Here is a 57,671-nt window from a genome sequence, read left to right as displayed (position 1 = left end):
GGGCGTTTCACACTTTTTAAGGATTTTTATGTTTATCCCAAGTTTCTTTAAACTCCTTGAGTAATTTGCCCCAAAATACTCCAAAAACACTCTACCATTTGGGTTTGGTGTTGCTCGTGATTCTTAGCCTAAGTTTGGGGGTGTATAAAAGTTTAGAAATCTCCGTGGGCTACAAAGAAGCCTCGCTGTATTTTAGCACACCTCATTTTTTCTTAGACAGCATTCTACTGAGAGCGTTGCATTATTTTGTAGAGAACTCTAGCCTACCTAGAGATTTGGCCTTGCGCCTGCCTGGACTGCTCTTGCACGGCTGTAATATTGCATTAGTGTATCTTTTGAGCCTAAAAGTGTGCGTCCAAAAACCCTATGACCCCCTATTGGTAGCACTTACCTTCGCACTTTTGCCGGGCATCCAACTAGGGGCGATCTTGCTAGACAAGGTGAGTTTATTGCTCACACTCTCTTTTTTGTGCTTGTTTTTTTACCGCACATGCTTGATTTATTTCTTGGCTGGCTTGGCGGCATTTTTAGATGCGAGTTGTGCAGTGCTCCTTATTGGACTATTGCTCCACGCCCTAAAATATAAACAATGGGTCTTTGGGTTTTATTTATGTCTAACCCTTGTTGTAAATCTCTACACCTTTGCGCCCATCATTGGTGCTCCGCAAGGCTTTTTCTTAAACACGCTGTTTTTAATGCTGGTCCTCTACTCCCCCTTTTTATGTATCTATTACCCCTACACCTTATACGCCCAAGTGGTGAAAGATCATAAGCAGGAGTGTTTGGTGGGGCTTGTGGGGGCAGTGGGCTTTTGTGCACCCCTGCTGATCTCTTTGCGCCAAGAGCCAAGCCCCGAGTTTTTAAGCTACGGTGCGCTTGGCATGCCTATTTTATTGCAAAGGGCTCTCTCTAGCATCCGTTTGCATTTGCCCGTTTTCCGCAACCACTACCGCATCCGCTATAGTTTGGTTTTTGGTACACTTTTGCTTGAAAGCGTGTTTTTGTGGGGGGGATATAACCAGTTTGTGCGCACCCACTATGTCGCTAAAGAACTAGCCAACGCACTTAAAGAGCGGGGAATAAACACTATCAACACTCTATCACCTAAAATGGCACTTAGACTCAAATTTTATGGCATTAACTTTGGGGGGGATTTGTATTTAATCCGACAAGATAGGCGGGCAGACATAAAAATATACTACCACGACAAAATCGTGGCAAGTTACGCCGTGTTGAAAAAACACCCCTAGGCTTCTATGATTTTAGGCACAATAAAATAGCCATCCTGTGTCTTTGGAGCATATTTTAATAAATCCTTAGGGATTTGAGGGTTATGTATGACTTTATCTTCTCTTAGGGGGGCTTGTTGGTTATTTGTAAATTGCACACCCCCTAAGTCCATTTCGTTTAAGCTATCCACGAAGTCCAACACTTCTTTTAAGTGCCCTCTAAGACTTTCATAGTCACCGGGGGCAATCTCTAGCATAGAAAGCGTAGCGAGCTTTTCTAAAAGTGTGTCGTCAATTTGCATATTCATCCTTTAGTTGTGGTGGTTACAAGCGGCTTTATGGCAAAGCGGGTGGCACTCTTCATCTGAGTTTGCTAAGTTCGCATGTCTGATGTCATCAGCTAACTCTAAGGCGGGGCGGACATCCTCCAATCCTAGTCTATTTCCGCTGATGATTTCTTGGTAACTTTTAATATACAAATTCTCCTTCTCTAACCCATGGCCAAAACTGATCTCTTGCCCCTCTAGCACCAAAGCCCGATAAGAGTTGTCGCGGTGCAAGCCTAATTTTGCCGGATTAATGGAGAGAAACCACGATACATGGGCGTGCTTCAAATTCAAAACCCCACCGATGCAATCGTGTTCGTGCACATGCACCGCAAAATCCACAACCTCCCCAAAAATGTCTAATAAAATGTCTAAGAAATGGATACAAAGGTTTAAAGCCAGCCCACCGCTGCGCTCCTCATCGCCCTTCCATGAGTTAAAATACCATTTGCCCCGCAAGATCAAATAAGTCAAAGAGATGTTATAGATTTTATCCGGATCGTCTACAAGTGTGGCTTGGACACTTTTTTTAAGGTCAATGACATTAGGGTGTAGGCGTAGCTGCATGATGTTGAACACCCGTTTATTGTATTTTGTTTCCAAATTACGGATTTCATCAAGCTCGCTAGGGTCTAGCACTAAAGGCTTTTCACAAATAACATTGATTCCATGGTTTAGGGCAAATTCGATGTGTTCAAAGTGCAAATAATTGGGTGTGCAAATCACCATAAAGTCCAAAAACTTCCCTGCAACTTTGCAGTCCTGTAAGTATTGGTGCAGGTCTTCTAGGCTTGTGAAAAACTCACAGTCTAAGTAGTATCGATCCAAAACCCCTACGCTGTCGTGGACATCCGTGGCGCAATCTAAGATATGCCCGGTTTCATAGATAGCCTTCAGGTGCTTGGGCGCAATGAAACCCCCCACCCCAATGATCCCAAACAGCATGCGCACTCCTTTGGTGACTAAATCCTAACCCTCCATGCTAGCAAAATTCCCTTAGTGTGTTCTTTAATACTGATAGAAAATCTCAAAGTGTGTATTAAACCAAGTTTTAGCATAGCCGGGCTTGTGGACTGGTGTAAGTCCGCAGCTAGGGTAGTAAATCAAGTGTGTCCTAGGTCATGTAAGGCGGTGTGGACTTTCGGTGTTAATGGCCAGATGAAGCATAGGGCAATAAACCATGTTATTGGTGTAACTAGATCATATTGGTCCATATTTAGTTGAATATCTTAGAATGTTTAGCCTGCGCTACTATGGATTTTTGACTATAGACACAGCAATTTTGCTAATACTACAGCGGCTAACCGAGTGTGTTTGACCTTGACAACGATAAAACGATAAAAGTGGACATACTGTCCATGTGGTGGGGATCGATGCGATCTTTAACATCATCTGGGCTGTTTGTAGCGTTCAGTTTCAGGCAATTCAATGTGCCTAGATCCCCGTTGACGATATCAATCCTTGGCGCGCCCCACTAGCCCCCGATGCCCGGCGACAAAAATGCGGCTACTGGGCGTTAACACGTGTAATCCATGGCGTTTGTGGGGAAAAGGGCCGGGCATTCTTTGGGGAAATACTGCAAACACAAATCTAAAAAGACCTTTTGTAAAAACACCTCGCCACATAGATACACTTGGTTACAACTAAACTTGGTGTGCGCATCGTAAATGACATTGCCCAAGAACTCGGCTAGGGAATCTAAAATCCCAAAGCACATGGTGGGTGCGTCTGTGCCCCCTAGCGTGTAGCTCACCGCGCTTTTAAGCGTGGGGGAGGGGTTTAGGCTTAAGGGTTCTTTGGTGAGTTTAAAATCCACCCGTGGGCCCTTGTTGCGTAAAAAGCTTGTGGCTAGCTTAAAAATGGCATGCGTGTTGTGGGTCTGGCTAAAGCCCAAAACCTGCAAGAGCCCGGCCAAAAAGTCTAAAAGATTACTGCTTGGTGGTGTAATGGGGGCTTGCTCTAAGCTTGCGCACAGATTAGGGAAGGCTTGCTTGTAGTTGGCGTAAAGTTTACGCCCCTTGGCATTGCTTTGCAGCTGTGCGAGTAGGGCTTGTGGGTGGGTTTCTTGCTCCACGCTTAAAAGCTGCTTGTAGCCCTCTTGATACACCCAAAAGCAGCTAGGGCGCTCAAAGTTTAAATAAATGAGTAAATGCGGGCTCTTGGGAGCTTCTTGTTGGATAAAGTCTAGGGTGTCCTTGGCGGGGGTGCGCTTGTGAGCGAGCATGAGGCCATTTTGCGCCACGCTGTAGGTCTGCTCTGGCGTGCTTGGAGCTTTACACACATAGGTAAAAGTGGGGATGCTTTGGGGGGCTTTGCTTAAAAAGAGATAGGATAAACCCTTTTCTAGGGCAAAATGCGCTAACAAGGCTAGCCCTAAATCATAGGGCAAGAGGGCATCTATTTCTAAACGCCCAAATTCTTTAACAAAGACCTCTTTAAGCGCAGTGCAGATAGTGGGCTTTTCATAGACACACAGCACCTGCGCGCTCTTAGGCTCTAGCCTTGTTACCGACAACACGCTGGCTAAATCCATGAACAGCACGCTGGAATTATTTTGTGGCTTGGGCGAAAGGGCGATAACCCCCCTAGAAGTTTGCACCACGAGCTCCCCCACTTGCAGGGCCTGCACCGCCTTTTGCATGGCTTCTTGCACCTTTGCGGGGGTTGTCAGCTCTTGGTTATGATAGCTTAGGCTCTTGAAGTGGGCTTTGGGGGCGCAAAAGTCCTTGTGCGTGGGGTCTAAAAAATCCTTAGCATGGCTGATGTCAATGGGCGGGCAGGCAACTTCTTGCTCTTGCCACTTCAAGGCCTCTTTAGCCACTTCTATGCCCGTAAAACTAAAGCTAAAGGCTAGGGGCAGGCGTTGGCTTAGTTCTGTGGCAAAGTTCTCTGCCTTTTTAAGGGGAGCTTTTAGATAAAAGACCTCTTTGCTCGTGGCATAAGGCAGCCCCTGAGCGTGCGCATGGTGCGCCATAAAATCCATGAACAAGGGGGCTAGTTCGGTTGTGCCGGTAGATTTAAATTTAAACGCAAAGGTTGTCATAGAGCGATCCTATAAGAGTTGTTGGCGATTCCTTGTAAATCTAAAGGTGCGGGTTTTGGCGTGGCTGTAACGCCCCACGCTTGCAAAATCTCTAGGGCTTTGGCCTTAGCGGTCTGTGCGCCTTCTAGCATGGCCGGGCTCAAGTTAAAGGTCGTGTTGTCTGGAACAATCTTGGGAATCAGCCCGATGATGGTCGTGGGGGGCAGGTCGCCCATTAAGGCGGTGAGTTTCAAGGTTTGTAGCATTTCTACTTCGTGTGCGCTGCCCGCCCAAGTGATGTTAGAGGGGATATTTTCAAAGTCAAAGCAAAACACCTCGCCCACGCCTGCCCCCGCCACACTCACACAATCTAAGAGCAAAATTTGATCGTATTCCACAATCCAGGGGATCAACGCCTGCGCCATCGTGCCCCCATCCATAAAATCTAGGTCCTGTCCGCTAAAGGTGTAATTGTGTTGCAGTTGGTTACACAAATGCACCCCCACCCCCTCATCGCCAAGGAGAATGTTGCCGATCCCAAGCACCAAGATTTTCAGGCTAATCTTTCACATAGCGGATGCCGCTCACCATCACATCCGCCCCGCCATCGGGGAATTTAATGGAGTGGAAAACAACCATATAAATGTGCACGGGGATGAATAGACAAATGCCCCAAGTGGCCAAGTGGTGCAGGTAGCGCACATTAGACAGCCCCCCGCACAGCACTTCAAACCACTTAAACAAAGACTCCAACACCCCACCTAGCCCCAAGTGGTAAACATTGTAATACAGCACCAAGCCGCTTAAAATCACAAGCACCAGCAAGACGCAAAGGGTGAAGTAGGCCATGAATTGCATGGGGTTGTAAGCCCCTTGCGTGTGTTGGGGCTTGCCTAGCCAAAAATAGACCTTGAGCTGAGAAATCCACGCCCCCACACTGCCGACATTTTTCACCGCCACGCGCTCATCACGGCTTTTACGATCAAAAAAGAACAAATAAAAGCGGAAAAGACAAATAGCGATGAGGATAAAGCCTAGCATGGTGTGGGTGCTTCTAATGTAGGCTTGCAACAAATCCATGTGCTTATACACGCTCGAGTGGGGGGCTAAGAAAGGGTAGGCGATGTAAAAGCCTGTGCCCATTAAGGCAAAAATTGCCAACGCCCGAATCCAGTGGAACAAGCGCACCAGTCCGCTAAACTCTTGTGTTTTGTGGTAACTATCCATGTTGTCCCCCCTTGTCAAAACGGGCAAAGCTAGGATCGACCCTAAACTCCCCAAAATCCTGTCCCTTGCAATCCATCACATGCACCGAGCAGGCGATGCAAGGATCAAATGAGTGGATCGTGCGGATGATTTCTAGTGGCTGGGTTAAATCGGCGAGTTTTGTGCCAATGAGGCTCATTTCATAGGGTCCCTTTTGCCCCTTAGAATCTCTAGCCCCCGCGTTCCAAGTGGAGGGCACCACTGCTTGGTAATTTTCCACCACGCCATTTTTGATCCGCACCCAGTGGCTTAACATCCCCCTTGGCACCTGCCCGATGTAACGCCCTTTGTATTCCTTGTTCTTGTCGATCACATAGGGGGCGCAAGTGCTTTGATCGGATTTGAGATTTTCCACTAGAGAATCCCAAGTTTGCAACCCATTATCCACTAAGATTTTTGCCTCCAAACAGCGCGCCGCCGTGCGCCCCAGCGTGCTAAAGATCGCCTCAATGGGCAGTCCCGTGTCTTTTAAAAATTGGTGCGCCACTTTAGTGGTGTGGGGATTCTTGGCGGCAAGCCCCACGGCTAAGGACGCTAGCGGTCCCACCTCCATAGGCATGCCATCGTAGCGGGGGGATTTGATCCACGAGTATTTATTATGTGGGTCTAGCACCTTGCTTTTTTCCAATTTGCCACTAAGACCCACACTCTCGCCATCTTTAAAGCCCGTGTAGTGCGGGTTGGTCTGCCCATCGTAGGGGTGTAGCTGCACCTCTTTGGTGTCGTGGTATTCATACCAAGAGTGAGTCACCTCTTCTTTGATCAAGTCCTCATTGATGGGATGTAGGGTGTTTAAATCGCCACCCAGCACAATTCCCGAGCTTAGTAGGTGCTTGCCCCGGCTAAGCAAGATCTCTTCATAGGCAATGAAGTTTTTAAGCCCACAACCGTGCAACACGCTGTCCTCTTTGTTAAACTGGCTTGCTGCCATGACAATGTCAGCGTAATAAGCCCGATTGACAAAGTCTCTTACGGTTTCAAATTTGCTTTTCCACTCGGCTAGCCTCGTGGGGTCTAACACATCCATTACAGAAGTGATCCCGCCCACGGTTAAGCTCTGGGGGTGCGGTTGTTTTGCCCCAAAAATGGCGGTCATTTTAGCCGCCTCTCGTTGGATGGCCAGCAATTTTAAATAATGGGAGAGCACGATTAAATTTTGCTCAGAGCTTAAGTGGTAGGTCTTGTGCCCATAGTAGCCATTGTTAAAGGGCCCTAGCGCGCCTTGTTTGGCAAAATCGCCCACACGCTTTTGCACCTCTTTAAGCTCATCTGCCCCTGTGCCTAACGGGTATTCGCTGTAATGAAAGGCGACTTGGCTTGCCTTCTTTGGGTCGGCTTTAAGCGCACTTAGTAGGTCGCACCAATCCAGCCCGTGCAGGGTGTAAAAGTGCACCACATGATCGTGCAACAAGAGCGCGATGTTCATTAAAGAGCGCACGAGTTGGGCATTTAGGGGGGGTGTGATGCCCAAAGCATTTTCTACAGCACTGATGCCCGCCTTGTAGTGTGAATAGGTGCACACCCCGCAAATGCGTTGCGCGATGAAACCCGCATCTCTTGGGTCGCGGTGTTTGATGATGGTTTCAAGCCCCCTAAAGAGTGTGGAGGAGGAAAAAGCGTCCGTGATAACATTGTTGTCATCCACCACCACCTCAATGCGTAAATGCCCCTCAATGCGCGTGATCGGGTCTACAATGATTTTCTTAGCCATTAAGCGTCCTTGTCTTTATTAAGCCCTGAGATCAAAGCGTGCGCAGCAATGCCAATCGCACTTGCGCTAAGCGCCACCACACCCACAGTGTCGGCGACCTTGTCCGCCCCCGCTCCTCCAAAAGCAGTCGTAACGGGCACAATCAAGCGGTTAGAAATGGGTTCTTCAAAGGGGCTCATGGTGTCCCAAAAGTTGGGCTCAGAGCAACCAATGCAGCCATGCCCGGCTTGGATAGGCCAAGAAGTGTGGGAGTTGAAGCGTAGTTTTGAGCAGTTGTTGAAGGTGTAGGGGCCCTTGCAGCCCACTTTATACAGACAAAAACCGTTTTTGGCGTTTTCATCCCCAAAGTGCTGCACGAACTCGCCTGCGTCAAAATGCCCCCGTCTTTCACAAAGGTCGTGCACACGGTGTCCATAGGCCCAAGTGGGGCGGTTGTAAGCGTCTAAGCGTGGGAGCGTGCCAAACATGATGAAGTAAATGATGTTGCCCACGATGTTTTTTTCACTAGGCGGGCAGCCGGGGACATTGACGATGGGCTGAGAAATGATTTTGTCTAAAGACTGCGCATTTGAGGGGTTGGGGTAAGCCGCTTGCACCCCTCCAAAGCTAGAGCATGTTCCAATGGCAAAGATCGCTTTAGCGTGCTTGGCCGCATGGATACACTCCTGGGCCCCCGTGCGTGCCTGTGCACCCATCGTTAAAAAGTATTCTGTGCCCTTAGGAATCCCCCCCTCCACCATCAAAACATAATTGCCCTTATGCTTTTCAATGGCTTGTTCTAGACTCAAATCCGCCTGGTGTCCGCTGGCAACCATGATCGTTTCGTGGTATTCCAAATTGATGTAATCAAAGATCACGCTGTCAATGCTGGGGTCTTCGCTCCTAAGGAGGCTCTCGCTGCAGCCCGTACATTCGGCCATGTGTAGCCAAATTACGGGCAAGCGGTTGGCCACCTCCACGGCTTTAGCCGTTAGGGGCGTGAAGCTGGCAGGCAGGGCGAAAGTGGCGGTCATCGCCCCCGCCCATTTGATGAAGTCGCGCCGCTCAATGCCGTTTTTTTCCATTTCTTCGTGGATGTCTTTATCGGCATTGTGGGCACTCAAGGGCATTAAACTTTCTAAGCGGTTGGATATGTTGTGAAAGAGTGTATCGTGAGACTCTAGCATGAAATCCCCTAATCTTAAGATGAGGGCTTAATGATACAGCAATCCAAATATTAATGGGCTTAAGTTTGCCCCTTAGAATGTAAAATGTGTTCATGTGTAACAGATGTGGTGCTAAGAAACATTTAGCGGTGTTTTTAGTATTTTGCACGAACTTTTTATACTTTAGAAGTGTTGCTAAAATGCACTGCGACAGAACGCTTTTTAAACAAGAAGCCCACTTGTCTTTAGTGGGTGGGTGGTTTACATGCTTAGGCTATGGCCTTTCTTTAGGTTAGGATAGAAGTTACACAAGAAAAATACATCAGTAAACATTACTTAAACAAGGTTTTTAAGAAGTAAAACAGACCCGCAAGCAAGGCGAGCCCAAAAAGAAAGCCTATGGCTTTAGAGAGCGTAATGCTTGCCACCAAAAAGGCAAGCATGGCGCAAAAGGCGGTGAGTGTAGCGTAGGGTAGCTGGGTTAAAAAGTGGCTTTGCACGCTGCAGCCCGCCCCCGTAGCCGATAAAATCGTGGTGTCTGAGATGGGCGAGGCGTGATCGCCATAGACTGCCCCGGATAAGATCGCAGAAAGCACCAAGACAATGTCCCCCCCGACCACGCTCACCATGCCCGCCCCAATGGGCAGCATGATCGCAAACGCCCCCCAACTCGTGCCGGTGGTAAAGGCGATGAAGCCCGAGATCAAAAAGAGCAACAAGGGGATGAGTAAAAACACGCCCTCAAAGTGTTGCAATAAGCTGGCTAAATACACCCCCGTTTGCAAGTCATCTCTAATCATAGGACCGATCGCCCACGCTAAAACCAAGACCCAAATCGCGCCCGCCATGCTGTAAAAACCCTTCTTGCATAACCCTAAGAAAGAGTGTTTAGGCAAGTAGGGGCGGGCTAAAAGCCCACACAACCCTAAAGAAAACAAGCCTCCCACAAAGAGAGAAAATGCGCTGTCGATGTGCTTTAAAATGTCTAAAATCGCCTTGCTTTGGCTGTGGGTGTAGCCCGTGTAAAACATTAAAGCCGTGATGCTGACAATCAAGCTCACAATGCTGGTGATGAGTAAGGATACGGGCGCACTTTGTCCCTCTTTAGCGGGCATTTGCAAGTCCTGCACGCCTACATTTTGGTATTTTTGCATGGCGGGTAAATTGATTTGCCATACAATGGCTAAGAACACCGCAAACAAGGCAAACCACGCGTAATAATTGCTCCCTATGCTGGCTAAGAGTAGGGCAAAGCTATCTTTCAGCAAGGGCGAGCCTTCATTTTGCATGACCCCCACGATATACGCCCCCCAGCTAGAAATGGGCATAAGAAGGCACACGGGCGCAGAGGTGGAGTCGATGATATAGGCTAATCTCTCGCGGCTAGACTTATGCATATCGCTTAAAGAGCGGCTGATTTGCCCCACAATGAGGGCATTAAAGTAATCGTCAATGAAAATCACCAACCCAGCAAAGAGTGCCACGCCCTCAGCCTGCCTAGCACTTTTGACATAGTTTTTCGCCCAATGCACGAAGGAATTGATCGCCCCTGAGCTGGCAATCACTTGGCTTAGCACCCCTAGGGTGATTAAAAAACCAAAGACGCAGAGGCTGCTAAGGTTTGGGCTAAATCCGCTAAGGCTTTGCGTGTAAAAGACAGCACTGATTTTAGAATAAATGTAGGTAACAAGTGAGCCTAAACGCCCATCGGTGATTAAAAGCCCACCTAGAACAATCCCGCTAAAGAGCGAAAGGGCAACGCGCTTGGTGAAAATGACCATAAAAATGACACAAAGGGGGACGGCTAGACTATAAACAGAATGACCCATGAAATCCTATCGGTAAGAGTGGCCGGGAGAGAGGGATTCGAACCCCCGGAGGTTTTACCCTCAACGGTTTTCAAGACCGCCGCTTTCAACCACTCAGCCATCTCCCGTTTGTGTAGAGAAGTTAAGCAAAAACAAGTTTGGAGGCGACGCCCGGATTTGAACCGGGGAATCAAGGTTTTGCAGACCCATGCCTTACCACTTGGCTACGTCGCCGCTGGTGCCCAAAGCCGGACTTGAACCGGCACGGTATTGCTACCGAGGGATTTTAAGTCCCTTGTGTCTACCTATTCCACCACCTGGGCTAAAGCCTAGGCTTAAGAGCCTAGGTTGATTTTGTTAGAGACTAGCCTAGGCTAGCTTAAGATTAGTTTTCTAATCTCCCTGAACGATTGTTGTATATTTACCAAAAAGACCCAAGAAATTAAACGCTTTGCGATCCACCATCTTGATCTTAACGACACCACCATTTCTAGCTGCCCTCCCTACAGAACAATCACCAACGGCAAAAATACTGAGAATACTCACACAGCTAGCATGCCCTTCTTTGGAGTATCGCACATCATTCCCGGAAACTGGAAGCTTTACGCTGGTAACCAAACCTCCCATAGGAAGAGGTGAAGCACAGCCGCTAATTAAAACGCCCACACACACACACTTGAAAGCTTAGCAAAGCGCAACATCAGAGAGTCCCTTTGGTGTTTATTTTAAAATTATGGAGCGGGAAACGGGGATCGAACCCGCGGCCCCGACCTTGGCAAGGTCGTGCTCTACCACTGAGCTATTCCCGCATAAAAGTTGCAATTTTAGCACGAAATTTTTAAGAAGTCAAGCAAGCCGCCCCAAGTGGCTAAAATAGAACTTGCTCTACAACACAAGACATGACGACAGAACCTCAACATAGGGCATAAAAATTTGTGTGAAACCCCCTCCATAAAAAATTAAATGGCTTCTTTGAGTGTGGGGCGCGTCTCGCTAAACACGCCCTCATCCCCTTGACGACCGCAATTAGGGCATCTACCCGTAGCGCGCCAAACATTTTCTTGCACGAACGCGGAAGGCGCACCAAAACGGGCAATGTATTTTTCGCAAGTGGCTTTCCAAGAGTTTTGGAGATTTTGCGCGTCTTGACTGCCACGCATGCCAAAATAAGGGAAGTGGTGCAAAAAGTAGCCAAACACTTCTTGGCAATCTTTGGCATATTTTCTTGTGTCTAGGATATGGTAGTGCCAAAATTCATCGACAGCTTTGGGGGGCACGATGGCCTGATCTTTGTTTTCTAAACAAAGGGTGAGAAAACGCTTATACTCTTCGCCAATCATTTTGGCGTACTCTAAATCCCAGCCCAACCCCTCTTCTTTGTCCATGATTTTGACGACAATGGGTTCTAAATCCAACTCAGAGACCGAAAGATGCATTTTAACTCCTTTGAATTTGAAGTTCCACTATACGAAATTATTTCTTAATTTTATATAAAAAAGCGACTATATTTCGCTGTTTGGATTAAAGTCAATAGTCAATACATTTTCATAAATAATATCATTACGGACGAGTCGTGGCATCTTCTTTTAAATACACACAAAGAGATAAGGCGAGGATTCTTAAAATCACCACACGCACCCTACAGCGTTGGCGTTACACTAAACCGGAGCTTTTTGCCATTATTGAAGCGGGTTTTAAAATGCTAGAAAAAATCCATAGTCAAGAACTTTACAGCCAAGAAGTACAAGATTTATTGCAACAAATAGACTCTCTGCAAAAAACATCAAAATAACCCCCAAGCCCCCCACTTAAGCCCTATAACCTCGTGTCTAAAAGCTCTTTAGTGTAGGGGTGTTTAGGGTTTGTAAAGACCTCAGCTACCGCCCCACTCTCCACCACCGCACCCTTATGCACCACCAGCACCGAGTCGCACATGCACTCAATGACATCTAAATCGTGGCTGATGAAGAGATAGCTTAATTGCAACTTCTCTTGCAACTCCAAAAGCAGAGCCAAGACCACCTTTTGTAGGCTCTTGTCTAACGCCGAAGTGGGCTCGTCCATGATCACCACCTGCGGGCGGGTGAGTATCGCCCTTGCAATCGCCACCCTTTGGCGCTGCCCACCGCTCAGCTCAAAAGGGTAGGCGTTTAAATACTTTGCCTCTAGCCCCACTGCCTCTAAACTTTCTTGTGCTTTCCTTATATCCACCTTAAGCCCTGCCCCCACAAACGCCTCTAATAAAATCTCTTGCACGCTCCAGCGTGGGTTTAAAGACGCATAGGGGTTTTGAAACACCATTTGTAAGGACTTGCGATAAGGTTTAAAGCTTTGGCGTTGTAACCCCCCCACACTCTGCCCCATTAAAACCTGCGCACCCGTGCTTTGGGCAAGTTTCAACAAACCTAGAGCTAAAGAGCTCTTTCCGCTTCCGCTCTGCCCAATGATCCCTAGCGTCTCTTGTTGCCGTAAGTTAAAATTAACCCCCCTAATCGCCTCAAAAATGTCTTTTTTAAAGAATTGGTTTCTCGTGTAAAACACGCCAAAATCTTGCACGCTTAAAGTCGGCTGACCTAGGGCTTTGGTGCGCTTTTTTTCAAGCTTTCTAGCCCCTAAGAGCATTTGCGTGTAGGGGTGCTTGGGGGCGTTAAAAAGCTCTTTGGTGGCGTTGTGCTCGCAAATTTGCCCTTGTTGCAGGACATAGACCGAGTCGGCGAGTAAGCCCACCGCCCCCAAATCGTGGCTGATGAATAAGAGCGCCATTTGCTCTTGCACGCTTAAAGCTTTTAGCAATTCTAAAATCTGCAGTTGCACCTGTGCGTCTAGGGCGGTGGTGGGCTCATCGCAGATTAAAAGTTTGGGGCGGTTGATTAAAGCCATGGCTAGGGCGACCCTTTGGTTTTGCCCACCACTGAGCTCATAGGGGTATCGTTGGCACAAGTCCATAGACAGCCCCACTTGTGCCATGACCGCCTCTAGACGTTCGTGCGCCTCTTGCTTGCTGGGCTTGGCGTGCAGATATAAAGCCTCTAGGATTTGCTTTTGGATTTTATGTAGGGGGTTTAGCGCACTTAGGGGCTCTTGGGCGATGTAGCCGATGTGTTGCCCCCTTAGAGCACGCAGTGCCTTTGGGCTTAAGTGCAATAAATCCTGCCCCTTAAAGACAATGCGCCCGCTAATGGGCTGAATATGTGTGCTTAAGCGTAAAATCAAACTGGCTAATGAGCTTTTACCACTCCCACTCTCGCCCACTAACGCCACCCTTTGCCCCACGCCCACCACCAAATCTAAGTCTTTGAGTAAGAAATTCGCCCCCACACGGGCGTTTAATTTTTCAAGCCGTAGTAGGGGGTTATTTTGCTCCACTGAAGGCATCTCTTACCCCCTCCCCGATAAAGACTAAGATAGAAAGCAGTAAGGCGGTGGCAAAAAAGCCCACTAAGGCTAAATGTGGGGCGTAAAGGTTGTTCTTGCCTTGATTTAAGAGTTCGCCTAGGCTGGCACTGCCAACAGGCATGCCAAAGCCTAGAAAGTCAAGGCTTACCAAAGTGCCGATACTGCCCGCCATGACAAAGGGTAAGTAAGTGATTGTGGCGACTAAAGCGTTAGGCAAAATGTGGTAAAAGATCACCCGCATATCCCCCACCCCCAACGCATAAGAAGCCTTGACATAGTCCATGTTGCGTCCCCTTAAAAACTCTGTCCGCACCACTTGTGCTAGCCCCATCCACGAAAACGCCAACACAAGCCCCAAGAGCCACCAAAAATTCGGGCTAAACATGTTAGAGAGGATGATGAGCAAAAAGAGCATGGGGATCGCACTCCAAATCTCTATGAAGCGTTGCCCTAGTAGGTCTATGAGCCCCCCATAATAGCCCTGAAGTGCCCCAATCGCCACGCCTAGCCCCACACTAAAGACACTTAAAATCAGCCCGAATAAAATCGAAATGCGGTAGCCATAAACAAGGCGAGCCAACACATCGCGGGCTTGGTCGTCTGTGCCTAGTAGGTGCTTTAGGCTTGGCGGGGTGGGGGCGGGCTGTTTTAAGTCCATAATAATGGTGTCGTAAGAGTAGGGGATTAAGGGCCAAAGCACAAAGGCGTTTTTGAGTAGGTGGTTTTTGACATAAGGATCAGTGTAGTCTGCGCTGGTGTAAAAATCCCCCCCAAAGGCGGTTTCGGGGTAGTCTTTGAAAATGGGGTAGTAAGCCTTATGATCCTTATAGATGAAAAGGGGCTTGTCATTCACCCAAAGCTCCGCTCCCAAAGAGAGCACAAACAACACCACAAACACCACCAACGCCCAAAACGCCCGTTTGTTTGCCTTAAACGCTTGCCAACGCCGTGCTTGTAAATCCAAAAGCCATCCTTACACTTGAATGAAGGGGGTATTTTACAGCAAAAAGTGCATAAAGGGCTTAGTTAGCCAAAGACTAGGGGTTTTTGGAATGGCTAGTTCTCTCCCCAATTTATGCAGACCATTTTAGACAAGTGCGCCAAAAATACTTTCTGTGTCCTAGACCCATTTTTGGGTTTAGGCACAGTTTTGTATAAGTGTTTGCGAAAAAATATAAGAGAGCGGCATAGGAAGAGCCTAGGAGTCTAATCGCTGTGGATTTTGCTTGGAGGATGTCCTAAACTCTCCAGCTAGTTTCTTTCAATGCTTGCTCTGTGTGGTGTTAGAAGTCCATAGCGGCTTTTGGCTGTGTAAACTACACATAACACCATGCTTAACAAATAATAATTCATAGCGCAGTTAAAAACTGCACTACACAATGCAGATAATTTTGTTGTATGAAATCTTGCTCGTTTGTTTCACGGATCAATAAACCAATAGCATTTGCAATGAGATGTCATGGACATCTATTGATCGTTTTCTTTAAAGTCACTCACTACACAAAGTCATATGTTTGCAAAAAATTCAAGAGTCTGCAGATCGGTGTCATTAAAGCGATCCACACTTCTTTAATTCAATCATCATTTTACCTTGTTTCTCGTTGTTTAGTATTGTTTCTTAAATTACTTTTAATATCACTTTTCTTTAAGATTTTAAGCCCTTTCAAAACTTCTCAAAAACCCCTATTTCAACTCCAAAAATCCCTCTAATTTTTCTCATCATTGAGAGAAGTTGCAAGTAAGTTATTAAGTAAAATCCTCAAAATGGAGTTTCCTGAGGAAAAATCAGGGGAGACCTACTTAATGATTTGGGGACATCCCTATCTTATGGGGTTCGTGAATGTGTGATACACTTACAAGGCGTGCGTGCATGTGGTTTGGCGGTGCTTCGCACTTACGACAAACGGTTGGCGTGTGGTGGCAAATTTATCGTTTTGGTCGCCCGAACGCCAACGCTGGGCGAAGTCCACCACGAAACGCCACATTTAAACGAAAAATTTCAAATTTTGTCAAAAAATAGATTTTTGAGATAATAAAAAAATTGTGAATAGTGATTTTGAGCGTTTTAAGGGATTGTGCACGAACGTTTTACATGTGTGTAGTGGCGATTCTTTTGTTAAAACATTCATCTACGTAGCCTTAAAAGAGGCGAGAATGAGATTTACAGGTTTTGGAATGGGGTTAAACCCTTGAAAGCCTATTGACATACCCCCATAGCCAAACTAGGGGATTCTGGGATCATCAAGGCTTGCATGTAGGCATGTCTTACAGCCTCTCCTCCAAGAGTGAGCCCGTTCTCTGTGTATATTGATGCTTGTATTTAAATCTCCATCCAAGGAAAGCCCACAAGAGGGGCAATGAAAAACCTTATCTTTTAGGCTTAAATCCTCTTTGAGTGCCCCACAGATAGAGCAGGTCTTAGAGCTAGGAACAAAAGCATCGCTTTTGATGAAACCTATCTTAACCACTTGGGTTTTTCTCTCCAAGATAGCCACAAATTCACCAAAGCCTAAATCATTAATTTTACGCCCCCAAAGTCTAGCCATAGCCTTTATATTCAAGTCTTCAATGAAAATTGTGGCGTATTGTCTAGCAAGACTATTGGCGAGTTTATAGAAAAAATCAGCTTTAAGATTTTTGATTTTTCTGTGTAGCTTGGCTAGCCTAATCTTGGCTTTTAAGCGTCTATGGCTACCCCTTTTCTTTTTAGATAGAGATTTAGAGCAAGATTTTATCGAAGGCAAGACTTTAGAGAAAAATAAAGGCGATGGGATTTGTGTGCCATTAGAGCATGTGAGAAAGGTTTTTGACCCAAAGTCAAGCTCCACACTATTACCGCCTGCGGGCTTGGGAGTATCCGCCACTTCACACACCAAGCACAAGAAATAATCGCCTAGATTATCTCTTTTAACGGTTAAAGTCTTGGGTTTACCTACAAGGTTGTAGGTCTTGACAAACTTAAAAACATAGCCATTAAAAGAAATAATGTTGTCTTGGATCTTATAGCCTGTCTTGCCCTTGAATGTGAAAGATTGATATAGGGTTGTCTTTTTAAATCTAGGTGGTCTGCCCTGTTTTTTAAAAAACTTTTGATAGGCTTTGTCTATCCTTTCTACTAACTCCTGCAAGGTTTGAGAGCCTAGAGTTTTTAAAAAGGCAAAGTGTGTTGTTTTCTTTAGCTTTATGATGTGCTTTTGCAGGGTGTAGAGTTTTAAATACTTTTTAAAAGCCCATAATACCTCTTATGCAAAGCAATGCAATGATTGTAGCAATGCTATAGAGGCGCAGAAGTTTGCCGATGTGCTTATTTTTGCTTGAATTGTAGAGTTTCTGCTTGTAGGCGATTAACATAGTCTTTCCACTTGTTCTTTTGCTTAGGTCTTTCAGAGTTTTGTTGGTTAGCAATGTATTGCTTGATCACTTCCAAAGGCGCACCGCCCACAGAGGAGATAAAATAAGAGTTTGTCCATAGTGTGGGTAGTCTTGTTCTCAAATGGGAAAACTCTTGTCTTAAAAGCCGCCTGCTCCTACCCTTAGCCATCGTATCTGCGGTAAGGAAGTGTTGAGAGTTACGCTTTGGTAGATTGATGCGTGAGACCTGCAGGGAATGCGTCGGAGCTTAAACTCTATAAAATCCCTACTATGAGATGTATAGTAAGAACCAAACTCTCCCTACGGACAATATCAGTCCAGGAAGCCCAAATGTCTTTAGAATTTGGGCACCTCATTGGACTTTATACACTGCTCTTGAGAAAGTTTGATAGAGATAGGGAATCATAGGAGAGAATGATGTCTCTAAAACCGCTCTTACCTAACAAGCAAGAGTTTAAATTTAAGGGACAGATAAAAGGTAGATATTTTTGAGCCTACGCTCTACCAAACCTAAAAACCCTCAAGGTGGACAACGATGTTGTGCAGATCAAAACCCATTACTTAGTTGTAGTGTAGGCGCACCAGGTGAGCGGTTTCTGAACGCTCTGTCTTTAACTCCAACAACCGCACCCACTGCAAGCACAGCACCTATAAAAATAAAATAATAGGATGTATCTGTAATATTGGATATATCCGTTTAAGGGCATTTAGGGCATTTTATCTTGCTAACAACAGCCTAGCTAAAACCTCCCCCCCATTTAAGCACCCCTTAAGCTTCAAAATCCTATAATCGCACTTTGCCAAAGTTTAAAGCGGTTTAAAAATCCAAAGGTTGAAAAGCCCAAGCGGTTTTAAAAAAGCACTTAAACTTAACGCAACGATCTTTGACATTTAAGCAAGAGAGTCTTGAAGCCAAATTTTTGTTTTTAAATTTTGTTTTGGCTTTTAAGAACTCTAGTTATTGACACAACTTAGTCTTAACAGAGTAATCTTTAAGTGCTTATAGAGAAATCTATCAAGCACAGAGCCAGTTTAGGATAAACTTAACTTTATGGAGAGTTTGATCCTGGCTCAGAGTGAACGCTGGCGGCGTGCCTAATACATGCAAGTCGAACGATGAAGCCTAGCTTGCTAGGTGGATTAGTGGCGCACGGGTGAGTAACGCATAGATGACATGCCCTTTAGTTTGGGATAGCCACTAGAAATGGTGATTAATACCAAATATTACCCTACGGGGGAAAGATTTATCGCTAAAGGATTGGTCTATGTCCTATCAGCTTGTTGGTGAGGTAAAGGCTCACCAAGGCAATGACGGGTATCCGGCCTGAGAGGGTGAACGGACACACTGGAACTGAGACACGGTCCAGACTCCTACGGGAGGCAGCAGTAGGGAATATTGCTCAATGGGCGCAAGCCTGAAGCAGCAACGCCGCGTGGAGGATGAAGGTTTTAGGATTGTAAACTCCTTTTGTGAGAGAAGATAATGACGGTATCTCACGAATAAGCACCGGCTAACTCCGTGCCAGCAGCCGCGGTAATACGGAGGGTGCAAGCGTTACTCGGAATCACTGGGCGTAAAGAGTGCGTAGGCGGGGTTGTAAGTCAGGTGTGAAATCCTATGGCTTAACCATAGAACTGCATTTGAAACTACAACCCTAGAGTGTGGGAGAGGTAGGTGGAATTCTTGGTGTAGGGGTAAAATCCGTAGAGATCAAGAGGAATACTCATTGCGAAGGCGACCTGCTGGAACAATACTGACGCTGATTGCACGAAAGCGTGGGGAGCAAACAGGATTAGATACCCTGGTAGTCCACGCCCTAAACGATGGATGCTAGTTGTTGGGGGGCTTTGTCCTCCCAGTAATGCAGCTAACGCCTTAAGCATCCCGCCTGGGGAGTACGGTCGCAAGATTAAAACTCAAAGGAATAGACGGGGACCCGCACAAGCGGTGGAGCATGTGGTTTAATTCGAAGATACACGAAGAACCTTACCTAGGCTTGACATTGAAGGAATCTGCTAGAAATAGTGGAGTGCCTAGCTTGCTAGGCCCTGAAAACAGGTGCTGCACGGCTGTCGTCAGCTCGTGTCGTGAGATGTTGGGTTAAGTCCCGCAACGAGCGCAACCCTCTTTCTTAGTTGCTAACAGGTAGTGCTGAGCTCTCTAAGAAGACTGCCTGCGTAAGCAGGAGGAAGGTGAGGACGACGTCAAGTCATCATGGCCCTTACGCCTAGGGCTACACACGTGCTACAATGGGATGCACAAAGAGATGCAATGCTGCGAAGCTGAGCCAATCTTAAAAACATCTCTCAGTTCGGATTGTAGGCTGCAACTCGCCTGCATGAAGCTGGAATCGCTAGTAATCGCAAATCAGCCATGTTGCGGTGAATACGTTCCCGGGTCTTGTACTCACCGCCCGTCACACCATGGGAGTTGTGTTTGCCTTAAGTCAGGATGCTAAAGTAGCTACTGCCCACGGCACACACAGCGACTGGGGTGAAGTCGTAACAAGGTAACCGTAGGTGAACCTGCGGTTGGATCACCTCCTTTCTTAGAGAACCCCTTTAAGACTTCGTTGTCTTAAGGACAAGGCTCAAGGCTCTCTTGCTTAGGTGTTAAAAATCTTTCAAAATCTTTAATCTTTCTAAATTTTTTGCGTTGTTTGCTAAATTTGATAAAATAGGGCTTTTGTATAGGGAATGTTAATATGCCTATTGATTTAGTTTGGTATCGAAATAAATGTGCTGAGGGGCATGAACAAAAAGAAAAACGCCCACACTTTGTCATTTATGAAGGTAAAGATTTTTTCCTAGCCTTTCCACAAACAACACAGAACAAACAAAGTAAAAAATACTCTTCGCATAAAAACTATATTATAAATGATCATGGGAAATTGATTGAAGTGATGATCGATCAATTGCGGATCGTCCCAAAGACACAGGTTTTAGAAAACAATGCGATGGAAACAGGGCTCAGTGTTGGGTTGCGCAAGGTATCTATTGATAAACCTGTATCGGCACATAGAAAACCTCTTGTGGAGTATTTCTTGAAGAAAGCTATTTTGCAGAGCGAATCCCATAAAAACAAGCATGCCAAACAAATCACTTTTGGGGATGTTATCAAATTACACATTAAAAACAAAAACCCCTTATTGCGCTTTCACGATACTTTTATTGTGCTCTCTTGTGCTAAGTTCCATTTTTCTAGCATGTGTCTAGTCGCTCCCCGTAAAAATGACTCTATCATTTTTGAGTTATTGCACTGCATTGATTGTCAAGCACGGGAATTTAAGCTTTTAAAAAATGCTAAAGATCGTTTAGATATTGGAAATTTATGCGAAAAAATTAAATTATCCTTAGAGATTTGAGAACTTCCAAGAGAGTTTTTACTGGATTAATCTTTTTCTCAAGGTGCGGTGTTACCCTAATCTCCCGACTTAGCTAAAGAGATTAGGCATTATCTGTTTAAAACATTTATTGGTTTTTGAGCTTAAAACCCCCAGCTTGGGTTGTATTGCATCCCTTAGATGTTTAAAGATCGCCTAATTTGCGCACATAAATTTATAGGATTAACCGGTCTTTGGCATTGTCTAAAACCGCAGTATTAAGGCGGATGCCCTACTTTTACTCACTTGGATAAAAATCCTCTCTTGGCACCGCACTAAACACTTTTACCAACTCTATAAAGTCGTATAAAAAATTTTCTTGGAGTGTGGCTAGGCTAGGGTATTTTATTTCATGTTTGTATTGATAAGCCCCCTTCTCAAAAGTGAATAATTTATCTAGAGCCATACATTTCTGTTTAGAAGCGTTGCCATAATTATTAGAACAACCGATACGCAACTTAAAAGTACGCCTTTTCCACTGACAACCTAACCAAATATAAACCCCATGTTGCTTTTTGAAAATAGGACCATTGACATAGTCGTCGCCTAAAATATCCTTGCGTCCAAAACAGATCGTGGGTTGGTTGTGCTCCCAAAAACTGATGTAAGTTGTGTAATGGAGATTCAAGTTTTCTAACCACTGATCCCATTTGGGCTTTAAGGGAGCGAAATACTGGGGAGCGGTGTTAGAATTCCCCATGTATCTTTCGTTTTTCTCTTTAAGGCTCACAAACTCTTGCAATAGCTCTTTTTGCCCCATAGCAAAACCTTTAAATCAAAGATAAGGGCTATTCTAACAAAAATTTAATGAGGGAGAATTTAAACAAACCCTAACACCTAAGCAAGAGAGCCTTGAGCCTTGTCCTTAAGACAACGAAGTCTTAAAGGGGTTCTCTAAGAAAGGAGGTGATCCAACCGCAGGTTCACCTACGGTTACCTTGTTACGACTTCACCCCAGTCGCTGTGTGTGCCGTGGGCAGTAGCTACTTTAGCATCCTGACTTAAGGCAAACACAACTCCCATGGTGTGACGGGCGGTGAGTACAAGACCCGGGAACGTATTCACCGCAACATGGCTGATTTGCGATTACTAGCGATTCCAGCTTCATGCAGGCGAGTTGCAGCCTACAATCCGAACTGAGAGATGTTTTTAAGATTGGCTCAGCTTCGCAGCATTGCATCTCTTTGTGCATCCCATTGTAGCACGTGTGTAGCCCTAGGCGTAAGGGCCATGATGACTTGACGTCGTCCTCACCTTCCTCCTGCTTACGCAGGCAGTCTTCTTAGAGAGCTCAGCACTACCTGTTAGCAACTAAGAAAGAGGGTTGCGCTCGTTGCGGGACTTAACCCAACATCTCACGACACGAGCTGACGACAGCCGTGCAGCACCTGTTTTCAGGGCCTAGCAAGCTAGGCACTCCACTATTTCTAGCAGATTCCTTCAATGTCAAGCCTAGGTAAGGTTCTTCGTGTATCTTCGAATTAAACCACATGCTCCACCGCTTGTGCGGGTCCCCGTCTATTCCTTTGAGTTTTAATCTTGCGACCGTACTCCCCAGGCGGGATGCTTAAGGCGTTAGCTGCATTACTGGGAGGACAAAGCCCCCCAACAACTAGCATCCATCGTTTAGGGCGTGGACTACCAGGGTATCTAATCCTGTTTGCTCCCCACGCTTTCGTGCAATCAGCGTCAGTATTGTTCCAGCAGGTCGCCTTCGCAATGAGTATTCCTCTTGATCTCTACGGATTTTACCCCTACACCAAGAATTCCACCTACCTCTCCCACACTCTAGGGTTGTAGTTTCAAATGCAGTTCTATGGTTAAGCCATAGGATTTCACACCTGACTTACAACCCCGCCTACGCACTCTTTACGCCCAGTGATTCCGAGTAACGCTTGCACCCTCCGTATTACCGCGGCTGCTGGCACGGAGTTAGCCGGTGCTTATTCGTGAGATACCGTCATTATCTTCTCTCACAAAAGGAGTTTACAATCCTAAAACCTTCATCCTCCACGCGGCGTTGCTGCTTCAGGCTTGCGCCCATTGAGCAATATTCCCTACTGCTGCCTCCCGTAGGAGTCTGGACCGTGTCTCAGTTCCAGTGTGTCCGTTCACCCTCTCAGGCCGGATACCCGTCATTGCCTTGGTGAGCCTTTACCTCACCAACAAGCTGATAGGACATAGACCAATCCTTTAGCGATAAATCTTTCCCCCGTAGGGTAATATTTGGTATTAATCACCATTTCTAGTGGCTATCCCAAACTAAAGGGCATGTCATCTATGCGTTACTCACCCGTGCGCCACTAATCCACCTAGCAAGCTAGGCTTCATCGTTCGACTTGCATGTATTAGGCACGCCGCCAGCGTTCACTCTGAGCCAGGATCAAACTCTCCATAAAGTTAAGTTTATCCTAAACTGGCTCTGTGCTTGATAGATTTCTCTATAAGCACTTAAAGATTACTCTGTTAAGACTAAGTTGTGTCAATAACTAGAGTTCTTAAAAGCCAAAACAAAATTTAAAAACAAAAATTTGGCTTCAAGACTCTCTTGCTTAAATGTCAAAGATCGTTGCGTTAAGTTTAAGTGCTTTTTTAAAACCGCTTGGGCTTTTCAACCTTTGGATTTTTAAACCGCTTTAAACTTTGGCAAAGTGCGATTATAGGATTTTGAAGCTTAAGGGGTGCTTAAATGGGGGGGAGGTTTTAGCAATTGTGTATCATTTGGTTGTCATGTTAAATCTTAGTTTATTTTTTTGGCATAGAGTCCTAAAGTTACGCCAATAGAAACATTAAAGGTTGTTTGCATGGATACCTTCACCCTCAATTGGCACATCACAGAAGCCTGTAATTTCCAGTGTCAGTATTGTTTTGCAAAATGGCAGAAAAGAGAACAAAAAGAGCTCTTGCATACCCCCGCAAAAGTGCGTCTTCTATTGGATGAAGTGGCACAATTGCCTGTTTTGCTTAACTTTAAGACCTTGCGTCTCAATTTGGTGGGCGGTGAGATATTTTTATACCCTAGGGATCTTTTAAACATCATCCAAGAAGCCAAAGCTAGAAAAATGCATTTGTCTGCCATCACCAATGCAAGCCTGTTAGATCAGCATCTAAACAACCTCATCGCCACCCATTTTGAAACCATTGGCTTTAGCGTGGATTCTTTAAACACCGCCACCAACACCGCCATTGGCCGTTGCACCAAGAAACAGGCGATGGATGTTGCAAAAATGAAGGCACACATTGCTTCTATCCGCACACATAACCCCAAAATACAAGTGAAAATCAACACGGTGGTGAATTTACACAACCAAGGAGAATACCTTGGGGATTTTATCCAAGATGTCAAACCCAGCAAGTGGAAGATTTTTAAAATGCTCCCCATCCTGGATAAACGCTTGGCAATCAGCGATGGGGAGTTTCAGGCATTTTTAGACAGACACCAACAATTCGCCTCGATCATCAGCTCTGAAAATAACGATGAGATGACGCAATCTTATTTAATGGTCGATCCCTTTGGGCGGTTTTTTCAAAATGGCCAAGAACAGGGCTATTTTTACAGCGAGCCCATCATTAAAGTCGGGGTTTGCAAAGCTTTAAAACAAATCCCTTTTAGTTTAGAAAAGTTTTCTAGACGCTACTTGATGCATGCCGGTCTTTAATGGCTTTTTTTGAATTTTAAAGGGTGTTTAAATTTACAAATCGTAACTGATGGAGGTCATTAAGTAGCTGTGACTTGGGTGCTGGGGGCGAATTTGGGATTAGGCGCGCCAAAGTGGGCGGCTTGGTAGCCTCGATGCATCGTGACTTGGTAGCCACTTAAGCGCAACATTAAATGGATATGCCTAGTTACAACGCTCCTATTGAAGCCACAATAAAGCCCTTTTAAGATATGGGGTTGAGGGGGTACACTTCATCGCCCTTGTTTGCTCTGCCATAGAGAAGATCATTGCCCAAAGTTTTCTGTGTGAATTAAAAGGCATTGAGCGAGCTAACGAGCTAATAAACAATTCAGTCAGCCTTAGTAAGACTAATTTAGTCGCTCCCAGCGACTTAGAAGAGATTAAACAAGCGATCTCAGACTAGCTAAGTCTGCATTTCAGCACCCAAGAATCCCTAGAGTTTTTAGACGATCACAATGGCAGGGTTGTTCTCAATTAGATGTTAGGGCATATCGATAGTGAAATGCTTCAGGCGCATTTTTCATGTACACTTAGAATTGCTTTACACAGAGATGCGATTACAATTGCAAACAGAACTAAGGGGGCTACATAGCAATCAAAAAGAGAATCAAACCCTAATCCAAAACTTACAAGGGGGAATGGCTCAGATTGAAACACAGAGACAACAGGCTCTAGAACAAACACAAAGCCGTTATGCCAATCATAACCTAGAGGGGATTAACAGAGGTCAGACAGGCGTTGGAGGGCAATGTCAATCTTGTGCAAATTGTCTTACAAGGAGGGAATTTTGAAAGAGAAATCAATAACATCACCCGCCCCGTGTTATTAGCTGAAATCAAAAACTCATTGGGATCAACCAACACATCATTGAAGACTTTCAGGTGAGTGTGCATGGCATTGTGAAGCGGATAATCTCAACACTTGGGCAGATCATCTAAAGAGTTTTGTAGAGAGCAGTTGTTTCGCTGCGATGCGGGCTTTAGAGAGCAAGCAAGAAGGCAAAACAGGGTTTTTCTCCAATCTTGCCCTAGCTTCTTTAGAGGCAGTAGTTCTGCAAACTTTGGGGTGTTTGGGCTTTACAATTAACCCATTAGTGGGTACAATCCTAAGTACACTCTTGTCTATCTTGCCTAGTATCTTCTCTAAATTTGTGGAGAGCAAGAAAGAAGAGTTAGTCAGAGGAAAGGTTACTAACCAAGTAATTCCTAGTATCCTAGCCTAATTAGACCTAAGCTGGGTGCTTGCTTTAGCACTCAAGTCTCTGTTACACTCAAAGACTACGAAAAAAGGAGCAAGACCAATGCCTCTACCCCCTAAGCCTTATAAACTCAAATGCCCTTGTGGGTTTTCTAAGATTGTGGCTTTTAAGAGCGATGCCCTAAGCGCTCTAGACTTAGCCAAAATGACAACAACTTGCCCCAAGTGTGGGCAACAAATGCAAAAGGTTCCTTTAAATTTATTTGATCAAATATTCAAGGTGTTTAAAAAATGATCCAAAATCTTTTAATTCTTTACAATCCCTTTTACCAAGAAAATGTCATTGAGCTACACTTAGCAATACTGAAAGAAAAGGGCAAAGTCGCCTTTGGCAAAATCCGCCCCAAGAGCAAAGACCAAGAGCACAAACACCCCGAAACTTTAGAGCGCATTTACCAAAGCACTAATTCTAAGGATTTTTTACAACTCTTTTTAACTGATTTCGCTAGCTTATTCGTGGCAAAAGTGGAGGCGGTGCGAGAGGATTTAGAAGGTGTGAGCGCACCCGAGTATTATTTTAACAAAGATAGAAAGTTTAACAGCGTGGAGGCGTGGTTCATCATCACAGACATGCGCGAACTAGAGCGCAACGATTTTACCGCTGTGCGCGATCGCTACCTACCCAACTTCACCACGCCCGATCATAACAACCACACCTTTAGAATTTATGGCAATGATTACGATTACCCACTCGCCATAGAGATGAAAAAAGAGATCAATTACTTTGAAGACCCCAAAAAACACTACCCAAATGTCTTTAAAAGCGCGGAGTTTTTAGAGCTCAAAGAGCGCTTGATTGAGCTCAACTTTGGGGCTACTGCCTACAAGCTCCACCACGCCAGCCTAGACAATGTCATTTATGCCGAAATGGAGTATCAAAAGAACAAACAAGACCCCCTCTATGACTTTGGACCCATCGCGCTCAGGTATTCTAAAATCTTAGAGCAAGAAGCCTATGCTTTGTTTAAGGATTTAGTGCGCTTTTTAGCCCAAAACAACCCTAAAATCCTAGAAATGCGCTACTTCTCCCACTCTAAAAAGGAGAATACCCCTCTGGGTCAAATCTTAAGCGATGACTACAAAGACAAGCCCGTCTTAGCCGACTACAAAAACATCATCGCCTTGCCCAGCCTCCAACAGCCCCTTTTAGATTTGCTCCCTAGCCCGGTGCGTGTATTCTTATCTAAGAGCCTTTTAGAGGTGATTGAAATTTTCCGCTCTGTCCGCAACAAGAGCGCGCATGGCAACGAGCGCACTTCTTTAAAAGAGGCGCAATGCTTACGCAATGAGATTTTAGGCATCACAGGGACAAATATTTTAAAAGAGATTGCCAACTACAAAGCCACCCTCACTCCGCCCAAACCCAAAAATAGCCCCAAAAAGGTGCTTGAAAACATCGGAGGAATTCGGGTTGTGGGGTACAAGTAAGAAAGGTGAATATGAGCAAAAATGACGATTTAACACAGATACAAAGAGACTCCCAAGAGGGCGGGCTAGGTGGTTTAGCAAGCGCACAAGGGGCGCAAGATACAAATTTGCAGGGGCAAACGCTAGAGCAAGGTAAAGGGCAAGTTTGGCAAAGGCAAAATATGGAGCAAGCGCAAGCGTTAAATGCGCAAAACCCTTTAAAATCCCAAGTTTTAGAATTATTTCAAGATAGCGAGGTGCAAGAGGCGATGTTTCAATGGTTATTAAATCTTCTTAAACGCAGGGACACCACACTTTTAACGCAAGTTGAGAGAGCCGAGCAAGAGGCAAGGCAACAATATAACGAGGCAAAGGCGCAAATCCAAGAGCAACAAACTGCCCTAGCGCAACTAAAACAAGAGTTACTAGCCTTGCAACAAATAGAGAGAGAAAACCAAGCCAAGCTAGCAAAAGCGCAAGCAGAATTAAACCAAAGCCAAAGCGTGCTGGAGAGCACACAAAAAGAGCTAGAAAACACAAAAGCAGACTTAAAAAGGCATCAAGTGCAAGCCTATGAATTGTTTTTAACTCTGCCCCCTAGCCTCAAGCAGGGTTTGAGCAATCTTTTTAGCGAAAACGATCCGCTTGCCTTTTTGGCTATCGGCACGCAGGGCAAGAATATTGAAATGCTGTGGGATTACACCCACAACGCCCTGAAGGAAAACAAAGAAGGGGCGCAAATTCTTGTAGAAATCTTTTATGCCCTCTTTGGCTACTATGCAAAAGCCACCCCTTACAAGCTAGACCCCCTAGAAGTGGGGCAGCCCTACAACCCCACCAAGCACCAACGCCACCACTCCAGCTTGAACGCCAGCGGGAACATCACCCAAGTGTTGTTGCGTGGCTACCTACACACTAAAAGCGGGGAAATCAAAAGACAATCTGTGATCAAACTTTAGGGAGCAAATATGGAACATATCAAAACCATCGAGGGGATTTACCTTTCTAAAGAAGCCTTAGAAACGCAAATGGGAGCAAGCTGGCAAGAGTTTATCAAAAATGAAAATTTAGAGAATCCCAAACAGCCCTTCACCAAGCACATTGTGGCATGCTTTGAGCTTTTTAAAGAACACGCCACAAAAACAGAGGTGATCGCGCTCAATAAAACAAGCTTTTACTTGCCCCAACAAAAGCTTTTTGGGTTTGTGTATTTTAATAACAAAAATGGCTATTATGGCTATATCCCAAGCCCACTACATGTTCTATGCGCCCATTTAGCCGGCGATGCCTACCACGACACCAAATTTAGCCAAGAGCAAGTGAAAAATGCTTTTAAAAGTCTTTGTCCTAAATTGCTCGTCTTAAGAGACCAACAACAACAAAAAATTACAAATGGTATCCGCATTTGGCGTAACAGCCTAGATATTTTGGATAGTTCTTGTGAAAATTATTTGAGGGATAACAATTATTACTACCACCTCGGAGATAACGATAGATTGTTTGGCGATTACAACCAAAACTGCACCCGATGGTTTTTAGACCTTGTCCCCACCCCCCAATCCTTAAAAGAGATCTTCCAACGCTTTTATAACACCCCAAAAACCCAAATTGGCATTAAATGTTTAGAGGGGCAAAATTGGCTAAATGCATTGAGTGACGATAAGCGCAGTAACCGCACATCGAACATACAAAATTATTTGCGGCATTACACTTTTAGCGAGCTTGCCACCCAAGAACAAAAGGATTTTTTAGCAAAAATCTTAAAAATCAGCAACTCACAAGGACGACCCCTTGAGAAAGCCATAGAACAAACCTACCAAGAAGCCTTGCAAAATGTGAAAATCCAAATCCTAGACTCTCTAAAATCAAGCCCCGATCATGCCGTGTTGCAAGCCTTTAGCTACGACCCCCAAGCACAAAAATACACCCTCAAAGACCCCAAAGCCCTAAGCGCTAGGGAGGATTGCTTTGAAGAACTCTTGCAAGCCGATACAATCCGTGCCAATCTCAAGCCCTACGACCCTAAAATCTTAAGCGATGCCAACCGCGGGCTATGGGAGCTTTGGGAGGATCAAGGCACAGGCGAGGGCGAGCTAGTCCCCTTTAAAAGCCCGGTTATGGCGCGCAACCCCAAAGCCGACATTAAAGAGGGGATTGTGGGGATCGACTTTGGGACCACAAGCAGCGTTGTGGTGTGCCAAGAGGAGAGCGCGCACATTTATCCCCTGCGCATCGGACTAGGGGATTTAACCCAAGAGATCGAAAAAATCCAATACGAAAACCCCACCATCATCGCCTTTAACGATTTGACCGCCTTTTTACAAGCCTACAACGCCCAAAAAGGCCGCCCCAAAACCAAATGGGAGAGCGTGAAAATCGCCCACGAAGCCAAGAACGACATGCACAACAGCCCCTCCCACCATTACAATTCTTTTTTCAGCGCGCTCAAGGCATGGGCCGGGGATAAGTCTAGAAAAATGCAAATCTTAGACAAACAGGGGGCGCATTTTGAGCTAAAGGGGAGCTTGGATTTGAGCGAGGGGGATTTAAACCCCATTGAGCTTTACGCCTACTATCTAGGGCTTTACATCAACAACCAATACAATGGGATTTTTTTAAATTACCTCTTGTCCTTCCCGGTAACCTACGAGCTAGAGGTGCGTGAAATGATCTTAGAGAGCTTTAAAAAGGGCATTGCTAAATCCTTGCCCAATGCTTTGCATGCTCAAGGGGTGCTAGATCGCCTCAAGGTTGAAAAGGGGGCAAGCGAGCCGGCCGCCTATGCGATCAGCGCTTTAGAGGGCTATGGCTTTGAGCCTAGCGATGAGGAGCAGGTGTATTATGGGGTTTTTGACTTTGGGGGCGGGACGACAGATTTTGACTTTGGACTATTCATGGAGGCACCCGAGCATAGCCGTTATGATTATGTCTTAGAGCATTTTGGCGCGGGCGGGGATCGCTATTTGGGGGGCGAAAATTTATTAGAGCTAGCCAGCTTTGAAATTTTCAAGCGCAACCAAAATTTATTGTTAAAGCAGCAAATCCCTTTCACAAGGGCAGCTGAGGGGCAAATTTTTGCCGGCAGTGAGGTGTTGCTTAGTCAAAGCCAAGAAGCCCGTAGCAACACTAAAAACCTAGTGGAAAAATTGCGTCCCTTATGGGAGGGCAGAGAGTTTAGCGATGAGGGCGAATTGGCCTTAAACCTCTTTGATAGCCACGGGCAAGAGATCGTGGGCGTGCGCTTGGATTTTAGCGTGCAAGAAGCGCAAGAGCTTTTTAAAGAGCGCATTAAAAGAGGGGTGGATAATTTTTTTAGCGAGTTTTTTAGGGCAACCGCGCGCTTTTTTGAAAAGAAAGGCATGTTAGAGGAGGGGCGGGGCATTAACACCTTTCACATTTTCTTAGCGGGCAATTCGAGCAAATCGCCCCTCGTCAAAGAACTCTTTGAAGCAAAGATCGCCCAAATCAGCGAGCAAGATGCCAACCAAGCCCAAACCCCCATTAGCTACAAACTCTACGCCCCTTTAGAGAGTGCGGATTTTGCTAAACCCAATGGCAAAACCGGGGTCGCCTTTGGTTTGGTGCAAGCCCGCAAGGGCGGGTCTATTCAGGTCATCGACTCGAATGTGGAAGAAAACATCCGCTTTAAATACTATCTAGGGCGATCCAAAAAGCGCAAGTTTTATACGCTCATCGATCGCGATCACCCCTACCACCAATGGGTCAAATTCTTAGATGCCAGCGAGAGCCAATTTGAGGTGTATTACACCACGCAAGCCAGCGCGGCCAATAATCATTTAAGCCTTGAGGATCACGCCATTAAGAAAAAATCCCTAAAAACGGGGGTGAGCAACCCCCATGCTTTTATTTTTATCCGTTTAGTTGCGCCCAGTGCCTTTGAGTTTGTGGTGGCCACTGATGAAGGGCTAGCAGACGAGAATTATTTAAGCAGCGTGCAAAAAGTGGAGTTATGAAAATAAACAGATAAGGGAGGCTAGAATGATGGCATGGGTTGCAAAAATGCGGGGGTCTGTGGTGTTGCTCGCCGTGTTGGGGGCTGTGGTGTGGGTTACAGAGAAAATTGCCCCGGGCATGCTGAAATCTTTCTTGGAATTTGTGTGGGATTTTTGTTTGGGTTTGGTGTGCTTTGGGATTGTCTTTGGCTTGTGCTGGGCTGAGGGAGTGCTTTGGTATCGGCTGATTCAAAGATGGGGCAGTCCATTTTTCACAAGAGTTTTTAAAGAGGAACGCTTTTTTTGGCTTAAGAATCGCTTGATTGCGTGGGTTGTAGGGGTTTTAGTGTTTGCCATCGCTGTATCAGCCACAAGTGAGGGGTTATATTTTCTCTCTTACTGTGCTTTCTTGTGGATGGGCTATTCTATTTTTGTGTTTTTAACAACCAATAACAATGCTCCCTTTAGGGATAAAGTGAGGGCAGTGTATCAAAATGCGTGGCAAGACATTTTGGACAAAAACACCCAAGCCTCACGCTACTTGTCGCATGTGTCCTTGCTTTTGACAAGCATTTTAGCAGGCATCATGGTCTTGGGCGTGCTTTGGGCGATTTTTGGGTCTTTAATCCTCTTTGCTTTGCAAATCATTTTATTTGTGTCTGTGGTGTGGCTCGTGTATTTATTTGTCAAAATACGCCTTGACTCTAAAAAGAGCATTAAAAGCGTGCAGGGCTTGACTATGCCCCAAGAGTGGGCACAAGATTACATTAATGCCCTACTCCAAGCTGACAGAGTGCGTGCCGACATCACCCCCTATGACCCTAAAATTTTAAGCGATGCTAATCGGGGATCTTGGGAGCTGTGGGACTTAGCAGAGAGTTTGAGCGTGTCTAGGGCAACTTTTGTGCGTTTTGAAAAGCCCTTGATTGCTAGAAACCCCAAAGCGGACATCAAAGAGGGGCTAGTGGGGATTGATTTTGGCACGACTAGTAGTGTCGTGGTGTGCCAAGAGGAAAACCAAAGCGTGCCCATGCGCGTAGGGTTAGGGGATTTAACCCAAGAGATTGAGAAAAACCACTATGAAAACCCCACTATTTTAAGCTTTAACGATTTAGCCAGCTTTTTACAAGCCTATAAATCCCAAAGAGGCAGACCCCCCACAAAATGGGATCAAGTGCAAGTCTCCCACGCCGCTTATAGCGCCTTTTTAGGCAGCCCCTCAAGCGATTACAACGCCTATTTGAGCGGGTTAAAGCAATGGGCGGGGGACAAGCAGAGAAAATTACAAATTTTAGACAAACAAGGGGCACATTTTGAGATCAAGGAGAGTCTAGCGATCAAAGAGGGGGATTTAAACCCCATCGAGCTTTATGCCTACTATCTGGGTCTATACATCAACAACCAACACCATGGGGTGTTTTTAAATTATCTCTTATCCTTCCCGGTCACCTACGAGCCAGCGGTGCGTAACATGATCTTAGAGAGTTTTAAAAGAGGCTTGGCTAAATCCTTGCCCAATACTTTGCATTCTCAAAAGGTGGTAGAACAACTTAAAGTTGAAGAAGGGGCAAGCGAGCCGGCGGCTTATGCGATCATCGCTTTAGAAAATTATAATTTTGATCCGAGCGAAAACGAGCGGGTGTATTATGGGGTCTTTGACTTTGGGGGTGGGACAACGGATTTTGACTTTGGGGTTTTGCAGGGCACGCCAGAATCTAGCCGCTATGATTATGAATTGGAGCATTTTGGCGGGGCAGGGGATCGCTTTTTAGGCGGGGAGCATTTATTGGAATTAGCCAGCTTTGCAATTTTTAAGCGCAACCAAGCTTTATTGTTGTCTAGGCAAATCCCCTTTAAAAAACCCGCCGAGGGGCAAGGCACTTTAGGCATTGAAACCTTGTTAAACGACTCGGCAGAAGCCCACACCAACACTAAAACCCTCATGGAGAAACTCCGCCCCCTTTGGGAGGGTAGAGAGTTTGAAGATGAGGGGGTGTTGTCTTTAAACCTCTTTGATAGCGGTGGGCAAAACATCGCCGGCGTGGATTTGGATTTTAGCACCCAAGAAGTGCAAAATCTTTTCAAAGAGCGCATTAAAAGGGGGGTAGATTTATTCTTTAGCGAGTTTTGGCGCGCCACAGATGCGTATTTTGAGCGCGTGCAAGAGGCAAGAGACATCAACACTTTCCATATTTTCTTGGCGGGCAATGCGAGTAAATCGCGTCTTGTGCAAGAACTCTTTGAAGCAAAGATTAATCAAATCACCCAAGACACCCAAGCCCGCTACCAAGTCTATCCGCCCCTAGAAAGCCGTGATTTAGCCAAGCCCAATGGCAAAACAGGGGTCGCTTTTGGGTTGATACGCACCCGTAAAGGCGGACAAATCCAAGTCATCAACAATTACACACAAGGCGGGGGGGCGCATTCTAAATACATCTTGGGGCGGGGGCGCAAACAAAAATTTGAAATTGTACTTGAGAGGAATCCTATCCGCCACCAATGGGTTAAATTCTTAGATGCGAGTGAAAGCCGATTTGAGCTTTACTACACCTTGCAACCCAATCCCTATAATTGCCACTTAAGCGACCCGGCCATTAAGAAAAAATCCCTAGAAACGGGCGTGAGCAACCCCCATGCTTTTATTTTTATCCGTCTGGTGAGCCCGAGTGCCTTTGAGTTTGTGGTGGCTACTGATGAGGGGCGAGCAAATGAGAGCTATTTAAGCCCAATCCAAAAAGTAGAATTATAGGGTTAGCGTTTTTTGCGCTCTTTGGCGAGCATGCGCTTGGCATGCGCGACTATGCCCTCTTTGCCCTCTTCTGTGGGGTTTGGCTCGGGGTATTTACCCCGCATTTTACCCTGTGCAATTGCCTCTAACAACGCTAAAATTTCTTGATCTTGCATACAATCCTCTAAACTTTAAATGCGCCTAAGTCTTTAGGGCTGAGTGCCCAGCCATTAAATTTCACTCCCTGCTCATCCACCAACACCTCAACTTGCACTTGGCTTTTAAAATCTTTGAGGCTATAAGTGTCCGTAAAAAAGTGGATTTCTTGGTTGCTTGATCCCACAATCCCCCGACTCTCATCATACAAAGAGTCCACATACTCCCCATCCACCAGCACATCCACAAAGTCCAATAATTCTTGTGCCCCCTCAAGGGGTAGTTTTTGTATTTGTGCCAAAGTGTAGCCACTAAAGAGTAAAACCGATAGGTTGTTTTGCTTGCACCAACGCACCACCGGCAATAAACCCTTAGCCTGCAAAAGGGGCTCCCCGCCCAAAAGCGTGATCCCACAAATTTGATATTTCTCATAGGCTAAATAAATTTGCTCTATCAATGCCCCCTCTTGCATGAGTTCTTTTTTAACAAGGGGTTGCATGTGTGGGTTACAGCAATTAAAGCAACGCTTCAAACAGCCTTGCAACCAAATAGCCATGCGTTTTCCGGGACCTTCTGCTTGTGTGCATAAGCGCATGCTGGCGACATTCAACATGGCTCTAACTTAAATTCAAAGCTGTCAAATTCGGGCATAGACTGCTTGATGTAGATTTTTTTACAACCCTCCCTTTCTTCCCATTGATCGAAGATAGAAAGACTCAAAGCATCTACAATTTGTTTTTCTAGGCGATTGACCACCCCCCGCCCCCCTTGCCCTTTATTGACATTCTTTGCCAATGCCTTAAAGCCCTCTTGTGCATCCTTTGGGGTTTTAAACTCTAGGCTGATATTGTATTTTTCGGCGACTTGTTGGGCGATCTTTTCAAATTTGCTTTGAATAATGGCGATCAAAAAGTCCTCATCTTTGATGAAATTAAAGGGGACAATGTTATCGCCTATGCGGTTTAACAATTCGGGTCGCCCTAATGTATGATTAAAATGATCCCGCACGGCTTGCATGAATTTTTGTGCTACTTCTTTAGGATCGTCATCAATGCTAATATCTTTGTCAGCCGCCCCAATGTTGGAGGTAAAAATGATCACCGACTCGCCAAAAGAGGCGGTTTCACCCCGCCCATCTGTGAGCCGCCCATCCTCTAAAATTTGCAAGAATTTATCTAAAATGCGCCCATGCGCCTTTTCAATCTCGTCAAATAAAACCACACTAAAGGGCTTGGCACGGATCGCGTTGGTGAGTTGCCCACCATCTTCATGCCCCACATATCCAGGGGGCGCGCCCACAAGGCGTTGATCGCTTTGCTCATGATTAAACTCGCTCATATCAAAGCGTAAAAATGCGCTCTCATCGCCAAATAAAAACTCGGCTAAAGATTTGGCAAGCTCGGTCTTGCCCACCCCCGTAGGTCCTACAAAAAATAAAACCCCCTTGGGCTTTTGGCTCTTGCTGGAGTGTGCTGCCCCTGAAAACCCCGTAAAGGCACGGATGATGACCTTTTCTACCTTGCTAATGGCATGACTTTGCCCCTTGACACGCTTTTCTAGGGCTTGGCAAATGCCATCTAATTTATGCTTGTCCAAATCCTCCCAAGGGCTACGGCTCTGTTTGTAGCGGTAGAATTTCACGCTTTTTTCGGGGCTTAAATGCTTATTGTTTTGGGAGAGTTGCAAAATTTGGGCAATTTCTTTGAGCATAAAACCCTCTAGCATGTCAATGAAGTCGGCTAATTTGTTGGGGTCTTGGGTGATGGGCGGTTTAAAGGGGAGTTCTCCAAACCTCTCGATAAAGCTTTTGCGCTCGGGACGGCTGGGCAAGGGGATTTCTAGGCTAGCGATGTGGCAGTCATTGATGTAAAAGGAGGAGGGCAAAGCGGTGCGTTTGTGGGCTAAAAAGATCACCAAATTTTTAGATTGCATGGCTTGAGTGGCATCCAAGGTGTAATGGGCGTTGCGCTGGATGGCTTTTTTGAGCCGAATGATCCAATGGCGTTCTTGTTCGCTAAGGCTGGCTTGCGTGCCAAAAATATAATCTGTGTAATCTAAGATAAAGCATTGCCCTGACTTCTTGGTAAGATCGTTCATAATCACAGAGAAAAACTCCTCTGGGTTTTTTCGCTCGGGGCGATCTTGGGAGGTATTGGTCTCGCCAATGTCATAGAGATTTTTATCTTGGGGTTGTGGGGCAACTTTACTCTCAGGCAAGATAGATAGATCATAATCAATCCCGCCCACGCAATCCCACAGCCACACGCTTGAAAAGCCCAATTCCTGGTGCAACAACTCGATCAAAAAGCGATCTAGATTTTTATATTGCATGTCAAACTTGCTTTTAAAAAGATCATCCACATTTCCGCTTAAAATCACCACGCCTTTAAGCTTGGCATCGCACACGAATTGTTGTAACCATTCGCTTTCTTTTTCCATACAAACCTCCTTACAGCGATTTTTTATGGGGGTTGTTCAAATCAATCGCCCCCTTAGAAATGCGATCGGGATTCTCCCAAAGAACCTTTTTGTCTTCTAGTTTAAAGCCATAGACCTCTTCTAATTCTTTTTCAAATTTGGCAATGTCCTCTTTGCAAGTGAGCCCCTCGTATTCATCAAATTTATACCAAATCTTCCCATGCTCAATGCGGCATTGCACCCTTTTACCCGAAGGGCGGGCTGCCTTGATGATCACCGCCCCCTCTTTTAAAACGGGGGCTTGCACTTCAAACTCATGCCCTCTTAGGGTTTTGACAATGGAGATCACCACTTCTTTGCGGGCATTTTCCTCTACAATGAGTGAATCGGCTTGGGCGTTGATTTGCACTATTTGGCTCTCTAAGGTGTTAAAATCTTGGCTGGCTAAACCCTCTATTATTTTTGCAATTTGTGCCAACAACGTCTCTTGCTCAGGGCTAGTTGCAATTTGTGCCACCTCGTTTTTAAGGTGCTCTAATTCTTGCGCCCACATTTGCCTTTGACTCTCTTGTTGGGCATTATTGGCTTGTGCTTGGGCTTGTGCCCTTTGTAACACTTGTTCTAAATCTGCTTGGATTTGGTGCTGTGTGTCTGCATTGAGTCCATCAAAGGTGGCTAGACGCTCTTGTAAAAGTGCTAAATCCTCTTTGGCGTAGGTGATGATTGCCGGGTCCTTGATCTCTTGCAAACGGGCATAAAAATCTTGCTGGGCTTTTTCTTGGTTTGCCCCTGCTTGTGCCCTTTGCAAATCCAAAGCCTGCCTTTGCAATTTTTCTAAATTATAGAGTGCCTCTAGGCTTTGTTGCTGGGCTTTTAGGGGGTCTGTTTGGATGAAGGCTTGCAAGCTTTCTAGCTCTTGCTTGAGAGATTGCAAAGACACAAAGGCATCTAGTCCTTGTGCTTGCATTTTTTGCAAGTTGCCTTGTAAATCCTTGCAATTTTGTTGCGCATTTTTGGTTGCGTTCTCTTTTTTGATCTCTTGGCGGGCGAGCTCTTGGCGGTGTCTTAGGACTTTATTTTGTGCTTCTTGTAAAAGCGCGCCCATTTGGGCTTGTAACTGCGGGTAAAAGCCCTTGAAATCCCGCCCATCAAAGGCTTTCACTTGGGCTTCTAGTTTTTGTAAGCCCTCTTTAGCAAACTCTAGCACCAAATCATCTTGGATCTGTTCCCTTTGGGTGTGAAAATACTCTTGAACGCTGGCTTGATTGGCTCTAAATTGCGCTTTTTGCAATTCTTTAGCATGGCTTTCAAGGCTGTTGAGCTGGGAGAGGATGGCATGGCTTAATTCTTGGGCTTTAAAGGGGTTGTCATCTAAGAGACGCACATGATCCTCAAAAGTCGAATCATAACCCCCATATTTTTGTGCGGGGGGTGGCAATTCTAGGCGCGCGCTCTGGGCTAACTGGCGCACTTGTTGTATTTGTTGCTCTATTTGGGTTAAGGATACAAAGGCATCTAAGCCTTGGGCGTGCATGCGTTCTATGTGTTGTTTAGCTTGTTCCAAATGGACTTGGCTTATCTCTAAGGCGCGTTGCCTCTTAGCAAGCGCGCGTTTTTGGCGCTCTTTGGCGCGCTGTCTTTCTAACTCAATACGGGCATAATGTTCTTGACTCATGGTTGCTCCCTTAAATGGATTTGTGCCTTGATCCCACTTGGGGCATTGGCAAAACAAGTTGTAAATAAAGACTCTTGTAACTCTGGGCTAGGCATTTCTGGTAAATCTGTCAAATTAGGGGTATGCGTGCTTTTGAGCCAAATGGTTTTTTTGCTATTTAAAATCAGGGGCAAGAGATCGAGATTTAACCCACCATCATCTAAAATTACTACCACATCAAAGGGGCTTGCCATTTCTAAAACACACGGATCACTCCCAAAGGGGATAAAACACAAGCTTGTGTCTGTGGGGGTGCTGGGGTTTAATGCCTCTTTTAAGCCCTCTAGGCGGGTGTTTAGGGCATTTGGGATTTGCTCCAAATTTTCAAGGCTGTATTTTTTTTGGATTTGCTCTAAGCTGGCTTGCACTTGTGCTTTTTGGGTGGTGATTTGCTCTATTTGGGCTTTTAAATCTTGGATTTGTATCTCTAGGACTTGGCATTCTGTGGGCTGTGTTTTTGGCTCTGGTTGAAAATTTTGCGCTTGGGCGTGTAGGGTGGTGCTAAAATGCCCCTTTAATCGTGCCACTTTTGTTCTATGGGTTTCTAATAAATCTTTAATCTGTTCTAATTTGCCCGTGCCAAAGAGTTTAGCATACTTGCCCAAAGCAAACGCCCCCTTTGCTCTTGTTTCTTGTGGCGGATTTGTTCTTGGAGTGCCTCTAAGCTTTCCATATCGGCAACTCTATCCTTTTGGTTTTCAAGGTCTTGGATTTCTCGGGTAAGTTTGGCGTGCTTTTCTTGCAAGGCACTAAAATCAATCTTTGCCACCTCCTGATCGCATTGTTCAAAGTGCAAAATGTCTTGGTAGATCGCTTTTAGTGCGCTTGAAAAGTCGTGTGTGGGCATGTCTAAAGAGAGGGGGCTAAATTTAAGGGGAGCAAGGGCGTTTAAATCCTCTTTGAGGGCATTGTAGATGGGCTTTAAAAGCCCACGAGGTAAGGTAAAATCCCCCACCTTTTGCCCCTCTAAGAATTTAAGGAATTTATTCAAATTTGTTTGTGGCTGGGGGGTGTTGTTGGTTTGCTCTTGGAGGCTCTCTAGTTGTTGGCAACTTGCCTCTAGCTGGGCTTGTAGGCTAATTATGTCCATGCTTTGGCTTTGGGCATAGAGCCTCTCAAAGTTATCTAAGTCCGCTTGCAAGGCACTACATTGCGCCACCACCTGCCCTAACTCTTGGGTGCTTAGATCGCAAAAGCTTAAGGGCATGTGCGGGCTTTTTAGTTTATTTTCTAAGGATTCTTTAAAGGCTGTGGGGCTGGCTAATAGAATTTTATCTTGTCGGTTGATATGGTGTTTGATCGCTATGGCTACCAACTCTAGGCTGTGCTGTAATTGACCCTCTACTTGGATCAAGCAGACTTGCAAGGTAGCAATCATCTTTGCAAGGGCAGCACGCAAGGGTGGCGCAAAACGCTTGATGAGGGTTTTTGCCATATTCTGCGAAATGCTTTGGCAGATGTGATCGGGGTGTAATTCTTGCGCCTCTTTGGGGTTTAAAAGCCATAGAGGATAAGGACGCACACCAAGCAAGCCGGGCAAAGTGCGGGCATTTTGCAAGACACACACCCTCTTTTGTGCATTGTGGCTGGCGTTATGGGTGCAAGACCCAAATACGCCCCCCCATTTTTCCCAAGAAAAGTGTGCTTGCAGTTGTGCTAAAAACTCTTGTGGGCTATCCATGGATTTTAGGGCATTGGCTAAATCTTGCCCTTGTGCTTGACTCGCATCAATCAAAAGCTCCACCTCAAAACGCGTCCCCAACCCAAAAGGCACAAGCACCACCCGATCCAACACCAAAAAGCCCTCATCCACACAACCCCCAAAAGCAAGGCTCTCTCCCTTAAAAAATGGGCTTGAGTGGTCGGGATCGCCATAGATGAACGCCCTCTGTTGGGTCTCTCTTGTAGCATTGATGCAATATAAAATCTCTGGTATGCCTTGTGCTTGAAAACAGATTTCAAGCAAGGATCGTAGCATCGCCCCCTCTTTATTGGGCACGCTATCGTAAATTTTTAAGGTGGTGTCTATTTTGTGGAAGCGTTTCCTCAAGTAGGCGATGTCGCTTTGCAAACAAGCAACCTTAAATCCTTGTGCGACCTTGATATAGAGCTTTTGCATCTAAACCTCCAATCTGGCAAAATTATAGCACCGCTTGGTAAATTGGGGGCGGGCAGAGTCCAAAAAGGCAAATCTAAAAAGTGTAGTTCAAGGTTATAAAATAAACTCTACTCACAAAAAGTTATGTTTAGCATAAATTTAAGAATCAGCCTTTCAACATGATCACTTACTAAAACAAGCAAAGAGCTATAATCTTGTCTAAATTTCTTAGGGCTTTGTAAATAACCATTAAGATATTCTTTTGCAGAAAGCAATTTATTGCCAAATATCTTAGTAGCTTGACGTATTCTTTTTAGATGCAGGAAGTGCTGCGCTCTCCCCACTAATGGTCATAGTCAACACATCAAATTCTTTACTTAAAAAAGAAGAATACGACAAAACACCACAAACAGCAAATTAGGATACCTACCCTAGTTTTACTTTTTTAATAAAATCAACATATTTTTGAAAATAGTTTCTAACTATTTTTCGCTTGTTTGCCATTTTTACCCACTAATCCTAAACACTCTCTTTTAGAAATATTTCTACTCAAACTAATACATTTGCTATTTTGTATATGCTCAAACAATATTGTTTCTTTATGATTCTCTTTGGCAAAATTTACAAAATTATGATAGACAAGATAATCATCTGGGTATTTAGTGGCTATACCTTCGAATTTGTGTTTCATCATATCTTTTATGTGGCTATGATAACTATTGATAGTTTGAATGTTAAAAGCATCTGACTTATGTTTTTCTTAGGTACTCTAATATGGCTTAACTCCATATCATTTGCTGGTTTTAAATAGGCTTACCTAAATTAGAAACTTTGGTAACAGACTCCCCATCTAAATTAACTCCGCTTGTTACACAAACTTGTTCTTTAGATAACCCACGCTTGGTAGCTTGTGTGTCTCGTTTTTAGACAAGCGTGGTGGCTTGAAATTTTTATGATGACCTTTAAATGAAAGAGGAAAGTAAGTCTCATCAGCTTCTACGATGCCATTTAATTCCACTCCATCTTGTATGCTTTGCAAGGCATCTAAAATCTTGTGTCGCCAATAGCTGTTGTTACATCAATATTGCAAATCTTGGCAGTTTTTCTAAGTAAATATTTTTTCACTAGACAATGAACGAATTTTTCCAAATTTCAATTTTTCTTGTTTTCTTGTTTCTTGGTACCAACAAGGATAATGTTGTTAGTGTAGGTAAAAGTCCTTTTGCACGAATTACACATAAGCCTTTTTGCCTTTTTACCATTCTTGACAATTTAGTAGATTAACAATGCGGACACTCTTTAATTTATTTCTTTTTGAATAGGTGTTTAGCTTGAGAACTTTCCTTATTCTAATAATCCTTAAAAAGGCTTTTTTATTATTATCTGTTAGGGGTTAACGAAGACACTGTGGCAAATTTTTTAATTATAATCGATGCTTTGTACGAGTAGGGCCTGAATAATGTGTGCTGAACAGATAGGAATCTATCTAGGCAGTGGCTCGTATAGAGAACACTTTAGATTGCCGGCCACAAAAAATACGCTACTCTAAAAACGATGAATATGAGCGCAAAAAACATGTCCGCCCCCATGTCGCCAACTTTGGTATTCTAGCAATGCTAATCGTGGGGTGCATGCGAGAATTGAGGAGTGGTATGGGGAAGTAGTGGATTGTACCCATGTGTGCGAGCCATAATCTACCCATAAATGAACCCCTTAATCAAGGTGCGCGCCATAGCTTTCGGCACACCAAAAATAAAATTACCCACAGAAGTGGGGTTTTCTGGTGTTGCCCCTGGTCATCTTCATCGTCTTTAATGTGTATCAAAAAATTCTTGGATAGTTTGGGGATTGGTGGTTTTAAGCAAGGCTAATTGCAATAAAACCCGTGCCTTTTGGGGGTTTAAATCCCCGGCACGCACGAAGTTGTGGCGCATATCATCCACTTCGCCGAGTTGCACCTCCCCACTGCCTACCCGGCTCGAACGCACCACCACCACGCCTTGCTTAATCGCCTGCGCCATCACTTCTAAGAGTGTGTGGTTCACATTGCCATTGCCCATACCCGCTACCACCACGCCTTGTACGCCCGCCTGCAAAGCCGCATTGAGGAGAAAATCCCCACAACCCACATAAGTGTAGACCACCGCCACTTTGGGTAGGGGCGTGGGGCCTTTTAAGACTAATTGGCTTTGCAAGGTGTGTTTTTGGATGGGCTTAGCGTGAAAATGCACTTGCCCATAGTAGACATGCCCGATCGCCCCCGTATTTAGGGCCTTGAAGGCGCTTAAATGGCTGGTATGGGTCTTGCTGACATCGCGTGCACTAAAAATGCCCTCATCCATCGCCACTAAAACCCCAAGCCCCGCACTCTCAGGGTGGGCGCACACGGCTAGGGCGTTGTGAAGGTTCATCGGCCCATCGGGGCTGATACTCGTAGAATTGCGCATCGCCCCGGTGAATACAATGGGTTTGTGGGTTTGCACGCTCAAATGCAAGAAGTAGGCACTCTCCTCCATCGTATCCGTGCCATGCGTGATGACAAAGCCTTTAATGTCCTCCCTTGCGCTTAAGGCGTAGATGCGCTCCAGGAGTTTAAACCAAATGTCCGAGTCCATGTCTTGTGAGCCGACATTAGCGACCTGCTCACTCTCTATCTCTACACCCTTGGGCACAATGCCCTTGAGCAAGTCGTTTACGCCCACTTGTCCGCTGGTGTATGCCCCCCCCTCGCCTATGCCTGCGATCGTCCCCCCTGTCGCTAAAACCATGACTTTATCCACGAAAACCCCTTTTAGGGAGATTGTAACGCCAAAAGTTTAACAGCGTTTAACACCTAAGAAATTTCTAAGAATTTTTGGGCGGCTTTGAGCTGGCGCATTTGTGCGCTTAGGGCGCGCTGCTGCTCTTGGAGGCGTTCAATGGTGGTGGCAATCAAAGTTTTTGCACTTTGCAGAGCTTCTAAATCAGTGCAAGGTTCGCTTAAGAAAGGGCAAGTTTCGACCAAAAAAGATGCACGCTCTAAGTTGTTTTCTAAGAGTGCAATTTTAAGCTCATCGACCCAATTCATGGGGGTGTATCTCTCTCCACGCTTCTAGTAAGCCCCGTGCCACACGCATGACCAAGTCAATTTTTGCGCTGTCGTTTTCCACATTGGCTTGGGTGAGTAGCTTGATTTGGTGGGTGTAAAGCCCGGTGAGGTACACGGCGACCTCTCCACCCCGCTCATAGTCTAAAATATTCAGCAATTCGGTAAAGATGTCGGTTACCTTGTTGATGTAGGTGATTTTCCTTTCGATATCCTCTGCCTCCATGTGGCGCTTGGCTTGGGCAGCGAATTTTAAAATCCCCTCGTAAAGCATTTCAATGAGTTTAGCGGGCGACTCCACGGTTACGGCATTTTGCTGGTACATATTGTAGGCGTTGGCTTTAAGCATTCTTTCCCTTTCTTAGTTCTTTTTAGCGGCCGCTTGGTCGATCATCATCTGCACCGCATCAAAGGATTTATTCGCTTTTGAAATGCGCTCATCGTAGGCAGCGAAACGTTCTGCCATTGTGTCGTAACGGGTTTTTAACATCTCCATCGCACTTTCCTTATCTTTTCTAAGGTCTTTGGCATCTTGCTCTAGCGAATCTTCGTATAATTTCAAACGCGCATTTCCACCATCGACCAAACCCGCCAAAACTTTATCCAAGCGGATAAAAATCCCATCTTGGTGGTTTTCTTTACCTCCCATGCTCTTGACATCACTGCCATAAAAGAAGTCTTGGGCGGCTTGGGGGTCGGTTTCAATCGCATTTGTGAGTCTGCCCTCATCTAGGCTCATTTTGCCATGCTCATCTAGGCTAATGCCATACTTCATTAAGCTATCCACCCCCTTTGCACTCGTGATGCTAAAGGCAATGGCGTTGTTGATGGAGGAACGGATGGTGCGGATGTCGCCCACCCCATTAAACACCCCGGCGATGTGGGTATCAGGGTCGTAGCGAGTGGTTTCATCTAGTTTGGGGATCAATTCGTTGTAGGCTTTGACAAAGGCTTTGATGTTGTCCACGATCGCTTTGCTATCTCTAGTAACGCTCACAATGGCGGGCTTGCCCGGATCGGTTTTGGCAAGCAAAGTTAAGGACACCCCATTGATCACATCGTTTACTTCATTCGTGGGGCGGGTGATGGTCGCGCCATTGTAGGTAAATTTGGCATCCGAAGCCCTCTGTAAGTTCTTAAACCCAAAGAGATCGTGGATTTTGGCGTAGGATTGGCTCAAACCCTCGCTTAAGCCCAAGTTAGACACCGCCGTCTTGCCCGCTACCCCCACGCCTGCAATGCGCAACTCCCCGCTGTCGCTGTTTAAGACCAACTTGCCATCCGCACCTAGTAGGGCATGTAAACCGCTGATGGCGTTGATAGCGTTGACGATCGCCTTGCCATTGTCATCGCTAGAATTGGCTGAGTGTGTGATTTTAGAAAGGTCAATGGCATGTCCGTTGAAGTTCACCACCCCTTTAATCTGCCCTGAAGGGATCCCCGTTGTGCCCTTGACTAAGTCGTCTTGACTAGAAGTGGTTTTCACAAAGCCTAGTTCAACTGCCTTAGCCCCGCCCACTTCTACACTAAACCCTCTTTTGTCATTGAGGATTAAAGACTTGCCATCGTTGATTAAGCCGACATTGAGCTGCCCGCTTTCAAGCAAAGGCTTGGTTTGGGGGTTGGCCTCTAAAGCCTTTTTGATTGCCTCTTGCAGAGCTTGGTTTTTATTCTGCACGGGGGTTTTGGTGCTGATGTTTAGGGTGATGGGGATTTTCACCTCTTGCCCCTGCGCATCTTTCACCTTGATGAAAAAATCGTCCTCGGTGGTTTTGCCCGTGGCTTGGTCTGTGCCCCCCGCCGCTAGAGTGATGGGCGCATCGCTACTTAAATGCGAGATCACGCTCGTGCCGAAGTAAATGCGGCTATTTGCCCCGGGGTTCTTGCTGTTTAGCATGAGCTGGTAGGGCTTGTCCCCCCCCGTTTTCATCACGATGCCTAAAACATTGCCATCGGTCGCATCTGTGATCGCCTGTGCCACATCCCCTAGACCCATGCCTGCTTTAATGTCAACAGTGTAATCTTTGTTATTGGTGTAGAAGTGTAATTTTGTATTGGCCTGGCTAAAGGCATCGTCTCGGCTTCTAAAGTGGGTGGCTACTTCGTTAATGTCGCCTTGCGCTAGGTCTTCTACTTCAACTTTAATGTTCTGCACGGGGATACCTGGGTTCACTGTGGCTTTAACGGCGTTGCCACTCACGCTGCTGTTACGGCTTGTATAGGTGGAGTAGTCGGTGAGCGCACTTACGGGAGCTTTCAAGTTAGAGATCAAGGTTTTGATTTCAACGAGGGCCTTTTGTTTTTCTACATTAGCCTCCATTTTCTTTTCAATGGGGGCAACCATCACCTGCTCATCAGCTTTTTTGAGCTTGTCGATCACATCGTAGTTTAAGACCTTGCTGCCGATCCCCAAAGAACTAAGTTTTCCTATTCCCATGCTTTGCTCCGGTACACTCTAACCCTTCTTATCAAAGATGATCCCCAAAATATCCCGCATCTTTTCAGTCAACCTAATCGCTTCCTGTGAGGGGATTTCGCGGATGATCCGATCCCCATTGCTATCTTTGATCATTACAACAAGACTATGCAAAACCTCGTTATAACTAAAGGTCAATTGCGACTCAATTTGCTTCATCTTTTCATTGAGCTCTTTAGCTAACTTCTGCAAATCTTGTTCCTTTAAAGGAGACCCTTCTTCTTGAGTTTGTTCTAACTTGGTCTCACTGACAAAGGACGCTTGTTGGGGTTTTAAATCTTGGGCATGACTAGCATGCGACATATCCAATTGCATCGTGGTAATGTGAGGGGAGACACTCGCAATCTCAGTAGGCATAGGCACTCCTTTTTTCCCAAGATCGGCACGCCCTTATTTTTATTTATATATACCGTCGCAATATCATCACTGCGTACGAGCAATGATTTCCATAGGGTTAATGTGTTTGTCTTTTAAAGTGACTTCAAAACTCAAGCGTTGGTCGATACGCCCAATCACATAGCCTTTTTGCACCCTCAAGCCATGCCGAATCGTAGGGGCAATCTTATCAAGTTGGGAGTAAATGGTGTGCATGCCATCCTTATGTTCGATGATGATAACCTTTTTTAAAATAGGCACTTCTTTGGCATACACCACCCGTCCATCAAAAATGTTGCGGACAACAGCGTTAGGCTTGGTTGAAACCAAAGTTACTGCCTCGTTAAAAACTTTAAGTTTATACACTGGGTCAAAATAGGGACCGAATTTCTGCACGATTTTATAGCTAGCTAAGGGAGCGATGGTCTTCGGTCCGTTGTAGACGGTTGTGGTTATATTTCTATAAGAGCTAGCCACTTGGCGCACCTCTAGAGGGGCTTTTAGACCCGTAGTGGTTGTTTCGCTTCTTTGGGAGTGTCTTTGGCGTTCCAATTCTCTTTGCTTGACAATGTTTAAGGAGACCAAGAGTTGATCTAATTCCTTGCGTTCCTTATCCAAATTTTCAAGTTTTTTATTATAAAGCACCAACTCAGCACGCATGTTCTTGATCAACTTTTGTTGGGTGGCGACCATGTTCTGTAAATTGTGTTTGCGGTTCTCTTGGGCGTTGATGGTTGCGCCCATTTGGTTAATGTTGCGCACAATTTGGGCGATACGGGTACTGATCTGCTCTTCTTGGGCATTTAGGGTAGCTAGTCGGGATCGCGAATCATGGCTTAGATATTTGAAAGCGGTTTGGAGCATAATGTCCTCAGTGGTGGCTAAATCTTGTTTATCCAAAACCATTACAAAGAGCATATCCTTTAAGAGAAGAGTGGTGACAAAATCTTGGATCTTACTACGGCTCTTTTGTAAACTCTCTAAGAAAAGGCGGTTTTCCTCTAGGGATTTTTCTTGGGCTTGGTTTTGGGCTTGGTTTTTAGCAATGTCCCTTTGGATATTTTGTATTTGTCTAGAGAGTTCTTGGCTCTGTTGGTATTTTTGGTTAATGGCATCACCTAAGCTACTTAAACGGTTGCTGATTTTGGTTTTTTCTAGAGCAGTGGCTTTAAGCTTACTCTGGTTTAGGCTGATATTTTTATCGATCTCTTCAATTGCTTGAGCACCCAAAAAACTCAGGGACAAACACCACACTAAAAACCCTATGCATCTTTTCATGCCACTCTCCTTTGGACAACAACAATCCAAACACAGACGAAGGATACTATAACCGAAGTGAACAAAAAGATCAGGGTGTCTTCTTGCCACACGAATAAATGATTTTCAATCTCAAGCACTTGCAACATCGATTGGAATTGCTCCTGCCAAGACAGGTATAAACTCCCCAGCAACACCACTCCACTTGCAATGAGCGAATCTATGAAAGCTAGCCTGAATAAAAAGCCGTTTTTGATCCGCATGGGTGCGCCCAACAAGTCCATGATTTCGATGCGCTTGGCGTATTGCAAATGCCATACACTGATCTGCTTGACGAGCAAGAGAATGGAGAGCATGCCTACAATGGATGCGAAAATGAGGGTGTTTTTTTTCAGCAAAAGCAAGAGGCGGTATTCTTGATCGTGGGTCTTGCTAAAAACCTCCACCTTCTCCACGCCCGGGATTTTCAAGAGCCGTTGGTTGATTTGGTGCAACTGCTCTAAGGTGGGGAATAAGGACAACTTGAGCGAATAGAAAAAGGGTAGATTCTTCTTAAGATTAGCAATGCTCGCTGCGCTTAAATTCTGCTTCAAGCGTTCTAAGAGCGCATCGGGGCTGATGAGGTTCAAAGATGCGCTGCTTGGGATGTTTTGGCGGATGAATTGCAACGAGAGCTTTTGGTGGCTCACAATGGTGATGGCGTAATTCTTAGACAGCTTTTCCTCGCGCATATGCACCGCCCGCTGGATAAATAAAATGCTCTCTAGGCTAAATAAAAGGGCGATTAAGGGCAATAAAAAAGCTAAGTGCTCCTTAAGTGTATTCATGCACCTCTCCATCCTTGATATAAAGCTTGCGGTAGGGGATATTGAAATTGCTAGGGATTCTGTGTGTTACAACTACGATGGTGATGTCTAATTGTTTGTTTGCCCCCTTTAGCAAGCTCCAAATCATGTCGCTTGAGTAGTCGTCCAAATTGCCCGTGGGCTCGTCGGCTAGGATTAAAAAAGGCTTGTGGGCGATCGCTCTAGCCATAGCCACCCGTTGCTGCTCGCCCCCGCTTAACTCCAAAGGGTAGCGGTTAGATTTATAGAGTAAATCCACATGGGCTAAGAGCTTTTCGGCTTGGATATTGCACTCCTCTTTTTTATAGCCATTAATGATCATAGGCAGCTTGATGTTCTGCTCCACCGTCCACTCTTCAATGAGCTTATAGTCCTGAAACACCACCCCGATATTGCGCCTAAGCTCGTTGATAAAACTCTTAGAAGCCCGATTCACGCTGATATTACACACTTCTAAATCCCCCCTCAAAATGGGCAAATCCCCATACAAAGAGCGTAAAAGCGTGCTTTTTCCACTCCCACTCGCCCCCGAGATAAAGACAAAGTCTTTCTGCTCAATTTTAAAATGCGCCCCCTTAATCACCCACTCGTCCTTTTTGTAGCCTAAGGACAAATCCCGCGCAAAAATGATGCTTCCCAACTTCAAACCTCCTGTAAGAGAGCGCACAACGCTTCATGGGCGTGGCGTTGCGCTTTCGTGTTGAAAGGCACACCTCCCACATACTCCAAACCCCCACCCCCACGATCCCAACAAAGGATTTTATTCAAAGGGAAACGCACATCGCCCAAACTCACTGCGAGTAACCATGAATCCTCGTATTCTAGCACATCTTGGATATTTAAAAAATAATCCTCCCCTATTATGGGTTTTTTTTGCCATAAACTAGATGCTTTCACCCCTTTGGGTTTGACATTTTGCGGCATTGGCAACAATAAGGGTAAGTTTGGGTGCACGCTTTTAGCACTAGATTGTAGGCGCAAGTCGTAAATGTCCTTTTCCTGGCGCACCCAACGGGCTTCGTATTTACTCACCACCTCCTGGGGGGCGTTCTTGGCAATGGTGGCTTGGCAGGTGGGGGCATTTAGGGCGAGCTCTAGGCTGGATTTAAAATACTCCAAACTATCCGTCCTCAACCAAATCTCCCCCTTTGGGCGCAAAATGGCTAACATGTTCTCTAGGGTGTGTGGGGTGAAAATGCGCCGATTGGGGTGTTTTGGCCATGGCACGGGGAAGTGGATGTCTAGCCCCTCACAATTTGGGGGCAAAACCTCTAAGAGTGTCCTTGCATCGGCGTGGGCGATGTAAAGATTTTTGAGCCCCAAAAGCTCAATTTGGCGCAAGACCTGTTCTATGGATGGGGTATGTACCTCCAAACCGATATAAATATTTTCAGGGTTTGCTTGTGCCTTTTGGAGCAAAAACCGCCCCGAGCCAAAGCCGATTTCCAAATAAAACTTCTCAAAGTCAAAACGCCCAAAATCCATTAAAAACGCCCGACTAGGGCAGTGGCTTAGGGCTAAATTGCCCCTAACCTGCTTGCCATAGTGGCTTAAAACCTCTAGGGCGTGTTGCAAAATCCCCACAGGAATAGGGCGACTGGATTTCTCTCCCTTGCATAAAACCCCCCCTTGTTGCACAATTTTTAGCAAACAAAAATCGCTTGAGGGGTGTTGCACCCGTATTAGGCTCACCCTAGGGTCCCTTAAACTTTGGGCTTCATAGCAAAATTTAAAGCCCTGCTCTTCAAAGGGCATGGGCGGTGTGGCTAGCTCTTTGGCGTAAAAATGAGGCATGTTAGCGGTCTAGACGCAATTCCACTTCTTTACTAGGGCGTGATTCTAGTCCGGCACCATCAATGCTCACCACTTGGTAGCGGTATTTTTGCCCATTTTCCATGTGCTTATCGATGAATTGGGTGGTGGTTAAGTTGCCAAAGCGCAGGGGGCTAGAATTGGAACTGCCATCAAAGCGATAGACGGCATAGGACTTCACCCGTCCATCGCTCACCCCCTGCCACTCAATGATCGCCTGCCCGTCCTCAATCGTACCCTTGGTGATGATGGGCGTGGTTGGACGGGGCAAGGTCATGCCTTTAGCTGCTTCGTTTGGCATCGCCCCCTCTAAACCGCTGCTATCCACCGCCACGACCTTATAAAAGCGCTCTGCCCCGTCCATATCCACCTCATCGGTGTAGTGGGGGGCTTTGGTTTCGGCAATGCTCTTAAAATGCCCGTCTAGGCGGTTTGTGGCATAGATCCGGTAAGCCACCACATCGCTTTGGCTTGAAGGGGTCCACGACAGCTCCACCTTGCGGGTTAAATTGGTGCTCGCTTGCAAATTCACAAGGGGCAGGGGCAAGGGTCTAGTCTGCCCCTCCACCACCACGCTAGGCAAGGACTTTGCTCCATCAAAGTTCTCGGCAATCACTCTATAGTGTTGCTTCGCCCCACTGGGTAAATTCTTGTCAAAATACTCCACATACAAGCGGTTTTTCACCACCCCGATATTAGAGAACTTGCCATCAGGGTTTTCCCTTTGCACGATGTAACGGGCGATGCTAGGATTGGGGTGCGGACTCCAAAAGATTTTGATCTCTTGGGGGCTGGCTTGGCTGGCAAAGACCCTTTCAACGGGGTTAATATAAGAGGTATGCACTAGGATCGCCGCCGACATTTGCGAAATGCCCCCATTCCTGCCGATCGTGGCGATTTGGTAGGTGTAGTCGGTTTGCGGAGTCAGCCCATCATCGTAGTAGTGCGTGGCTAGGGGGTTTCTAATCGTGGCGACCCGCCGGTAGGTTTGGTCTTTTTGCATGCGGTAAATCACAAAGCCGTCAATGAGCCAAGGCCTATCAATCGCCTGCCACTCAAAGCCCACCGACTCCACATCGTTGATCGTTCTAATGCCTTGCACCACGGGCAGACTAGCGTTAGTCGCCTCTTTTTGTTGGTTGAAAGAGAGCGTGTCGTTCTTGTGGGGGTGGGCGCAACTGCTAAAAATCAGCCCCAAACAAATCAAAAATACGGCGTTCTTGTAAAAGCCCATCCCACAAAACCTCTTGAAAATTATCTTGCAAATATTCTAGCATATCAGGCAAAATTTGGGCTTTAAAAAGTAGGCTCTGTCCCGTGTGCGGGTGAATACAATAAAGCAAATAAGCGTGGAGCAAAATCCGCCCCCCATAGCTGTCCGCTTGCCCGTATAAAGGATCGCCCACAATGTGGCGGTTTAAGCTCTCTAAATGTGCGCGGATTTGGTGCGTGCGCCCACTATAAAGCTTTATGGCAATGAGCTGTTGCCCCTTGGCATTGGTTACAAGGGGCATAAACGCACTCTTAGACCACTTGCCCCCCTTGATTTCTTGGCGCAAAGCGTCTAAGTTTGTCATCTTTAGGCGGTTCTTGGGGTGGCGGCCTAAGCGGCACTCTACCTTAGTGGGTGCGTTTAAAGGCGTGCTTAAAATGGCTAAATAATAACGCCCCATCTCTTTGTTTTTGAGCTGTGTGGCTAGGTGGGCGTGGGCTAAATTTGTCTTGGCAATGACGATCGCCCCGCTCGTGTCCTTATCAAGGCGGTGCACAATCCCACAGCGCAACTCCCCACTAAGCGTAGACAAGCGATAGCCCTTTGCCTTTAAGTGGTCTAATAAAGTTGGTTCGCACACACCCTTAGCCGGATGCACCACCAAGTGAGGCGGTTTATTGAGCACCAACAAGTCTGCATCCTCATAAATCACCTCAAAATCTAAGGGGGCGCAAGTGGGCTTTGCTTGCACCTTTGGGGGGGTGAAAACCACCACATCCCCCGCCTTGAGCTTCACCCCCCCCTTGTTGCAAGGCTTAGAGTTCACCCACACACAGTTCGCCTTAATGCACTGCAGGGCTTGGTTGGTTGCCACGCCTAACTGCATAGCTAAAAAATGGTCCAAACGCCCCGTTTCTGTGACGCTAAATTCTTGCTCCATGTGGTCCTTTCGCTAAACTTCTAATTTTAGCAAAACTTTAGATATAATTTAGGTTTTCATTTTCATAGTCATTAAGGCAATCCATGCAAACGATCGTTGTCGCCCTCGTGGGGCAACCCAATGTGGGTAAAAGTTCACTCATCAATGCTCTAAGCGGAGCGCATTTAAAAGTCGGCAATTTTGCAGGCGTTACGGTGGAAAAAACCCAAGTGCAAACCACCTACAAAGATACACAAATCACCATCATAGACCTACCCGGCATTTATGCCCTCAATGGCTTCACCCTAGAGGAAAAGCTCACAAGGGAGTTTTTAGACACAGAAACCTATGATTTAATTTTAAATGTCCTGGATTGCACGAACTTAGAGCGCAATTTGGCCCTTAGCACCCAATTACTCAAGCTCCCGCATAAAACCCTACTTGCCTTGAATATGTTTGACGAGGCCCAACAAGAGGGGCTAGAGATAGACACCAAGACTCTAGCGCACAGATTAAACGCCCCTTGCATCCCCACCTCTGCCTACAAACGCACCAACATAAACACTTTATTAGATGCCATCATTGCCTTGCACTCCGCCCCCACCCCCGCCAAGAGTGCCGATAGCTTAAACTTCAAACCCACACAAGCCGACTTGCAATTTTGTAGACAGCTTGCTAAAGAAGTGAGTAAACAAACCAAACCCACCCCCACCCGCAAGCTCGACCGCCTCTTTTTGCACGAATACTATGGCTTGCCTATTTTCTTAGGCTTGATGTTTCTTGTCTTTACCCTAAGCTTTCTTGTGGGTGGGCTCGGGCAGGACTTGGTGGATAACTTTTTTGCTTTTTTAAGCCAAAGTTTAAAAGAGCACATCGCTAACCCACAAATCGCCTCAATGCTCAGCGATGGCGTGGTGGCGGGGGTGGGAGCGGTGCTCTCCTTCTTGCCCCTCATTGTCATCTTGTATCTAGGCATCGGGCTTTTGGAGGGCACGGGGTATATGAGCCGTGTCGCCTTCTTGCTCGATGGGATTTTGCACAAGTTTGGCTTGCATGGCAAGAGTTTTATCCCCCTTATTACGGGCTTTGGCTGTTCTGTGCCCGCTTACATGGCAACCCGCACCCTGCAAAACCAACACGAAAGACTGATCACTTTATTTGTCATCGGCTTTATGAGTTGCAGCGCAAGACTGCCCATTTATGTCCTCTTTGTCGGCTCGTTTTTCCCGCAAAAATACGCAAGCGTTGCGATCTTTGCCATTTACATCTTGGGGGCTGTGGTGGCTCTGCTTATGGCAAAGTTTTTAAATTTGAGCGTCTTTAAGGGCAAGCAAGAGTCCTTTGTGATGGAAATGCCAAAGTATCGCCTGCCAAGCCTAAAGGTGTTGTACTTTGGCATTTACACCAAAAGTCTATCTTATATCAAAAAGGCAGGGACTTATATTTTAGGCGGCTCGCTTTTAATTTGGTTTACCTCCCAATACCCTAAACCCGATTTAACCCCCTACAACGCCACTAAAACCCAAATCCAAGCGAGCGCACTAACCCCTCAACAAAAGAGCGAGCTTTGCAAGCCTTGCAAGAGAAACTAGACAAAGAGAGTTTAGAAAATAGCTTTGTGGGGCGTGTGGGGCGAGGCATTGACGGGGTGTTTAAGCCCATGGACTTTGATTGGCGTTTATCGGTGTCTCTAGTTGCGGGCTTTATGGCGAAGGAAGTGGTGGTTTCGACCTTGGCGGTGCTGTATGCAGGCGAGAAAGACCCTAAACTCGCCTTAAAGCAGAGTGTGCGCTTACCCTCGGCGATTGCCTTTATCGTCTTTGTCATGTTTTACATCCCCTGTTTTGCGGCGACCATCACCTTTGGCAAGGAGGCTGGGGGCTTTAAATTCGTGGTATATCTCTTTGTTTTCACCACAGTGGTGGCGTATGTGTTCTCTCTCATCGCCTATGGGCTAACGAGCTTGTTTGTTTCTTAAAATACTAGATATTTTAAGAAAATAGGGGCTAAAAACCTTGACTTTATTTTCTCATTTTAGCTATAATAATGATACAAACTAACAAAAGGAGTTTTTATGTTGCCTAAGGAAACTGTGAAATTGCTCAACGGACAAGTGATGGACGAGTTCTACTCAGCCAACCTTTACATGAGCATGAGTTCTTGGTGCTATACGCATGGCTTTGACGGGTCTGGCTTGTTCTTATTCGACCACGCCAGCGATGAATACGCGCATGCCACCAAAATCATCACCTACCTCAATGAAAACGAAGTGGGCGTGCATTTAAAAGAAGTCAAAGCCCCCGAGCATGAATTTAAAAGTTTGGTGGAAATCTTTGAAAAAGCTTACAAACACGAGCAACACATCACCCACTCCATCAACAGCTTGGTGGATCACATGCTCGCCCACAAAGACTACGCCACCTTTAACTTCTTGCAATGGTATGTCGCCGAACAACACGAAGAAGAGGTCTTGTTTAAAAACATCCTCGACAAAATCAAGCTCATGGGCGAAAGCGGACATGGCTTGTATCTTGCCGACCAATACATCCGCAACATCACCAAGAAGTAACACCGCTTGGAGAGGGGAGGCAACGCCTCCCTTTACGCTCCCTACCCCTCCCCTTTTTTTAATATTTACCCAGCGTTAAATATCCAGTCCTAGCATACCCCCGTGTTGCAAAACACAATAAAGTAACAACAGCAAAAGGAGCATTCATGGGAAGCATCGGTAGTATGGGTAAACCCATTGAAGGGTTTTTGGTCGCTGCCATCCAATTTCCAGTCCCTGTGGTCAACAGCCGCAAGGACATTGACCACAACATTGAAAGCATTATTAAAACTTTACATGCTACGAAAGCGGGCTATCCGGGCGTAGAGCTCGTCATTTTCCCCGAATACAGCACGCAAGGGCTAAACACCGCTAAATGGCTCACTGAAGAATTTTTACTAGATGTGCCTGGCAAAGAAACAGAGATGTACGCTCAGGCGTGTAAAGAGGCTAAAGTTTATGGGGTTTTCTCCATTATGGAGCGCAATCCTGATTCAAACAAGAACCCCTATAACACCGCCATCATTATCAACCCCCAAGGCGAAATCATCCTAAAATACCGCAAACTCTTCCCTTGGAACCCCATCGAACCTTGGTATCCCGGGGATTTAGGCATGCCCGTGTGCGATGGTCCTGGTGGCTCTAAGCTTGCTGTGTGTATCTGCCACGATGGCATGATCCCTGAGCTCGCTAGAGAAGCCGCCTATAAAGGATGCAATGTCTATATCCGCATCTCTGGCTACAGCACACAAGTCAACGACCAATGGATTCTCACCAACCGCTCCAATGCATGGCACAACTTGATGTATACCGTGAGCGTAAATCTCGCCGGCTATGACAATGTCTTTTACTACTTCGGCGAAGGGCAAATCTGTAACTTCGATGGCACCACTCTCGTGCAAGGGCATCGCAACCCTTGGGAGATCGTTACCGGCGAAATCTATCCCAAAATGGCAGACAACGCCCGCCTAAGTTGGGGCCTAGAAAACAACATTTACAACCTCGGTCACCGTGGTTATGTGGCTAAACCCGGTGGTGAGAGCGATGCAGGACTCACCTACATCAAGGATCTAGCCGCAGGCAAATACAAATTGCCCTGGGAAGATCACATGAAAATCAAAGACGGCTCCATTTACGGCTATCCCACCACCGGCGGGCGATTCGGTAAATAAAGCCCTTGCAAACACCCGCATAGGTCTTTTAAAAGCCCTAGGGTGTTTGTAGGTTGGACATTTAAACCCACACGCAGTAAGGGCTTTTTAGTCGTGGGGGGGCGGATCGCCCCACAAATAAATCCCTCTTCTAATAGTGTCTCTTGAGCTTCTAGCAAGTCTTTAATGCTGGCAAGAGGTAAGGTTAAAATATTGCTTGGCGTGTGCCAGCCAAAGCCCGCTACACAGCCACGCATCTGCTCTAACAACTCTATATAGGAGCTGGGGTTTTTATAAACTTCTTGGATGTTGACAAGGCTCAAAGCCGTGTCTAACACAGATAAACTCGTGGTATAAATAATACTCTTAGCGCGGTTGCATAAAAAATCTATAATTTCACCACTTGCCCCAATGAACGCCCCATAACTCCCATAGGCTTTAGAAAAAGTGCCTAAGACAATCGTTTTTTCTGTGGGCTTTAAGCCGTAGTGTTCTAAAACCCCCTTTAAGTTTGTCCCAATAGTGCCTAGGCTGTGGGCTTCATCTAAAACTAAATAGGCGTTGTGCTCTCCAGCACACTTTAAAATCTCCAAAGGTGGAATTGTGCCATCCATAGAATACACCCCCTCAATGGCGATTAAAATCCGCCCTTTGGGTTGGTGTTGCTTTAATTTGGCGTGCAAGTCTTGGCCATCGTTGTGGTTAAAAAAAATCGTATTTGGGGATTTTTTAGCGATAAACTGCCCGCTGGCATGGTAGTGCGCGTCCATGAAAAGCAGATCGTTTCTGCGCACTAGTGCCTCGATCAAAGCCACATTGCCCAAAAACCCGCTCCCCACCAATACGCACGCCTCAAAGTCCAAGAGCTGGCATAAATAACTCTCTAGCTCTTGATGCAAGGGGTGGTAGCCATTTACGAGCATGGAGGCTTTAGGCGCGTGGGTGCTTTGCTCTTGCAGGAGTTCAAAAGCTTGTTGCAATAAATCCTTGCGCCCCCCTAAGCCCAAATAGTCGTTAGAGGCAAAGTCAGCTAAACCTGGTGGGTAAAGGCGGCGTTTTCTATGTAAGTTTGCCCGCTCTAAGGCTTTGAGCTCAAACGCATAGTTGGGCAATTATTGGTGTTGCCCTAAGATATTTGCGATTTCTTTTTTTAATTCCTCTTGTTTCTCTTCAAACATTCTATCGATCGTATCGCGGACATTTTTAGAGCCTTGTTCTACGGCACTAATAGATTTTTCAATATCATTTTCGGTGATACTAGAGCGGTCTTTGAGCATATTCACTAGATTGTTGGCATCATCGTGCAAGCCGTTGTGGAAGGGTTCTAAAGAACGGTAGCTAGAGGTGTTGCTAAAGAGTGTCTTGCCCTCACCCTCGTAATACCACTTGCCTAAGCGGCAATTGTGTCCATCCACAATCTTAAAGTTGTTGGGGATGTCAAAGATCACGCCGTATAAATTCGCTTTATAGACGACATGGTCGGTCTTAGCCAAACCACAAAAGACAAGATTGTTCAGGTTATCGATAGAGTATTGGGCAGCATTAGCTGTATTTAAATTTATTGTAGCGATGTTTTTGATATTATCAACATCGTTTTTAATCACTTCGGCAGTAGCATAGGTGTCGTGAGTGTTGCTTTGGATGTCGCTGGCCTCTTGTTGCATGGATTTAACCACCACGGCGATCTCCTTGGTCGCCTTTTGGGTCTTCTCAGCGAGTTTGCGTACCTCATCAGCGACCACAGCAAAGCCCCGTCCGTGTTCGCCCGCCCTAGCCGCCTCAATGGCGGCGTTTAGGGCTAGCAAGTTGGTTTGTTCGGCAATGTCGTCGATTAAAGAAATCACTTGGGTGATCTCGCTGCTGCGTTGGTTGAGCGAGTCGGCAAGAGTTGTGGCGTTTTGCATTTTCTCGTATAAGCTAT

Annotated in this window: 44 protein-coding genes, 4 tRNA genes, 2 rRNA genes and 4 pseudogenes (1 of these 54 running past the window's edge); 13 read left to right on the top strand and 41 right to left on the bottom strand. The window is 45.8% G+C overall.

Features of this window, described 5'->3' with window-relative positions; all coding sequences use genetic code 11:
- The first annotated feature begins 107 nt into the window (after positions 1-107).
- Entirely contained in the window at positions 108-1,250 is a 1,143-nt protein-coding gene (locus tag K6J74_RS03990; protein ID WP_260321714.1) for a hypothetical protein, read from the top strand.
- On the opposite strand, the gene gatC is transcribed toward K6J74_RS03990, so the two are convergent.
- The 14 genes from gatC to K6J74_RS03920 all read right to left on the bottom strand — a co-directional run bounded on the left by gatC (position 1,247) and on the right by K6J74_RS03920 (position 11,943).
- Positions 1,247-1,531: an Asp-tRNA(Asn)/Glu-tRNA(Gln) amidotransferase subunit GatC gene (gene gatC, locus K6J74_RS03985; RefSeq protein ID WP_221271041.1), complete on the bottom strand. Its 285-nt coding sequence runs from the start codon at positions 1,529-1,531 to the stop codon at positions 1,247-1,249. The two genes, K6J74_RS03990 and gatC, sit on opposite strands and share 4 nt — an antisense overlap.
- 9 nt (positions 1,532-1,540) lie before the next feature.
- Positions 1,541-2,500 (bottom strand): Gfo/Idh/MocA family protein, encoded by a 960-nt coding sequence (locus tag K6J74_RS03980; protein ID WP_221271040.1) that lies wholly within the window; start codon positions 2,498-2,500, stop codon positions 1,541-1,543.
- Between the two features lie 571 nt (positions 2,501-3,071).
- Positions 3,072-4,598 carry a Kae1-like domain-containing protein gene (locus K6J74_RS03975; RefSeq protein WP_221271039.1) on the bottom strand — a complete coding sequence of 509 codons (1,527 nt, stop codon included), beginning with the start codon at positions 4,596-4,598 and terminating at the stop codon, positions 3,072-3,074.
- Entirely contained in the window at positions 4,595-5,134 is a 540-nt protein-coding gene (locus tag K6J74_RS03970) for a HyaD/HybD family hydrogenase maturation endopeptidase (protein ID WP_221272581.1), read from the bottom strand. Before K6J74_RS03970 ends, K6J74_RS03975 begins: the two co-directional genes overlap by 4 nt.
- 1 nt (position 5,135) lies before the next feature.
- A complete protein-coding gene (cybH, locus tag K6J74_RS03965; protein WP_221271038.1) occupies positions 5,136-5,804 on the bottom strand; it encodes a Ni/Fe-hydrogenase, b-type cytochrome subunit in 669 nt (222 codons plus the stop codon).
- Positions 5,797-7,554: a nickel-dependent hydrogenase large subunit gene (locus K6J74_RS03960; RefSeq protein WP_221271037.1), complete on the bottom strand. Its 1,758-nt coding sequence runs from the start codon at positions 7,552-7,554 to the stop codon at positions 5,797-5,799. The genes cybH and K6J74_RS03960 overlap by 8 nt, the downstream gene beginning before the upstream one ends.
- The gene (locus tag K6J74_RS03955) at positions 7,554-8,663 is read right to left on the bottom strand and encodes a hydrogenase small subunit (protein ID WP_430886794.1); all 1,110 of its coding nucleotides are present in this window, start codon (positions 8,661-8,663) and stop codon (positions 7,554-7,556) included. The genes K6J74_RS03960 and K6J74_RS03955 overlap by 1 nt, the downstream gene beginning before the upstream one ends.
- Positions 8,664-9,031: 368 nt before the next feature.
- On the bottom strand, positions 9,032-10,528 hold the full coding sequence (locus tag K6J74_RS03950) for a Na+/H+ antiporter NhaC family protein (protein WP_221271035.1): 1,497 nt from the start codon (positions 10,526-10,528) through the stop codon (positions 9,032-9,034).
- A gap of 19 nt (positions 10,529-10,547) precedes the next feature.
- Positions 10,548-10,635: transfer RNA gene (locus K6J74_RS03945), tRNA-Ser, on the bottom strand.
- A gap of 31 nt (positions 10,636-10,666) precedes the next feature.
- A tRNA-Cys gene (locus K6J74_RS03940) sits at positions 10,667-10,741 on the bottom strand.
- A gap of 2 nt (positions 10,742-10,743) precedes the next feature.
- Positions 10,744-10,830: transfer RNA gene (locus K6J74_RS03935), tRNA-Leu, on the bottom strand.
- A gap of 70 nt (positions 10,831-10,900) precedes the next feature.
- Complete coding sequence (locus tag K6J74_RS03930; protein ID WP_221272580.1) at positions 10,901-11,134, bottom strand: TRL-like family protein; 234 nt, start codon at positions 11,132-11,134, stop codon at positions 10,901-10,903.
- 107 nt (positions 11,135-11,241) lie between these two features.
- Positions 11,242-11,316 (bottom strand) — tRNA-Gly (locus tag K6J74_RS03925).
- 150 nt (positions 11,317-11,466) lie between these two features.
- A complete protein-coding gene (locus K6J74_RS03920; RefSeq protein ID WP_104690611.1) occupies positions 11,467-11,943 on the bottom strand; it encodes a glycine-rich domain-containing protein in 477 nt (158 codons plus the stop codon).
- 137 nt (positions 11,944-12,080) lie between these two features.
- Between K6J74_RS03920 and K6J74_RS03915 the strand changes: the two genes are divergently transcribed.
- Positions 12,081-12,299, top strand: a complete 219-nt coding sequence (locus tag K6J74_RS03915; RefSeq protein WP_104690612.1) for a hypothetical protein — start codon at positions 12,081-12,083, stop codon at positions 12,297-12,299.
- 23 nt (positions 12,300-12,322) lie between these two features.
- Here the strand turns inward: K6J74_RS03915 and K6J74_RS03910 are convergent, their stop codons facing one another.
- From K6J74_RS03910 to K6J74_RS03895, 4 genes and pseudogenes are all read right to left on the bottom strand, one after another.
- The gene (locus K6J74_RS03910; protein ID WP_221271034.1) at positions 12,323-13,882 is read right to left on the bottom strand and encodes a dipeptide ABC transporter ATP-binding protein; all 1,560 of its coding nucleotides are present in this window, start codon (positions 13,880-13,882) and stop codon (positions 12,323-12,325) included.
- Positions 13,860-14,867 (bottom strand): ABC transporter permease, encoded by a 1,008-nt coding sequence (locus K6J74_RS03905; protein WP_221271033.1) that lies wholly within the window; start codon positions 14,865-14,867, stop codon positions 13,860-13,862. The genes K6J74_RS03910 and K6J74_RS03905 overlap by 23 nt, the downstream gene beginning before the upstream one ends.
- 1,233 nt (positions 14,868-16,100) lie before the next feature.
- Positions 16,101-17,254 (bottom strand): annotated as a pseudogene (locus K6J74_RS03900) (RNA-guided endonuclease InsQ/TnpB family protein).
- Positions 17,208-17,438, bottom strand: a pseudogene (locus K6J74_RS03895) (IS200/IS605 family transposase); the annotation flags it as partial. The pseudogenes K6J74_RS03895 and K6J74_RS03900, both read right to left, overlap by 47 nt.
- Before the next feature lie 885 nt (positions 17,439-18,323).
- Between K6J74_RS03895 and K6J74_RS03890 the strand changes: the two are divergent.
- Together K6J74_RS03890 and K6J74_RS03885 are read left to right on the top strand one after the other, a co-directional pair.
- Positions 18,324-19,823: ribosomal RNA gene (locus K6J74_RS03890) — 16S ribosomal RNA — on the top strand.
- Positions 19,824-19,980: 157 nt separating this feature from the next.
- The gene (locus K6J74_RS03885) at positions 19,981-20,640 is read left to right on the top strand and encodes a hypothetical protein (protein WP_221271032.1); all 660 of its coding nucleotides are present in this window, start codon (positions 19,981-19,983) and stop codon (positions 20,638-20,640) included.
- A gap of 256 nt (positions 20,641-20,896) precedes the next feature.
- Here the strand turns inward: K6J74_RS03885 and K6J74_RS03880 are convergent, their stop codons facing one another.
- Together K6J74_RS03880 and K6J74_RS03875 are read right to left on the bottom strand one after the other, a co-directional pair.
- Positions 20,897-21,418 carry a hypothetical protein gene (locus K6J74_RS03880; protein WP_221271031.1) on the bottom strand — a complete coding sequence of 174 codons (522 nt, stop codon included), beginning with the start codon at positions 21,416-21,418 and terminating at the stop codon, positions 20,897-20,899.
- A 139-nt stretch (positions 21,419-21,557) separates the two neighbouring features.
- A 16S ribosomal RNA gene (locus K6J74_RS03875) occupies positions 21,558-23,057 on the bottom strand.
- A gap of 405 nt (positions 23,058-23,462) precedes the next feature.
- Between K6J74_RS03875 and K6J74_RS03870 the strand changes: the two genes are divergently transcribed.
- Positions 23,463-24,317 carry a viperin family antiviral radical SAM protein gene (locus K6J74_RS03870; protein ID WP_221271030.1) on the top strand — a complete coding sequence of 285 codons (855 nt, stop codon included), beginning with the start codon at positions 23,463-23,465 and terminating at the stop codon, positions 24,315-24,317.
- A 59-nt stretch (positions 24,318-24,376) separates the two neighbouring features.
- Here K6J74_RS03870 and K6J74_RS08545 read toward each other — a convergent pair whose 3' ends face one another.
- Positions 24,377-24,487 (bottom strand): outer membrane family protein, encoded by a 111-nt coding sequence (locus K6J74_RS08545; protein WP_260321502.1) that lies wholly within the window; start codon positions 24,485-24,487, stop codon positions 24,377-24,379.
- 1,151 nt (positions 24,488-25,638) lie between these two features.
- Between K6J74_RS08545 and K6J74_RS03860 the strand changes: the two genes are divergently transcribed.
- The 5 genes from K6J74_RS03860 to K6J74_RS08540 are packed head-to-tail and all read left to right on the top strand — an operon-like array spanning position 25,639 to position 33,704.
- The gene (locus K6J74_RS03860) at positions 25,639-25,830 is read left to right on the top strand and encodes a hypothetical protein (RefSeq protein WP_221271029.1); all 192 of its coding nucleotides are present in this window, start codon (positions 25,639-25,641) and stop codon (positions 25,828-25,830) included.
- Entirely contained in the window at positions 25,827-27,023 is a 1,197-nt protein-coding gene (locus K6J74_RS03855) for an HP0729 family protein (protein ID WP_221271028.1), read from the top strand. Before K6J74_RS03860 ends, K6J74_RS03855 begins: the two co-directional genes overlap by 4 nt.
- An 11-nt stretch (positions 27,024-27,034) precedes the next feature.
- Entirely contained in the window at positions 27,035-27,961 is a 927-nt protein-coding gene (locus K6J74_RS03850; RefSeq protein ID WP_260321501.1) for a coiled-coil domain-containing protein, read from the top strand.
- A gap of 9 nt (positions 27,962-27,970) precedes the next feature.
- Positions 27,971-30,976 carry an acetate and sugar kinases/Hsc70/actin family protein gene (locus K6J74_RS03845; protein ID WP_221271027.1) on the top strand — a complete coding sequence of 1,002 codons (3,006 nt, stop codon included), beginning with the start codon at positions 27,971-27,973 and terminating at the stop codon, positions 30,974-30,976.
- Positions 30,977-31,001: 25 nt separating this feature from the next.
- On the top strand, positions 31,002-33,704 hold the full coding sequence (locus K6J74_RS08540) for a molecular chaperone DnaK (protein WP_260321500.1): 2,703 nt from the start codon (positions 31,002-31,004) through the stop codon (positions 33,702-33,704).
- 2 nt (positions 33,705-33,706) lie between these two features.
- Here the strand turns inward: K6J74_RS08540 and K6J74_RS03835 are convergent, their stop codons facing one another.
- The 18 genes and pseudogenes from K6J74_RS03835 to K6J74_RS03755 all read right to left on the bottom strand — a co-directional run bounded on the left by K6J74_RS03835 (position 33,707) and on the right by K6J74_RS03755 (position 52,072).
- On the bottom strand, positions 33,707-33,859 hold the full coding sequence (locus K6J74_RS03835) for a hypothetical protein (RefSeq protein WP_221271026.1): 153 nt from the start codon (positions 33,857-33,859) through the stop codon (positions 33,707-33,709).
- Between the two features lie 8 nt (positions 33,860-33,867).
- Positions 33,868-34,395 (bottom strand): 4Fe-4S single cluster domain-containing protein, encoded by a 528-nt coding sequence (locus K6J74_RS03830; RefSeq protein WP_260321499.1) that lies wholly within the window; start codon positions 34,393-34,395, stop codon positions 33,868-33,870.
- Between the two features lie 50 nt (positions 34,396-34,445).
- The gene (locus tag K6J74_RS03825) at positions 34,446-36,278 is read right to left on the bottom strand and encodes an AAA family ATPase (RefSeq protein ID WP_221271024.1); all 1,833 of its coding nucleotides are present in this window, start codon (positions 36,276-36,278) and stop codon (positions 34,446-34,448) included.
- A 10-nt stretch (positions 36,279-36,288) separates the two neighbouring features.
- Positions 36,289-37,932 carry a coiled-coil domain-containing protein gene (locus K6J74_RS03820; RefSeq protein WP_221271023.1) on the bottom strand — a complete coding sequence of 548 codons (1,644 nt, stop codon included), beginning with the start codon at positions 37,930-37,932 and terminating at the stop codon, positions 36,289-36,291.
- Entirely contained in the window at positions 37,929-38,576 is a 648-nt protein-coding gene (locus K6J74_RS08535) for a hypothetical protein (protein ID WP_260321498.1), read from the bottom strand. The genes K6J74_RS03820 and K6J74_RS08535 overlap by 4 nt, the downstream gene beginning before the upstream one ends.
- Complete coding sequence (locus tag K6J74_RS08530) at positions 38,537-40,090, bottom strand: hypothetical protein (protein ID WP_260321497.1); 1,554 nt, start codon at positions 40,088-40,090, stop codon at positions 38,537-38,539. Before K6J74_RS08530 ends, K6J74_RS08535 begins: the two co-directional genes overlap by 40 nt.
- Before the next feature lie 457 nt (positions 40,091-40,547).
- A pseudogene (locus K6J74_RS03810) lies at positions 40,548-41,459 on the bottom strand (transposase-like zinc-binding domain-containing protein); the annotation flags it as partial.
- Positions 41,460-41,880: 421 nt separating this feature from the next.
- Positions 41,881-42,849 (bottom strand): asparaginase, encoded by a 969-nt coding sequence (locus tag K6J74_RS03805; protein ID WP_260321496.1) that lies wholly within the window; start codon positions 42,847-42,849, stop codon positions 41,881-41,883.
- Positions 42,850-42,902: 53 nt separating this feature from the next.
- Positions 42,903-43,136 (bottom strand): hypothetical protein, encoded by a 234-nt coding sequence (locus tag K6J74_RS03800; protein WP_221271022.1) that lies wholly within the window; start codon positions 43,134-43,136, stop codon positions 42,903-42,905.
- The gene (fliS, locus tag K6J74_RS03795) at positions 43,120-43,503 is read right to left on the bottom strand and encodes a flagellar export chaperone FliS (protein ID WP_221271021.1); all 384 of its coding nucleotides are present in this window, start codon (positions 43,501-43,503) and stop codon (positions 43,120-43,122) included. The genes K6J74_RS03800 and fliS overlap by 17 nt, the downstream gene beginning before the upstream one ends.
- 12 nt (positions 43,504-43,515) lie before the next feature.
- A complete protein-coding gene (gene fliD / locus K6J74_RS03790) occupies positions 43,516-45,591 on the bottom strand; it encodes a flagellar filament capping protein FliD (protein ID WP_221272526.1) in 2,076 nt (691 codons plus the stop codon).
- Positions 45,592-45,609: 18 nt separating this feature from the next.
- Positions 45,610-45,987: a flagellar protein FlaG gene (locus tag K6J74_RS03785; RefSeq protein ID WP_221272525.1), complete on the bottom strand. Its 378-nt coding sequence runs from the start codon at positions 45,985-45,987 to the stop codon at positions 45,610-45,612.
- Positions 45,988-46,053: 66 nt separating this feature from the next.
- A complete protein-coding gene (locus K6J74_RS03780) occupies positions 46,054-47,283 on the bottom strand; it encodes a murein hydrolase activator EnvC family protein (RefSeq protein ID WP_221272524.1) in 1,230 nt (409 codons plus the stop codon).
- On the bottom strand, positions 47,280-48,089 hold the full coding sequence (locus tag K6J74_RS03775; protein WP_221272523.1) for a cell division FtsX domain-containing protein: 810 nt from the start codon (positions 48,087-48,089) through the stop codon (positions 47,280-47,282). The genes K6J74_RS03780 and K6J74_RS03775 overlap by 4 nt, the downstream gene beginning before the upstream one ends.
- Positions 48,076-48,747: a cell division ATP-binding protein FtsE gene (locus tag K6J74_RS03770; RefSeq protein WP_221272522.1), complete on the bottom strand. Its 672-nt coding sequence runs from the start codon at positions 48,745-48,747 to the stop codon at positions 48,076-48,078. The genes K6J74_RS03775 and K6J74_RS03770 overlap by 14 nt, the downstream gene beginning before the upstream one ends.
- A 2-nt stretch (positions 48,748-48,749) precedes the next feature.
- Positions 48,750-49,901 (bottom strand): tRNA (guanosine(46)-N7)-methyltransferase TrmB, encoded by a 1,152-nt coding sequence (gene trmB / locus K6J74_RS03765; protein ID WP_221272521.1) that lies wholly within the window; start codon positions 49,899-49,901, stop codon positions 48,750-48,752.
- A 1-nt stretch (position 49,902) separates the two neighbouring features.
- Positions 49,903-51,153, bottom strand: a complete 1,251-nt coding sequence (locus tag K6J74_RS03760) for a fibronectin type III domain-containing protein (protein WP_221272520.1) — start codon at positions 51,151-51,153, stop codon at positions 49,903-49,905.
- Positions 51,101-52,072, bottom strand: a complete 972-nt coding sequence (locus K6J74_RS03755; RefSeq protein ID WP_221272519.1) for an RluA family pseudouridine synthase — start codon at positions 52,070-52,072, stop codon at positions 51,101-51,103. Before K6J74_RS03755 ends, K6J74_RS03760 begins: the two co-directional genes overlap by 53 nt.
- An 83-nt stretch (positions 52,073-52,155) precedes the next feature.
- Between K6J74_RS03755 and feoB the strand changes: the two are divergent.
- The 3 genes and pseudogenes from feoB to K6J74_RS03740 all read left to right on the top strand — a co-directional run bounded on the left by feoB (position 52,156) and on the right by K6J74_RS03740 (position 55,771).
- Positions 52,156-54,029: pseudogene (gene feoB, locus K6J74_RS03750) on the top strand (ferrous iron transport protein B).
- Positions 54,030-54,125: 96 nt separating this feature from the next.
- The gene (locus K6J74_RS03745) at positions 54,126-54,620 is read left to right on the top strand and encodes a ferritin (protein ID WP_221272518.1); all 495 of its coding nucleotides are present in this window, start codon (positions 54,126-54,128) and stop codon (positions 54,618-54,620) included.
- Positions 54,621-54,766: 146 nt separating this feature from the next.
- Positions 54,767-55,771, top strand: a complete 1,005-nt coding sequence (locus K6J74_RS03740) for a formamidase (RefSeq protein WP_221272517.1) — start codon at positions 54,767-54,769, stop codon at positions 55,769-55,771.
- On the opposite strand, the gene K6J74_RS03735 is transcribed toward K6J74_RS03740, so the two are convergent.
- Positions 55,738-56,862 (bottom strand): aminotransferase class I/II-fold pyridoxal phosphate-dependent enzyme, encoded by a 1,125-nt coding sequence (locus tag K6J74_RS03735; RefSeq protein ID WP_221272516.1) that lies wholly within the window; start codon positions 56,860-56,862, stop codon positions 55,738-55,740. The genes K6J74_RS03740 and K6J74_RS03735 overlap by 34 nt on opposite strands.
- On the bottom strand, positions 56,863-57,671 hold the 3' portion of the coding sequence (locus K6J74_RS03730; protein ID WP_221272515.1) for a methyl-accepting chemotaxis protein. 502 nt of this gene lie beyond the right edge of the window; the window shows 809 of its 1,311 coding nt (coding positions 503-1,311); its start codon lies beyond the right edge, outside the window; the stop codon is at positions 56,863-56,865. It lies immediately after the preceding gene.

Origin of the sequence: Helicobacter sp. NHP19-012, from assembly GCF_019703325.1 — a bacterium.
Lineage (GTDB): Bacteria > Campylobacterota > Campylobacteria > Campylobacterales > Helicobacteraceae > Helicobacter > Helicobacter gastrofelis.
This window is presented reverse-complemented; position numbering and strand designations above follow the sequence as displayed.

Bases quoted from the DNA above. Each gene is read 5' to 3' on its own strand.
- gatC (WP_221271041.1), bottom strand. From the start codon at position 1,531: ATGCAAATTGACGACACACTTTTAGAAAAGCTCGCTACGCTTTCTATG.
- K6J74_RS03980 (WP_221271040.1), bottom strand. From the start codon at position 2,500: ATGCTGTTTGGGATCATTGGGGTGGGGGGTTTCATTGCGCCCAAGCAC.
- K6J74_RS03975 (WP_221271039.1), bottom strand. From the start codon at position 4,598: ATGACAACCTTTGCGTTTAAATTTAAATCTACCGGCACAACCGAACTA.
- cybH (WP_221271038.1), bottom strand. From the start codon at position 5,804: ATGGATAGTTACCACAAAACACAAGAGTTTAGCGGACTGGTGCGCTTG.
- K6J74_RS03960 (WP_221271037.1), bottom strand. From the start codon at position 7,554: ATGGCTAAGAAAATCATTGTAGACCCGATCACGCGCATTGAGGGGCAT.
- K6J74_RS03955 (WP_430886794.1), bottom strand. From the start codon at position 8,663: ATGCCCTTGAGTGCCCACAATGCCGATAAAGACATCCACGAAGAAATG.
- K6J74_RS03950 (WP_221271035.1), bottom strand. From the start codon at position 10,528: ATGGGTCATTCTGTTTATAGTCTAGCCGTCCCCCTTTGTGTCATTTTT.
- K6J74_RS03930 (WP_221272580.1), bottom strand. From the start codon at position 11,134: ATGGGAGGTTTGGTTACCAGCGTAAAGCTTCCAGTTTCCGGGAATGAT.
- K6J74_RS03920 (WP_104690611.1), bottom strand. From the start codon at position 11,943: ATGCATCTTTCGGTCTCTGAGTTGGATTTAGAACCCATTGTCGTCAAA.
- K6J74_RS03910 (WP_221271034.1), bottom strand. From the start codon at position 13,882: ATGCCTTCAGTGGAGCAAAATAACCCCCTACTACGGCTTGAAAAATTA.
- K6J74_RS03885 (WP_221271032.1), top strand. From the start codon at position 19,981: ATGCCTATTGATTTAGTTTGGTATCGAAATAAATGTGCTGAGGGGCAT.
- K6J74_RS03880 (WP_221271031.1), bottom strand. From the start codon at position 21,418: ATGGGGCAAAAAGAGCTATTGCAAGAGTTTGTGAGCCTTAAAGAGAAA.
- K6J74_RS03870 (WP_221271030.1), top strand. From the start codon at position 23,463: ATGGATACCTTCACCCTCAATTGGCACATCACAGAAGCCTGTAATTTC.
- K6J74_RS08545 (WP_260321502.1), bottom strand. From the start codon at position 24,487: ATGTTGCGCTTAAGTGGCTACCAAGTCACGATGCATCGAGGCTACCAA.
- K6J74_RS03860 (WP_221271029.1), top strand. From the start codon at position 25,639: ATGCCTCTACCCCCTAAGCCTTATAAACTCAAATGCCCTTGTGGGTTT.
- K6J74_RS03855 (WP_221271028.1), top strand. From the start codon at position 25,827: ATGATCCAAAATCTTTTAATTCTTTACAATCCCTTTTACCAAGAAAAT.
- K6J74_RS03850 (WP_260321501.1), top strand. From the start codon at position 27,035: ATGAGCAAAAATGACGATTTAACACAGATACAAAGAGACTCCCAAGAG.
- K6J74_RS03845 (WP_221271027.1), top strand. From the start codon at position 27,971: ATGGAACATATCAAAACCATCGAGGGGATTTACCTTTCTAAAGAAGCC.
- K6J74_RS08540 (WP_260321500.1), top strand. From the start codon at position 31,002: ATGATGGCATGGGTTGCAAAAATGCGGGGGTCTGTGGTGTTGCTCGCC.
- K6J74_RS03835 (WP_221271026.1), bottom strand. From the start codon at position 33,859: ATGCAAGATCAAGAAATTTTAGCGTTGTTAGAGGCAATTGCACAGGGT.
- K6J74_RS03830 (WP_260321499.1), bottom strand. From the start codon at position 34,395: ATGGCTATTTGGTTGCAAGGCTGTTTGAAGCGTTGCTTTAATTGCTGT.
- K6J74_RS03825 (WP_221271024.1), bottom strand. From the start codon at position 36,278: ATGGAAAAAGAAAGCGAATGGTTACAACAATTCGTGTGCGATGCCAAG.
- K6J74_RS03820 (WP_221271023.1), bottom strand. From the start codon at position 37,932: ATGAGTCAAGAACATTATGCCCGTATTGAGTTAGAAAGACAGCGCGCC.
- K6J74_RS08530 (WP_260321497.1), bottom strand. From the start codon at position 40,090: ATGCAAAAGCTCTATATCAAGGTCGCACAAGGATTTAAGGTTGCTTGT.
- K6J74_RS03800 (WP_221271022.1), bottom strand. From the start codon at position 43,136: ATGAATTGGGTCGATGAGCTTAAAATTGCACTCTTAGAAAACAACTTA.
- fliS (WP_221271021.1), bottom strand. From the start codon at position 43,503: ATGCTTAAAGCCAACGCCTACAATATGTACCAGCAAAATGCCGTAACC.
- fliD (WP_221272526.1), bottom strand. From the start codon at position 45,591: ATGGGAATAGGAAAACTTAGTTCTTTGGGGATCGGCAGCAAGGTCTTA.
- K6J74_RS03785 (WP_221272525.1), bottom strand. From the start codon at position 45,987: ATGCCTACTGAGATTGCGAGTGTCTCCCCTCACATTACCACGATGCAA.
- K6J74_RS03780 (WP_221272524.1), bottom strand. From the start codon at position 47,283: ATGAAAAGATGCATAGGGTTTTTAGTGTGGTGTTTGTCCCTGAGTTTT.
- K6J74_RS03775 (WP_221272523.1), bottom strand. From the start codon at position 48,089: ATGAATACACTTAAGGAGCACTTAGCTTTTTTATTGCCCTTAATCGCC.
- trmB (WP_221272521.1), bottom strand. From the start codon at position 49,901: ATGCCTCATTTTTACGCCAAAGAGCTAGCCACACCGCCCATGCCCTTT.
- K6J74_RS03760 (WP_221272520.1), bottom strand. From the start codon at position 51,153: ATGGGCTTTTACAAGAACGCCGTATTTTTGATTTGTTTGGGGCTGATT.
- K6J74_RS03755 (WP_221272519.1), bottom strand. From the start codon at position 52,072: ATGGAGCAAGAATTTAGCGTCACAGAAACGGGGCGTTTGGACCATTTT.
- K6J74_RS03745 (WP_221272518.1), top strand. From the start codon at position 54,126: ATGTTGCCTAAGGAAACTGTGAAATTGCTCAACGGACAAGTGATGGAC.
- K6J74_RS03740 (WP_221272517.1), top strand. From the start codon at position 54,767: ATGGGAAGCATCGGTAGTATGGGTAAACCCATTGAAGGGTTTTTGGTC.